The sequence below is a fragment of the Aeromonas sp. PS2Canimalfood6 genome (assembly GCF_048276795.1).
GTDB lineage: Bacteria > Pseudomonadota > Gammaproteobacteria > Enterobacterales > Aeromonadaceae > Aeromonas > Aeromonas caviae.
This window is the reverse complement of sequence record NZ_JBLUXC010000036.1, coordinates 1-44069: the sequence shown is the minus strand read 5'-3', so window position 1 is coordinate 44069 and position 44069 is coordinate 1. Positions and strand designations below refer to the sequence as shown.

At 61.4% G+C, this 44069-nt stretch carries 38 protein-coding genes, 2 tRNA genes and 1 other annotated feature; of the genes, 18 read left to right on the top strand and 22 right to left on the bottom strand.

All coding sequences use genetic code 11. The features are described from left to right. Nucleotides 1-463 precede the first annotated feature (463 nt). Both ACNPAA_RS14480 and ACNPAA_RS14475 read left to right on the top strand, forming a co-directional pair. Nucleotides 464-682, top strand: a complete 219-nt coding sequence (locus ACNPAA_RS14480) for a TylF/MycF/NovP-related O-methyltransferase (protein ID WP_201873217.1) — start codon at nucleotides 464-466, stop codon at nucleotides 680-682. Beyond that, the gene (locus tag ACNPAA_RS14475; RefSeq protein WP_069785450.1) at nucleotides 670-1890 is read left to right on the top strand and encodes an MFS transporter; all 1221 of its coding nucleotides are present in this window, start codon (nucleotides 670-672) and stop codon (nucleotides 1888-1890) included. The genes ACNPAA_RS14480 and ACNPAA_RS14475 overlap by 13 nt, the downstream gene beginning before the upstream one ends. A 144-nt stretch (nucleotides 1891-2034) precedes the next feature. Here ACNPAA_RS14475 and ACNPAA_RS14470 read toward each other — a convergent pair whose 3' ends face one another. From ACNPAA_RS14470 to ACNPAA_RS14435, 8 genes are all read right to left on the bottom strand, one after another. Next, nucleotides 2035-2529 (bottom strand): hypothetical protein, encoded by a 495-nt coding sequence (locus ACNPAA_RS14470; protein ID WP_270835465.1) that lies wholly within the window; start codon nucleotides 2527-2529, stop codon nucleotides 2035-2037. A gap of 126 nt (nucleotides 2530-2655) precedes the next feature. Continuing rightward, entirely contained in the window at nucleotides 2656-3606 is a 951-nt protein-coding gene (locus tag ACNPAA_RS14465; RefSeq protein WP_109422508.1) for a transposase, read from the bottom strand. Between the two features lie 146 nt (nucleotides 3607-3752). Continuing rightward, nucleotides 3753-4019 (bottom strand): hypothetical protein, encoded by a 267-nt coding sequence (locus ACNPAA_RS14460; protein ID WP_109422507.1) that lies wholly within the window; start codon nucleotides 4017-4019, stop codon nucleotides 3753-3755. A 496-nt stretch (nucleotides 4020-4515) separates the two neighbouring features. Next, entirely contained in the window at nucleotides 4516-4938 is a 423-nt protein-coding gene (locus ACNPAA_RS14455) for a YybH family protein (RefSeq protein ID WP_201871352.1), read from the bottom strand. 124 nt (nucleotides 4939-5062) lie between these two features. Then, nucleotides 5063-6337, bottom strand: a complete 1275-nt coding sequence (gene thrC, locus ACNPAA_RS14450; RefSeq protein ID WP_039039359.1) for a threonine synthase — start codon at nucleotides 6335-6337, stop codon at nucleotides 5063-5065. Next, nucleotides 6334-7314: a homoserine kinase gene (gene thrB, locus ACNPAA_RS14445; protein ID WP_010673589.1), complete on the bottom strand. Its 981-nt coding sequence runs from the start codon at nucleotides 7312-7314 to the stop codon at nucleotides 6334-6336. Before thrB ends, thrC begins: the two co-directional genes overlap by 4 nt. A gap of 13 nt (nucleotides 7315-7327) precedes the next feature. Further along, nucleotides 7328-9787, bottom strand: coding sequence for a bifunctional aspartate kinase/homoserine dehydrogenase I (gene thrA, locus ACNPAA_RS14440; protein ID WP_041213288.1), 2460 nt, complete (start codon nucleotides 9785-9787; stop codon nucleotides 7328-7330). Between the two features lie 57 nt (nucleotides 9788-9844). Then, nucleotides 9845-9975 (bottom strand) — a sequence feature (Thr leader region). Between the two features lie 72 nt (nucleotides 9976-10047). Next, nucleotides 10048-10755: a tRNA/rRNA methyltransferase gene (locus ACNPAA_RS14435; protein WP_417891837.1), complete on the bottom strand. Its 708-nt coding sequence runs from the start codon at nucleotides 10753-10755 to the stop codon at nucleotides 10048-10050. A 195-nt stretch (nucleotides 10756-10950) separates the two neighbouring features. Here ACNPAA_RS14435 and aceK point away from each other — a divergent pair, with 195 nt between their 5' ends. Further along, nucleotides 10951-12678: a bifunctional isocitrate dehydrogenase kinase/phosphatase gene (gene aceK, locus ACNPAA_RS14430; RefSeq protein ID WP_201871341.1), complete on the top strand. Its 1728-nt coding sequence runs from the start codon at nucleotides 10951-10953 to the stop codon at nucleotides 12676-12678. A gap of 102 nt (nucleotides 12679-12780) precedes the next feature. On the opposite strand, the gene ACNPAA_RS14425 is transcribed toward aceK, so the two are convergent. Further along, nucleotides 12781-13170, bottom strand: a complete 390-nt coding sequence (locus ACNPAA_RS14425; RefSeq protein ID WP_039039356.1) for an META domain-containing protein — start codon at nucleotides 13168-13170, stop codon at nucleotides 12781-12783. Between the two features lie 166 nt (nucleotides 13171-13336). Here ACNPAA_RS14425 and ACNPAA_RS14420 point away from each other — a divergent pair, with 166 nt between their 5' ends. After that, nucleotides 13337-13813, top strand: a complete 477-nt coding sequence (locus tag ACNPAA_RS14420) for a hypothetical protein (RefSeq protein WP_052814842.1) — start codon at nucleotides 13337-13339, stop codon at nucleotides 13811-13813. Between the two features lie 3 nt (nucleotides 13814-13816). On the opposite strand, the gene ACNPAA_RS14415 is transcribed toward ACNPAA_RS14420, so the two are convergent. After that, the gene (locus ACNPAA_RS14415) at nucleotides 13817-14296 is read right to left on the bottom strand and encodes a putative 4-hydroxy-4-methyl-2-oxoglutarate aldolase (protein WP_198497378.1); all 480 of its coding nucleotides are present in this window, start codon (nucleotides 14294-14296) and stop codon (nucleotides 13817-13819) included. A gap of 107 nt (nucleotides 14297-14403) precedes the next feature. Continuing rightward, a complete protein-coding gene (locus tag ACNPAA_RS14410; RefSeq protein ID WP_198497379.1) occupies nucleotides 14404-14802 on the bottom strand; it encodes a DUF3293 domain-containing protein in 399 nt (132 codons plus the stop codon). Between the two features lie 385 nt (nucleotides 14803-15187). On the opposite strand from ACNPAA_RS14410, the gene arcA reads away from it, so the two are divergent. Continuing rightward, entirely contained in the window at nucleotides 15188-15907 is a 720-nt protein-coding gene (arcA, locus tag ACNPAA_RS14405) for a two-component system response regulator ArcA (RefSeq protein ID WP_010673581.1), read from the top strand. A 147-nt stretch (nucleotides 15908-16054) separates the two neighbouring features. Here arcA and ACNPAA_RS14400 read toward each other — a convergent pair. Both ACNPAA_RS14400 and ACNPAA_RS14395 read right to left on the bottom strand, forming a co-directional pair. Further along, nucleotides 16055-16129, bottom strand: a tRNA-Gly gene (locus ACNPAA_RS14400). Between the two features lie 94 nt (nucleotides 16130-16223). Beyond that, nucleotides 16224-16297: transfer RNA gene (locus ACNPAA_RS14395), tRNA-Gly, on the bottom strand. A 201-nt stretch (nucleotides 16298-16498) separates the two neighbouring features. On the opposite strand from ACNPAA_RS14395, the gene cydD reads away from it, so the two are divergent. The 4 genes from cydD to ACNPAA_RS14375 all read left to right on the top strand — a co-directional run bounded on the left by cydD (nucleotide 16499) and on the right by ACNPAA_RS14375 (nucleotide 20886). Then, complete coding sequence (cydD, locus tag ACNPAA_RS14390) at nucleotides 16499-18274, top strand: heme ABC transporter permease/ATP-binding protein CydD (RefSeq protein WP_042864200.1); 1776 nt, start codon at nucleotides 16499-16501, stop codon at nucleotides 18272-18274. Further along, the gene (cydC, locus tag ACNPAA_RS14385) at nucleotides 18267-20012 is read left to right on the top strand and encodes a heme ABC transporter ATP-binding protein/permease CydC (RefSeq protein WP_417891836.1); all 1746 of its coding nucleotides are present in this window, start codon (nucleotides 18267-18269) and stop codon (nucleotides 20010-20012) included. The genes cydD and cydC overlap by 8 nt, the downstream gene beginning before the upstream one ends. 107 nt (nucleotides 20013-20119) lie before the next feature. Further along, a complete protein-coding gene (gene rcsF, locus ACNPAA_RS14380) occupies nucleotides 20120-20491 on the top strand; it encodes an Rcs stress response system protein RcsF (protein WP_010673578.1) in 372 nt (123 codons plus the stop codon). Nucleotides 20492-20499: 8 nt separating this feature from the next. Beyond that, on the top strand, nucleotides 20500-20886 hold the full coding sequence (locus ACNPAA_RS14375) for a DUF488 domain-containing protein (RefSeq protein ID WP_039039351.1): 387 nt from the start codon (nucleotides 20500-20502) through the stop codon (nucleotides 20884-20886). A 70-nt stretch (nucleotides 20887-20956) separates the two neighbouring features. On the opposite strand, the gene ACNPAA_RS14370 is transcribed toward ACNPAA_RS14375, so the two are convergent. Further along, entirely contained in the window at nucleotides 20957-21952 is a 996-nt protein-coding gene (locus ACNPAA_RS14370) for an NAD-dependent epimerase/dehydratase family protein (RefSeq protein WP_223918419.1), read from the bottom strand. Nucleotides 21953-22257: 305 nt separating this feature from the next. Here ACNPAA_RS14370 and tsaA point away from each other — a divergent pair, with 305 nt between their 5' ends. Further along, a complete protein-coding gene (gene tsaA / locus ACNPAA_RS14365; RefSeq protein WP_102948742.1) occupies nucleotides 22258-22962 on the top strand; it encodes a tRNA (N6-threonylcarbamoyladenosine(37)-N6)-methyltransferase TrmO in 705 nt (234 codons plus the stop codon). Nucleotides 22963-23032: 70 nt separating this feature from the next. Here tsaA and ACNPAA_RS14360 read toward each other — a convergent pair whose 3' ends face one another. Genes ACNPAA_RS14360 through ACNPAA_RS14350 form a run of 3 tightly spaced genes read right to left on the bottom strand, consistent with a single transcriptional unit; the run spans nucleotide 23033 to nucleotide 26219 of the window. Then, nucleotides 23033-24154, bottom strand: a complete 1122-nt coding sequence (locus tag ACNPAA_RS14360; RefSeq protein WP_279955971.1) for a beta-ketoacyl-ACP synthase III — start codon at nucleotides 24152-24154, stop codon at nucleotides 23033-23035. A 55-nt stretch (nucleotides 24155-24209) separates the two neighbouring features. Next, nucleotides 24210-25373: a vWA domain-containing protein gene (locus ACNPAA_RS14355; protein ID WP_043155833.1), complete on the bottom strand. Its 1164-nt coding sequence runs from the start codon at nucleotides 25371-25373 to the stop codon at nucleotides 24210-24212. Between the two features lie 3 nt (nucleotides 25374-25376). After that, complete coding sequence (locus ACNPAA_RS14350; protein ID WP_279955972.1) at nucleotides 25377-26219, bottom strand: AAA family ATPase; 843 nt, start codon at nucleotides 26217-26219, stop codon at nucleotides 25377-25379. A gap of 163 nt (nucleotides 26220-26382) precedes the next feature. Here ACNPAA_RS14350 and cysK point away from each other — a divergent pair, with 163 nt between their 5' ends. The 5 genes from cysK to ACNPAA_RS14325 all read left to right on the top strand — a co-directional run bounded on the left by cysK (nucleotide 26383) and on the right by ACNPAA_RS14325 (nucleotide 31177). Further along, the gene (gene cysK / locus ACNPAA_RS14345; RefSeq protein ID WP_010673571.1) at nucleotides 26383-27351 is read left to right on the top strand and encodes a cysteine synthase A; all 969 of its coding nucleotides are present in this window, start codon (nucleotides 26383-26385) and stop codon (nucleotides 27349-27351) included. A gap of 443 nt (nucleotides 27352-27794) precedes the next feature. Next, nucleotides 27795-28052 (top strand): HPr family phosphocarrier protein, encoded by a 258-nt coding sequence (locus ACNPAA_RS14340; RefSeq protein ID WP_005303128.1) that lies wholly within the window; start codon nucleotides 27795-27797, stop codon nucleotides 28050-28052. A 44-nt stretch (nucleotides 28053-28096) separates the two neighbouring features. After that, the gene (gene ptsI / locus ACNPAA_RS14335) at nucleotides 28097-29824 is read left to right on the top strand and encodes a phosphoenolpyruvate-protein phosphotransferase PtsI (protein WP_041213301.1); all 1728 of its coding nucleotides are present in this window, start codon (nucleotides 28097-28099) and stop codon (nucleotides 29822-29824) included. Between the two features lie 43 nt (nucleotides 29825-29867). Beyond that, complete coding sequence (crr, locus tag ACNPAA_RS14330; protein WP_010673569.1) at nucleotides 29868-30377, top strand: PTS glucose transporter subunit IIA; 510 nt, start codon at nucleotides 29868-29870, stop codon at nucleotides 30375-30377. 254 nt (nucleotides 30378-30631) lie between these two features. After that, complete coding sequence (locus ACNPAA_RS14325) at nucleotides 30632-31177, top strand: cytochrome b (protein ID WP_010673568.1); 546 nt, start codon at nucleotides 30632-30634, stop codon at nucleotides 31175-31177. 81 nt (nucleotides 31178-31258) lie between these two features. On the opposite strand, the gene ACNPAA_RS14320 is transcribed toward ACNPAA_RS14325, so the two are convergent. The 3 genes from ACNPAA_RS14320 to ACNPAA_RS14310 form a co-directional block, all read right to left on the bottom strand. Further along, nucleotides 31259-35014, bottom strand: coding sequence for an AAA family ATPase (locus ACNPAA_RS14320; RefSeq protein ID WP_417891835.1), 3756 nt, complete (start codon nucleotides 35012-35014; stop codon nucleotides 31259-31261). Continuing rightward, nucleotides 35011-36237: an exonuclease SbcCD subunit D gene (locus ACNPAA_RS14315; RefSeq protein WP_201871321.1), complete on the bottom strand. Its 1227-nt coding sequence runs from the start codon at nucleotides 36235-36237 to the stop codon at nucleotides 35011-35013. The genes ACNPAA_RS14320 and ACNPAA_RS14315 overlap by 4 nt, the downstream gene beginning before the upstream one ends. Before the next feature lie 110 nt (nucleotides 36238-36347). Then, the gene (locus tag ACNPAA_RS14310; protein WP_171865653.1) at nucleotides 36348-36776 is read right to left on the bottom strand and encodes a GNAT family N-acetyltransferase; all 429 of its coding nucleotides are present in this window, start codon (nucleotides 36774-36776) and stop codon (nucleotides 36348-36350) included. A 179-nt stretch (nucleotides 36777-36955) separates the two neighbouring features. On the opposite strand from ACNPAA_RS14310, the gene rdgC reads away from it, so the two are divergent. Beyond that, nucleotides 36956-37867, top strand: coding sequence for a recombination-associated protein RdgC (gene rdgC / locus ACNPAA_RS14305; protein WP_010673564.1), 912 nt, complete (start codon nucleotides 36956-36958; stop codon nucleotides 37865-37867). 168 nt (nucleotides 37868-38035) lie between these two features. Here rdgC and ACNPAA_RS14300 read toward each other — a convergent pair whose 3' ends face one another. Then, the gene (locus ACNPAA_RS14300) at nucleotides 38036-38653 is read right to left on the bottom strand and encodes an arylesterase (protein WP_069651678.1); all 618 of its coding nucleotides are present in this window, start codon (nucleotides 38651-38653) and stop codon (nucleotides 38036-38038) included. Between the two features lie 112 nt (nucleotides 38654-38765). Here ACNPAA_RS14300 and ggt point away from each other — a divergent pair, with 112 nt between their 5' ends. Beyond that, entirely contained in the window at nucleotides 38766-40547 is a 1782-nt protein-coding gene (gene ggt, locus ACNPAA_RS14295; protein ID WP_052814879.1) for a gamma-glutamyltransferase, read from the top strand. 374 nt (nucleotides 40548-40921) lie between these two features. Beyond that, nucleotides 40922-42553 carry a YbaL family putative K(+) efflux transporter gene (ybaL, locus tag ACNPAA_RS14290; protein WP_043155825.1) on the top strand — a complete coding sequence of 544 codons (1632 nt, stop codon included), beginning with the start codon at nucleotides 40922-40924 and terminating at the stop codon, nucleotides 42551-42553. Nucleotides 42554-42651: 98 nt separating this feature from the next. Here ybaL and ACNPAA_RS14285 read toward each other — a convergent pair whose 3' ends face one another. Next, entirely contained in the window at nucleotides 42652-43956 is a 1305-nt protein-coding gene (locus ACNPAA_RS14285; RefSeq protein WP_290437241.1) for a sigma-54 dependent transcriptional regulator, read from the bottom strand. Between the last annotated feature and the right edge of the window lie 113 nt (nucleotides 43957-44069).

The following is a 44069-nucleotide window of genomic DNA, read 5'->3' as shown; positions in this document are numbered from 1 at the left end:
TGGAGTGGGCAATGGTGTATTTATCCAAAAACGGCAAAAAGAGTAGGCAGAGAAAATCCAAGCAAAACAACACGTTAGACGGTATTATTAATTCGCTTGCCGCTTAAGGTTCTGTACATGATACTAACATAGCTTGTATGTTTGATTTATTTCAAAACAACTATAACCAAGCTCATTTACCAGATTTAAAACCACTGAGTAATCGCAAGACGTGTAAAAGAAGTCTATTAATCTAATTTATAGTGAAACCCACATTTCACATATAGATGTCAATTGATTTTTGTTACCCAGATAAGTAATCACTTAGGGTCAAAAAAATATTTTTGCCTTAATGTTGGTAAAGAATTTGAATTTTCTATATCAAATATGCATTTTCCTCAGTCAATATCACTACTCGACTCAACATCCTACGGATTATCGCTTGTTACAAATAATCAACACTCGTGCATCTTCCTGCTAGAAGGTGTTTACATCTAACTTCTCGGCCATTAAATTGAAATCGCCGTTTGGAGCCTTCGCTCCTGGTATTCATCAACCATCCGATGGTGGATTCATCATCATTGATGATTATAATCTACCAGGATGTAAGCTAGCGGTTGATGAATTTAGAGAAAAAAATGGAATTTCAAAACCACTTCAAATTGCAGATGAAGTTGCAGGAGTATTCTTTTGGATAAAATAACTCATTCATTTTCAAACCGTCTCAAGCTACTTTTACTGGGTGATGGGTTGGTCGTGTTCGGGGGATGGATTGACTATATAGCCATACTGACAATATGTGTGTATCGATTTCAAGTTGATAGCATGGAGATAGCAATTATCGGCGCAAGTATGCTATTGCCAGGTATCATATTTACCGGATTTATTAGTAATTTGGTTAATGGCTGTAAAGTTCTTTATTGGTTGCGTACGAGTCTCGTGCTAAGGGCGTTGCTGACTGTTGCACTATTAACTGCAAGCAACCTATATATCTTTGTGGCAATAGCTGTAATTAGATCTCTATTTAATAGCATAGCCACACCAGCTATATCAGTTATCAGTGCTCGTTGTGTACCAGCGGAAAACAGAACTCGCTACTATTCCTTGCTAAATATGATGAATAGTGCAGCAAAGATAACTGGCCCTGCACTTGGTGGAGCAATCGCGTCATTCGGGAGTGACGAATATGCATTGTTGATTTCAGGTGGATTAACGCTTGCTGGCTGCATTGTGTTCTGGACAATAAAGACTACAACAGTTAAAGATGGACTGGACAATTCACCAAGCTCAAAGCCATCAACATTGAGTAATGAAAGTTGGAATTCATATGCCATAGTAATGGCAATATTTTTTATCGCCGTTTTCATGGTCAACAATCAACTCCCAATTTTACTTAGAGATAACGGGTTAGATAAAAGTGCCCTTGGTGTATTAGTATCTTCATCTGCTATAGGAAACTTTCTGTATGGGTTGTGGAGTGCTCGTAATGCTACGTCTTCTTCTCTTAAAGGACTAATTGAGGAGATCTTATTCCCTGCCTTTATTACTATGTGTATGTTTATTTTGATCGCCCCCATATTATATGAACCTTTTACATTGCAATTGGCATCATTGGCTATAGTATTTTTTGTTGTAGGGCTTTTCAGTTCTAGATTTGCGATCTCATCAAATGTATACCTGGCTGAAAATTTTCAAGCAAGCCTTGGGATTGCAGCTGGACGGCTGCAAGCAATCCAGAACAGCGCGATGCTTATAGCGCCATTCATAGGAGCATTTGTACTTAGCCATTCATCTGGAGCTTTTTTGTTTGTACTGGCAGGTGTTACTGGTATCACAGGGTTATTTGCTGTGTATATGATGACTGCAAGAAAAGGCGTTAAACAGACGTTGGATGCAAAGAGCCAAGAGTAGGCGCTAAGAGGTGATATGAGCTGCTAGGAAGCGATCTTCTGTGGGCTTATAAAAACATCATTACTAACCTAGTAGCATAAAAGACACCGGTTTGAAGCCGGTGTCAAGTGATAACTATATCTGTACACTCTATTACATGAAGCCTTATTTCCTCAAGTCAGAGAGCGGCTTGTTAACTACATCCTCAAACTGCTTCAGTGTCTTTTGATACTCCCTTATTTCACGCGGAATAAGTACATCAACAGTTTTAAGAATTTGCTCAACATGATCAGGCAACTTAGGCATTGCAGCATCTTTAATCAGCCGCTCAACATTCGCGGGCAACTTAGTCATTGCAGCATCTTTAATCAGCTGCTCAACATTAGCAGGCAGCTTAGGCATTGCAGCGTCTTTAATCAGCCGCTCAACATTAGCAGGCAGCTTAGGCATTGCAGCGTCTTTAATCAGCCGCTCAACATTAGCAGGCAGCTTAGGCATTGCCGCGTCTTTAATCAGCCGCTCAACATTAGCAGGCAGCTTAGGCATTGCAGCGTCTTTAATCAGCCGATCAACATTAGCAGGCAGCTTAGGTAGAAAATCTAGGACACCCACCTTTTTGAGCCAGCCATTATCTGGCTGGCTATATCTCTCATCACACACTGATCTTCCTGGAACCCGATAAATATCTTGTACACCAGCGACATTTACCCGGTGGGGTCGCGTGTTCAGACATGGCAATGCCTGACACCAAACAAATGCCAAGGGAGTAAAACGGGATCTATCGGATTAACAAGGTGGCTGATGGCATCGTCGCTGACCACAGTGCCGGGCAAACTGCTGACAGTGTTCTTTGTCACCCACTACTCTGATGCCCTGGCGCCGAAACAGCGTCACCTGCTTCAGCCAGCGAATCTCATCCAGCCCCAACCGCGCCAGGATGGGGGCAAGGTGGGACGGAATATGGCCACGCTTGTCCACTCTGATGGCACGACCTGTCCAGTCCACCAGCATCAGATAATCGGTAAAGGCATAAGGCAGACCATTCGATGTACGCTGGTTGGCAAACGGCAGCAACAAGGGTGGCAATGGAGCTGCGGGCTGCTCGCCATCGAGACGCTGCTTGAGGCTGGTGTAATCGCTCTGCTCAGGCCGATCGGCCAATCCCGCTCGTATCGGGTTGAGGTCAACGTACGTCATGCAGGCCAGCAGGGCTGACTCGGTGAGCAGGGCCTGGCTCTTGAAGCGCCCTTCCCAGAAATGGCCCTTGCAGCCGTCTTCCCGATTCGCCTGCCGAGCCAGGGTTTCGTTGAGCAACCGCACAAACCAGCTGATGGAATGCAGGCGCTCCCGCCACTGTCCTATCAGTTGTTGCACCACAGCGAATTCAGGCTCAATCAGGGATTCCCCCTGATACCAGCGTCGTACCAGCAGCGGCCACTGGAACAGCGCCGCCCAACGCTCGGCCACCTCTCGCTCGCTCCAATTGGCAGCGGTATCCGGCTCGACCTTGAGCACCAGGTGATAGTGATTGCTCATCACCGCATAGGCACACACACCGATGGCAAACAGTCGCGACAATTGGCCCAACTTGTCCACTACCCACTGGCGCCGATGCTCGTAACTCTGGCCGGAGTGGGCATCTTCCCCGCACAGAAACGCCCGCCGCACACAGCGACTGACCACATGGTAGTAAGGCGTATCCTGCAGACTGATTTGACGTGAACGGGCAATGGTCATGGCGCATCCCTCGACGGCGACCTTTCAAGTCAAGAATAGCGCTACGCCGCTGTCAAAAAGGTGGGTGTCCCGATTAAAAATCCCGATTAAAAAACCATCCCGCTTGGGATGGTTTTCATTGGATGGCTTGAAAGGCAGGGACCTTCTTACCACCGCCCCAGGGGTGGCGGCTGGTTGCGCGACTCCACCATGGCAATGAGGATGGCCATCAGGCTCGATATCAGCATCAGCCCAATGGCGATGGGAAACGTCACCAGGATGTAAGAGAAACGCCCGATCTCTGTCGCCGGAGAGTCCGATAGCATCATCATTGGCAGGGGGAAGACCAATAACAGGGCCAGGTAAAACATGATCCTGGCGATCATCAGGGGGGTTTTGAGGGACTGGGTCACTATTTTTCGGTACGGCCACATGATGGTTTGCTCCCTGCACTGTGGTGTTGTTGTTGTCGATAAGCCGCGCCGTCGAGGCATCTGCGGCTCTGCTCGTCCATGAAGGGTGTCAAGCAGTCCCCTGATTAGCAGCCACGGCAGACCGGGTCAACGGGCCACGGAGGGCCGGAAATGACCCACAGACAGGGTTGTGCTGCCAGGGGCGAGCATAACAACGAGAGTACAAATCAAATGTGCAAAAACGTCGCAGCAATCACTGTCGGCGCACTTTCTGCCAGCAGGTTGTGAGGCACAACCAAAACGGGGAGTTGCGCCGTGGGCTGCGCTGTGATGCCCCCTCCCAGGCAGAGCGGTGCCCTGCGTGCGGCTCGGGCTCCCCGGCCTGGATGGCTTGGCTCTTGCTACTCAATCTGGCTACTCAATCTGACTAACCGATCTGACAGCACGGCCTTGATGGTGAGCCTTGATTACGCACGCTATACACGCACTCTGGCTACGTCGAGCCAGTGTGACTGCGCTAGTCGGTTGCAGGCCGATCGCCGGGCTGCTGCGCCCCCAGCAGCGTGGTGCCGTAGGAGTTGTCCACCGTGCAGCGCCACTGCCCATCGGCCTCCTTGCGAAACACATAGGTAGCGCGCCGGGTTTCATCGATCCACCCCTCCCCGACCGGGTAGCGCAGCCGGGTCTCCATGATCACCAGGGCATTGTCGGCCCCCTCGATCACCTCCATGGCGCCCTGAGTCACCTCAAGCTGACCGTCAAAGTAATCGGAGATGGCCGTGAAGGCGCGGCGGATGGCGGGAATGCCACGCACCACCATGCCGGGTTTGACCACCAGGGCGGCGTCTTCGGCGTAGAAGGTCATCAGGGCGTCGAAGTCACGCCGGGAGATGGCGGCGTCACAGGTCTCGATCAGGGTGCGAAGGGGATGCGGGCTCATGCCGTGCTCCTTGTTTCAGGGGTATAGGGCGGGTTCCCCGCCCTATACCGGACATCAATACCGGACATAAAAAAATCCCCCGCTTTCGTGAAAAAGCGGGGGATCGTCAGCGTCTCATGACGGCTTAACCGAGCAGGAAGGCCTTGAGGCGGCCAAAGTCAGCGGGCAGATCGTGGGACAGGAGCGGCAGCGCGGCATGCTTGGCGAGCGGGCCCGGCAGCGGCACATCCAGATTCAGGATCTCGTCTACCGACTCCTTGAACTTGGCCGGATGGGCGGTGCACAGGAACACCCCAACCTCGTCTTGCCCAAGCTGTTCGTTCAGCAGATCCCAGGCAATCGCCCCGTGGGGCTCGCACAGGTAATCCAGCTGATGCAGGCGCTGCAACGCATCCCGGGTCTGGGCATCATCACGCATCCCTGAGCCCAAGGTTTCCAGCGCCCAGCCCTTGCGACGGCACAGCTCTTCCACCCGCGGCCAGTTGTTGGGGCGGCTCACGTCCATGGCGTTCGACAGGGTCGCGACTGTCTGGTGCGGTTCCCACTGGCCGGTTTTCAGGTAGCGTGGCACGGTGTCGTTGGCGTTGGTGGCGGCGATAAAGCGCTTCACCGGCAGCCCCAGCGCCTTGGCGATGAGACCCGCGGTGAGGTTGCCGAAGTTGCCGGACGGCACGCTGATGACCGCCTTGGCCCGTTGGGCTTTCGGCAACTGGGCCACGGCTTCGAAGTAGTAGCAGACCTGGGCCAGCAGGCGGCTGATGTTGATGGAGTTGGCGGAGTTGAGGCCGATGGCGGTCTTGAGCCCTTCATCGTCGAAGGCATCCTTGACCAGCGCCTGGCAGGCATCGAAGTCACCGTCGATGGCGAGGGTGCGGATGTTGCCGCCTAAGGTGCAGAAAAGCGCCTCCTGCAAGGGGCTTATCTTGCCCTTGGGGTAGAGGATCACCACTTCAATCCCCTCCAGGCCGTAGAAGGCGTGGGCCACGGCGGCACCGGTGTCGCCGGAGGTGGCGGTGAGGATGGTGATCTTGTCATTGGTTCTGAACGCAGCCAGACACTGGGCCATGAAGCGGCCGCCGAAATCCTTGAACGCCAGGGTCGGGCCGTGGAACAACTCGAGGGCATAGGTGCCATCTTTGAGCTTCACCAGGGGCGCCGGGAAGGTGAAAGCGGCGTCGATAAGCTCGCTCACCTTGGCAGCCGGTACTTCGTCACCCAGCAGGTGGCTCAGGATGCGGGCCGAGCGCTCGGCCAGCGGCAGATCCAGCAGGGCATCCACGTCGGCCAGCGGCTCCAGGGTCTCTGGGAAGAACAGCCCCTGCTCGCGGCCCAGACCCTGACGCACCGCCTGGGCGAAGCTCACCTGTTCACTCTTGTCCTTGATGTTGTAAAGATTCATAGCTCGCTTCCTGTTACCCGTGCCCCGGCCATGTCCAGTTTGCAGACCCGGGCAAATCCATCTTCATTGCGCACAAAGTGCGCTTCCATCCACTCTTTCATGCGTTCGGCCTGGGCCAGATCCTTCATCACCACGAACACGGTGGGACCGGACCCCGAGATGCCGGTGGCCAGCGCCCCGTTCTGGGCCCCCTGGGCCCGCACCTCGTTGAAGCCTTCAATCAGGGCCGCGCGATAAGGCTCGGCGATGACGTCTTTCAGGACGCTGGCGGCCAGCCCTTCCTGGCGGCTGTAGCTGGCATGCACGAAGGCGGCCAGCCGGCGGCCATAGGTGAGGCAGTCCTGGCGGCGATACTGGGCCGGCAGGATGGCGCGGGCAGCGGCGGTGGAGACCACGGTGCCCGGGTAGCAGACCACCCAGTACCACTCGTCAAACACCGGGATGCCCTGGCTGATGACGCCCCCCTCCTCCAGCACCAGCTGCATGCCGCCCAGATAACAGGGCGCCACGTTGTCGTAATGGACGGAGCCGGAGATCTTCCCTTCCATCTCCCCCATCAGCAGCAGCAGGTCGTGTTCATTCAGGGGCGCACCGTGGAAGGCGTTGAGCCCTTCCAGCGCCGCCACGACGCTGCAGGCACTCGATCCCAGGCCCGAGCCCACCGGCAGGTTCTTCTCCAGCACCATTTCCAGCGGCTTGAGACCCAGGCCGCGCTTCTCAAGCGCCTCGCCATAGGCGACCCAGCAGTCGTGGAGGATGTTCTTTTTCGGGTCGTCCGGCAACTTGTGGGCGTAACGGCCCACGGAAGAGAGAGCGAAAGGCACCTCTGCCGATTTGACCTGGACGCGGTCCCCCAGCAGGGAGCCATCCACGGGGGCGAGCGCCGCCCCCAGGACGTCAAAGCCCACGCTCAGGTTGGCGCTCGAGGCCGGGGCATAGGCCACCACGCTGCCGCCGATTTCTACATTCGGGTTCATCTCTGAACTCATGTTACAGCTCCTGCTTCCAGTTCTGGGTGCGCAGCACATCGGCGAAGACACCGGCGGCGGTCACTTCGGTCCCTGCGCCATAGCCGCGCAGTACCAGGGGGATGGGCTGGTAATAGGTGGAGAAGAAGGCAAGCGCGTTCTCCCCGTCTTTTACCTTGAACAGGGGCTCATCGCCACCCACCGCCTTGATGGCCACCTTGCACTTGCCACCCTCGATGGAGCCGACGTAACGCAGCACCTTGCCTTCACGCTGGGCCGCCGCGAACTGGTCGCGGAACCAGCCGTCGGCCTCGGGCAGGCGGGCCATGAAGGCTTCCACGTCGCCGCTCACGTCAAAGCCCGGCGGCAGTGCCTGCTCCACCTCCACATCGGAGAGCTCCAGCGCCATGCCGGCCTCGCGGGCCAGGATCAGGAGCTTGCGAGCCACGTCCATGCCGTTGAGATCGTCGCGGGGATCCGGCTCGGTGAAGCCGTTGCCGCGGGCAATCTTGGTGGCGTCGGAGAAGGCCATCCCCTCGTCCAGCTTGCCGAAGATGAAGGAGAGCGACCCGGACAGGATGCCGTCGAAGGCGCGCAGCTTGTCGCCGGCCTTGATGAGGTTTTGCAGGTTCTCGATGACCGGCAGGCCCGCGCCCACGTTGGTCTCGTACAGGAACTTGCGACGGGTCTGCCGGGCGGTGCGACGCAGCGCCTTGTAGTAATCCAGCGACCCGGTGTTGGCCTTCTTGTTCGGGGTGACCACGTGGAAGCCTGCCCCCAGGAAATCGGCGTACTGGACGGCCACGGCTTCGCTCGAGGTGCAGTCGACGATCACCGGGTTGATGAGGTGGCTCTCTTCCACCAGCTTCTTCACCGCCTCCAGGCTGAAACTCCCTTGTGCTTCCACCAGCTGTTCACGCCAGTTGGCGAGGGCCAGACCATCCTTGTTGACCGCCATCTGGCGGCTGTTGGCGATGCCCACTACTCGCAGGCCGGTGCCCTGCTCGGCCAGTACCGGCTGCTGGCGGGCAATCTGATCCACCAGGGCCGCACCGACGCCGCCCACCCCGACCACGAAGAGATCGATGAACTGCTGGCTGCCAAAGAAGTTCTGATGGCATGCCTTGATGGCTTCCGCCACCTTGCCGGAGCGCACGACCGCGGAGATGGAGCGCTCGCTCGACCCTTGCGCGATGGCGACGATGTTGATGGAGGCCTGGGCCAGGGAGGTGAAGAAGCGCGCCGCCATTCCCTTGGAGGTGCGCATGCCGTCACCGATGAGGGAAATGATGGCCAGATCGGTCATGATCTCGAGCGGGTCCAGCAACTGGTTCTTGAACTCCAGCTCGAACTCGCGCTCCAGCACCTTGCGGGTCTTGTCGCTGTCGTAGCTGTGGATACAGAAGCTGACGCTGTACTCGGAGGACGACTGGGTGATCAGCACAATGCTGACCCCGGCGCGGGAGACGGCGGAGAAGATGCGACCGGCCATGCCCACCATGCCCTTCATGCCGGGACCGGAGACGTTGAACATGCACATGCCGGAGAGATCCGAGATGGCCTTCACCTTCAGATCGTCATCCCCCTGATCGACCCCGATGAGGGTACCCGGACCCTGAGGGTTGAAGCTGTTCTTGATGAGGCAGGGTATGTGGAACTGGGCCACGGGGGCGATGGTCTTCGGGTGCAGCACCTTGGCACCGAAGTAGGAGAGTTCCATCGCCTCTTTATAGGAGAGGGTTTTGAGCAGATAGGCATCCGGTACCAGGCGCGGGTCGCAGTTGTAGCAGCCCTCCACGTCGGTCCAGATCTCGCAGCACTCGGCATCGACGCAGGCGGCCAAGACGGCGGCGGAATAGTCGGAGCCGTTGCGGCCCAGCAGCACGGTCTCGCCCTTGTCGCTGCCACCGGTGAAGCCCGGCATCAGGTAGAGACAATCAGAGCGCAGGCCCTTGGCGGCGAAGCGCACCCGGGAGGCTTCGATGTCCACGTGGGCTTCGAGGTAGCCGCCATCGGTGACCAGCAACTGCTCGGGCACGATGAGATCCAGCTCGAGGCCGCGCACCCGCAAGAGCTCGTGCATGAAGGCGATGGAGAGGTTCTCGCCACGGCTCAGGATGCGGGCCTGGACGTTGTCCGGGCACAGCCCCAGCAGACGGATACCCTGCATCAGCCGCTCGACCTGATCCAGCTCGGCGGTGAGACGAGCCTGCAGCGCCTTGTCATCCAGCGCGGGATAGGCGGCCTTCAAGCCGGCCAGCAGGCGGGAGAAGATACCGTTGATCTCGAACAGGGTACTGCTTGCATCCATGCCGCGACTGGTCTGTTCCACCAGGGCGACCAAGTGATTGGTCACCTTGGCCGGTGCCGACAGCACCAGGGCCACCTGGGATTGGCCGTGGGTATTCACCGCGATATCGGCAACCCGCAAGAAACGCTCTGCGTCGGCCAGTGACGACCCGCCAAATTTCAACACTCTCATCGCTATCTCCCTGTATTCCCTGCAAATTGATCTGCTAATAGGTCTAAAAACAATCCAACAAAAAAGGCCCGTACTGGGTGGGTACGGGCCTTTTTCTGATTTCTGTGCTTGTTCGTCAGCGCATCAACCGGCCCCAGTGCCACCTGTGGTGGTACCGGTAATAATGGTGGTGGTGATGATGTTGGTGAATAGCTGCATGACGAACACTCTTGAACGAATCTGGTTGTTAGCAATACCGCGCCCGGCGAGGGGCTGTCAACCTAAACCTCCTTGCCAAACTTGCGGGCAAGGTCTTTGCAGAGCAGATGGAGCATATTGAGATCCCGCTGCGGCAGCATGGGCACTCGGTCCATCACCCATTGATGTAGTTTTTCATCCTGCGAAACTCCGAGTTCACCAAGCAATTCTGCTGTTTTTGATTTCAGCACGCGAACCTGCCCGGCACTCTCGAAATTTTCTGCTACGTCCTGCTCGTCGCTCACTTTCTGGTCATCGAGCAGCGGACTCAGCTCATAGGCATACAGCATGATCGCCTGACCCAGGTTCAGGGACGGGTATGAGACCTTGAGAGGCAGGTAGCTGATGAGATCCACCTGGGCGAGCTGTTCGTTGGAGAGTCCCGACTCCTCGCAGCCAAACACGATGGCCACCTTCTCGAGGGAGGGCTTGGCCCGGACCTGGTCGCGAATGTCCGCCGGGGTGAGGTAGTGCTGGTAGCGGCCGCGCTGCCGGGCGGTGGTGGCGACCACCAAATCCATGTCCGCCAGGGCCTCTTCCAGGGTGTCGAAGGCTTGCGCATCCGTCAGGATCTCCTGCGCCCCGTGGGCAACCCAGTTCGCCTCCTCCTCTTCGTGCACCCGGCTCCCCACCAGTCGCATGGCGTCGAAGCCCATGGTTTTCATGGCGCGAGCAGCAGCCCCCACGTTGGCGGCACGGGCTGGCGACACCAGCACAAAATAGAGTTTCATCGGGTTCTCTCCAGGATGAGGCCGACGCCGCGAACTGCGGCGAACCGTCGGCAAAACAGGGGCGCAATCTACCGTTTATCCCGAAATATTGCCACTTGAACAGATGTTTGGATGTTGCCATAGTGGCCTTGGACGCGAGTCCGCCGCCTCAGGGCACTGACGCCATGGGCCCGACAGATCACAAGGAAGAGAGAGATGCAGCAGCCATTGGAGCAGGCGGTCGCCGAGACGATCCTGCAACGTTTTGAGTCGTTTTACAGCCGCTTTCTCGAGATAACCCAGGGCAGCAAGAGTCGTTTCGAGAACAGCGACTGGCTGGGGGTGCAGCTCGCCGGTCGAGAGCGCATCCGCCTCTATGATCACCATGTCGGCGCCACCACGGCGCAGATCAAACAGATGATGGGGGAGCAGCTGCCGACCCAGGCCTTGCTCAAGCAGGTGAAAGGCGCCTTCAGCGATCTCCTGCCCCGCTGCGAGAACTTCGAGGTGGCGGAGTCCTTCTTCAATTCCGTCTATCGCCGCATCTTCCGCCATCGCAACATCCGCGACGAGAACCTTTATATCCACCCCTTCGTGAGCCGGGGCGACAAGCCTGACCTGGGATCCTTGCTGCGTATCTATCGCACCGATCTCTCCCACCTGCCCCAGACCCTGAGCCAGCTGCTCGGGGATTACAGCTTCACCCTCCCTTTCGAAGACAAGCAGCGGGACATCATGGACATCCACCGCCATCTGGCAGAGAGCGGCCCGGCCATCCTGCACGAGGAGCCCTTCGCCATCGAACTGCTCAGGGAGGTGTTCTATCGCAACAAGGGAGCCTATCTGGTAGGGCTCATCCGGGTGAAGGGAGAAGTCTATCCCTTCATCCTGCCCCTGCTCAGCACCGGTCAGAGCATCTATGTGGACACCGTCATCTTCGAGCCGGAGCTGGCCTCCATCGTGTTCGGCTTCGCCCGCGCCTACTTCATGGTCTATGCCCCGGTACCGGCGCTCTTTGTGGCCTTCCTTCGCCAGATCATGCCCCGCAAACCGGACTATGAAATCTACAACGCCATCGGCTGCCAGAAACACGGCAAGACCGAGCTCTATCGTCACTACCAGCAGCACCTGGCCCAGAGCCGGGAGCAGTTCGTCATTGCGCCCGGCATCAAGGGGATGGTGATGAGCGTGTTCACCCTCCCCTCCTACGATGTGGTGTTCAAGGTGATAAAAGACGAGTTCACCCCGCCCAAGGAGGTGAGCCACGAGCAGGTGAAGGAGAAATACCGGCTGGTAAAACAGCACGATAGAGTGGGCCGCATGGCAGATACCCAGGAGTTCACCAACTTCGAGTTTCCCCTCGATCGCATCTCGCCGGAGCTGTTGGCCGAGCTCAAGGCGGTGGCGCCCTCTGCGCTTACCCTCACCGCCGACAAGCTGGTGATCAAACACCTCTACACCGAGCGCAAGATGATCCCCCTGAACCTCTATCTGGATCAGGCGGACGAACAGCAGACCCGCCTCGCCCTGGAGGAGTACGGCAACGCCATCCGCCAGCTCGCGGCGGCCAACATCTTCCCCGGCGACATGCTGTTCAAGAACTTCGGGGTGACTCGCCACGGTCGGGTGGTCTTCTACGACTACGACGAGATCTGCTACATGACGGAATGCAACTTCCGCCAGATCCCGCCGCCCCGCTACCCGGAGGACGAGTGGAGCGCCGAACCCTGGTACTCGGTGGCCCCCAACGACATCTTCCCCGAGGAGTTCGCCACCTTCCTGCTGCAAAAGCCCCAGGTGCGGGAGATCATGATGCAGGTGCACAAGGACTTGTTCGATGCCAACTACTGGAAGATGCTGCAGAGCAACATCAAGGAGGGGATGTTCGAGGATGTCTATCCCTACCGGCGCAAGAAGCGGTTTCGCTTCCAGCGAGGGGGATGACCCGGCATCAGGCACAAAAAGGGACGCCATGGTGTCCCTTATCACATTCTTATGCACGCTGGCGCAGGGGTCGCCTGCGACAGCCTTTGACGAGATCCCGGCTTATTTCACGGCGTCAAAGGTCAGCAAGGTGGCCTTGTCGGCATCCTTGAGTACCAGCTGTTTGCCGCTGATCTGGAAGCTCGCCACCTTCTCCAGGGTCTGCAGGTAGTTCATCTCCTTACCGGCCAGATCCCCCGCACACATCATGCGCGTCGAACCCATGGCGCCCAGCGTCAACACGCCGTCACCCTGCTCTGTGATGCCGCCAAAGTAGCGGTTGCAGCCGCCCTTGCCCGCCACCTTGTCACCGGCGACCTGCAGGGTGAAGGTATCACCGCTCGCCCCTTGCAGTTGCCAGGTCGATGCCTGCAATTGTGCCAGCGTAGAGCCCGTAGTCATGGCGCAGCCTCCCAGGGCCAGAGCGGCCAGCAGGATCAGTTTGTTGTTCATCAGTTCACCTCGTGATGGAACGTGTCGTAACGACACGGAGTGAGGGGCCTGTGTACCATGACTGCGGCGTCAATCAAAACTCTTTTATTGTGATCGGGGTTCCCTTTACTCCCCGCTGGCATGTGCCATGCTTGTAGTCCTGTTCGGACCCAGGGAGGGGAAACGAATGGTCAAGTCTCTCGTCATCGCAATGGCATCCAGCCTCGTCTTTTCGGCTCAGGCCGCCGACTGGAGTTTTCTCCAGATCGAATCGGACAACCCGCTCTACATCAAAAGCTATTCCGGCGTATTGCTCGGCAACCAGAGCCACCTGGGCGACAACTTCGACCTCTGGCTCATCAATACCGGCTATCAATACCCGCTTCAGGATGACATCAGCCTCTACATGGAGGCGGGCCCCGCCATCGGCCCCCAAAGTGGGCAGGCCGGGTTCAATATCAGCTCTGGGGTGCGCTATCGCCTCTCCCCGTCACTCAACATCGGCAGCCAGCTCAAGCAACTGGAGGTGAGCAAGGCCAGCACCCTGGTTGAGCTCAACAGCAGCCTGCTGGTGACCCCTTCCCTGGCCATCACCGCCAATTACGGACTCAGTGCCTTCAACACGGAACACTTTCTCACTCTGGGAGTGGGCTTCAACTTCTGAGGTTCAGAGGAGCCTGGCGCCGCTCACCAGCACACCGTTGAGGTCGGCGTAGACATAGTCGCCGGGCGCTATGGTCACACCGGCAAAAGAGACCACGGCATCCAGCGTGCCCAGACCCCGTTTCTCTGTCTTGACCGGGCAGGGGGCCAGGGCCTTGACCCCCAGCGCCAGGGTCGCCAGCGTCCCCACATCCCGCACGGCCCCGTTGATGAGGATCCCCTCCCACCCCTGCTCCACCGCCTTGATGGCCAGCTGATCCCCGAGCAGCGCCCGACGCAGGGAGCCGCCCCCGTCGATCACCATCACCTTGCCATGGCCGGGACGGTTGACCAGCTCACGCACCAGGCTGTTGTCTTCAAAGCAGGAGAGGGTCACGGCCTCGCCGTAAAACAGCGCCTTGCCGCCATAGTCCTGAAACAGGGGATCAGCGATCCTAAGGGCATCGCCATGTTCATCGCAAAGGTCGGGCAGCAGGTCCAGCATGATCATCATCCTTCCATGGAGTGAAATGTGTCCGCTCATTCTTTCATCATGTCGGGGCGCTGACAATCCACCGGCCGGGTGCCCTGTCCGGATGGCGGGGGGTCATGTCAGCCCAAAGGCCTGAACCGCCAGCGGGACGCAAGCGCCCCCAGATGACAGGGCGGCCCTTCCAGCAACACGGGCACCAGCCAGAGCTCTCCTTCACGCACCCAATAGAGGGCATTCTGGCCAAATCGGGCGGCCAGCCGGATCGCTTCTGGCAGCGAAAGCGGCAACAACAACGACGCCTCCTGCCAGCGCCCATCCTCATCGCTCCCCCAGACCTCTCCCATGACGGGACAGTCGCCCACTTGCCGGACAAGGGCTCGCTGGCGACGGGCATTGCGGCGCAGCCCCACCCACCGGCTGGCCGGGTTCCAGGCCGTGACAATGGCATAGGCTGGGCAGCTGGGAGGCGCAAAGGGGGCGATGAAGCACACTTTTCTGTAGTTTTCCCACAAAGTCATGTCAACCACATGTTACATCCCATTACATTTATTAAGGGCGAAAAAGCGGGTCAGCCCAAGTATGATGCAGCGAACTCGGGGATTGACTTATATCAAAGCTGAGTTAAAAAGTTGCTATCTGACGGCAAAGAGTGTTGTTATGCGCCTGTTAACTGATAAAATGCAGCAACTTTTGTAATGGACTACCTCTCCGGGCTTCTCTTGTTCAGACTTGTTGAGAGCCCATGTACGGCACAGGGATGCTTGCCGACATAGTTACCAAATTCGCGATGATTCGACCTGATATTCATACCCAGGATGACGTAATAAATTTTCAGGACCGGTCGGATAACGCCAAAGAGTGTTAAAATTTCGATAATTAACTGATAAGAATCTGGGAATACTCATGCAAACACCACATATTCTGATCGTCGAAGACGAGCTGGTCACCCGCAACACCCTCAAGAGCATCTTCGAAGCCGAAGGCTACATCGTGCTGGAAGCCAACAACGGTGACGAGATGCACCAGGCCCTGACCAGCCACACCATCAACCTGGTGATCATGGACATCAACCTGCCAGGCAAGAACGGCCTGCTGCTGGCGCGCGAGTTGCGTGAAGATGACAACATCGCCCTGATGTTCCTGACCGGTCGCGACAACGAAGTGGACAAGATCCTGGGGCTGGAGATCGGTGCAGATGACTACATCACCAAGCCGTTCAATCCCCGTGAACTGACCATCCGTGCCCGCAACCTGCTGAGCCGCACCATGAACGTGGCCGCCGGTGGCGAAGAGAAGAAGCTGGTGGAACGTTATCTGTTCAATGGCTGGGCCCTGGACATCAACAGCCGCGCCCTGGTCAGCCCGGCTGGCGACATGTTCAAGCTGCCCCGCTCCGAGTTCCGCGCCATGCTGCATTTCTGCGAGAACCCGGGCCAGATCCAGACCCGTGCCGAGCTGCTCAAGAAGATGACGGGCCGCGAACTCAAGCCCCACGACCGCACCGTGGACGTGACCATCCGCCGTATTCGCAAGCACTTCGAGAGCGTGGGCGACACCCCGGAGATCATCGCCACCATCCATGGCGAAGGCTATCGCTTCTGCGGCGAGTTGGAGCAGGAGTAATCCTCCCCACTCCCGAGTTGAAGAGGCGCCCTGTGGCGCCTTTTCCATGTCTGCGCCTTTCAGCTTGGCCGCTCTGGCACTCTCGCCGGCATCAAAAAACAGACAACAAAAAGCCCACTCGCAGGAGTGGGCTTTTTGTGTGAAGACTGGAGCGGGCAGCGGGAATCGAACCCGCATCATCAGCTTGGAAGGCTGAGGTAATAGCCATTATACGATGCCCGCTAGGCATCAAAACGTGCTTGGTGTGATGGGGAATCCCCACGACAGACAGCCATCTGGCTGATATGGACAACGGCGCGTGCCGCTATCTGGAATGTGGAGCGGGTGATGGGAATCGAACCCACGTATGCAGCTTGGGAAGCTACCGTTCTACCATTGAACTACACCCGCGTCAGTGGCCTCTACTATATGCATTTTGCCGCCGAGCGCAATCACCGACCTCGCATTTTTTGCCATAAATCAAGCTGTTCGGCCAACTAATGAGCATGAAGCCGATTTTTCACACAATGATGTTCCTCCGCCCGGTTCTGCAAGGTTGCCAAGCCGTGGGGGCGACGATAGTCTTGCGCCACTCGTTTGAGGAGGGTGGTAATGGACAAGAACAGACAGAAACATCTCTATGGCTGGTTGCGCAAACAATCGGGCCATGGTCGGCGCTGGATCGGCATCTCCATCGCCTTCGGGCTGGGTCAGGGCGTCCTGATGGTGATGCAGGCCTGGTTGCTGGCGACCCTGCTGCACGGTTTCATCATCGAAGGCTCCACGCCGGAGCACTCCGCCCCCCTCTTCATCAGTCTGTTGCTGGTGACCCTGACCAAGGCGGCCCTGGCCTATGGCCGCGAGGTGGCGAGTTTCAAGGCGGGCAGTGCGGTTCGCCAGGCCATCCGCGAGCTGGTGCTCACCCGCCTCGCCAGGCTCGGCCCTGCTTATATCCAGCGTCGTCCCGCCGGTAGCTGGGCCAGCCTGCTGCTCGAGCAGATCGAAGAGATGCAGGACTTCTTCTCCCGCTATCTGCCCCAGATGGCCATCGCCGTCTTTATTCCCCTGGTGATCCTGGTCTCCGTGTTCCCGGTCAACTGGGCGGCGGGCCTCATTCTGCTCGGCACGGCCCCCCTCATTCCTCTCTTCATGATCCTGGTGGGGGTGGGTGCCGCCGATGCCAACCGCCGCAACTTCCAGTCGCTGGCGCGCCTCTCAGGCCACTTCCTCGATCGCCTGAAGGGACTGCGCACCCTGCAGCTTTTCATGCGTACCCGGGCGGAAGGGGAGGCCATCCGCGATGCATCGGAAGATTTTCGCGAGCGCACCATGGAGGTGCTGCGCCTCGCCTTCCTGAGCACGGCCGTGCTGGAGTTCTTCGCCGCCATCGCGGTGGCCCTGGTGGCCGTCTACTTCGGTTTCTCCTACATCGATCACCTCAACTTTGGCAGCTATGGCGTCAAGGTCACCCTCTTTACCGGCCTGTTCGTGCTCTTCCTCGCCCCCGAGTTCTACGCGCCGCTGCGGGAACTCGGTGCCCACTATCACGCCAAGGCACAGGCCATTGGCGCAGCCGAACAACTGCTGGAATTTCTCGAGGCCGATGTGAGCGAACCCGCCTCCGGGACGCTCCCTTTCCATGCGGATGGCCCCGTCAAGGTAGAAGCCCGCAGCCTGGAAGTGCTGAGCGCCGAGGGCAAGGTGCTGGTCGGTCCCCTCGATTTCACGCTGGAAGCCGGCACGCGCACCGCCCTGGTCGGCATCAGCGGCGCGGGCAAGAGCTCCCTGGTCAATGCCCTGCTCGGTTTTGCCCCCTATCGCGGTTCCCTGTGCGTCAACGGAGTGGAGCTTCGTACCCTGGACATCAGCCAGTGGCGCCAGCAGCTAGGCTGGCTCTCCCAGAATCCCCAACTCTTCCACAGCTCCCTGCGGGACAACCTGCTGCTGGCCAGACCATCCGCCAGCGACGCCGAGCTGGAAGCCGCGCTCAAGCGCGCCCAGGCCTGGGAGTTCGTCAATGAGAAAGGGCTGGACTATCGGGTCGGGGATCAGGCGGGCGGCCTCTCCGTCGGCCAGGCCCAGCGCATCGCCCTTGCCCGCACCCTGCTCAAGACGACCCAGATGATGGTGCTGGATGAACCCACTGCCAGCCTGGATCGCCATTCTGAGCGGGCCGTCATGAGCGCCCTCGAACAGGCCGCACAAGGTCAGACCCTGCTGATGATCACCCACCGCCTCGATCAGCTCAGCCAGATGGACAACATCCTGGTGCTGGCGCACGGCAAGCTGGTGGAGCAGGGACGTTTTGCCGCACTCGGCGAGGCCCAGGGCCCCTTCGCCCGCCTCCTGTCGCAATCCCAAGGTTTCGGAGACTCTCTCGATGACTGATCTATTGCCGTTCCTGCGCCTTTATCGCCAGCACTGGCTCAGCCTCTCCATCGGCCTGCTGCTGGCCCTGGTCACCCTGGTGGCCGGCATGGGCCTGCTCTCCCTCTCCGGCTGGTTCCTCTCCGCCGCCGCCGTCGCCGGGCTGGCGGTCGCCACCCGAGACACCTTCAACTACATGACCCCTGCGGGGGGCGTGCGTTTCTTCTCCATCGTGCGCACCGCCAGTCGCTGGGGCGAGCGGGTCGTGAGCCACGACGCCACCTTCCGGGTGCTGACCCGGCTGCGGGTCTGGTTCTGGCAAAAGCTCTCCCCTCTCTCCCCCGGCTCCCTTGCCGGTTTTCGCCAGGCTGACCTGCTCAACCGTCTGGTGACCGACATCGATGCCATGGATCACGTCTATCTGCGCCTCATTACCCCCATTGGGGCGGCGCTGCTGAGCTGCGCCGGGCTGGTCTTCTTCCTCTCCTTCTTCGATGGTCGCCTGGCGCTGACGCTGGGAGCCATTCTGCTCTTTGGCATGCTGGCCTTGCCCCTGGTCTTCTATTTTGCCGGGCGCGCGCCGGGCCGCCAGCTCATCGCCGAGAAGTCCAACCTGCGTACCCGCATGGTGGACTATCTGGACGGCCAAGCCGAACTGCAGATGTTCGCCGCCGCTCCCGAGGCGCTCACCGGATTGCAGCAGGCGGAGCAGGCCCTGATCCGGGCCCAGGCCCGCATGGCCCGCGTCAGCGGCCTGGCCGCCTTCTCGGTGCAGTTGCTGAGCGGCTGGACTCTGACCCTGATGCTCTGGCTGGCCGGTCACGGCGTCGGTGGCAGTGCCCCTGACCCCATCACGGCACTCATGGTGTTCGCTACCCTGGCGAGCTTCGAGGCGCTGCTGCCGCTGGCCGGTGCCTTCCAGCACCTCTCCACCAGCCTCACCTCCGCCCGCCGTCTCAACGAGATCCTGCAAGAGGCCAAGGCGCCGGAGTGGGGAGCACAGCAAGCCCCCGCTGCCCGGGGTGCCGTGCAGATAAGCGACCTGCATTTCACCTATCCAGGCCAGGATGCTCCCGTGCTGCAAGGGTGCACCCTGCAACTGCATGCCGGGGAGAAGCTGGCGCTGCTGGGGCAGACCGGCTGTGGCAAGTCCACCCTGATGGGGTTGCTGACCCGGGAATGGACGGCCCTATCGGGGGAGATCCTGCTCGATGGCAAGCCCCTCACCGATTACAGCGAAGAGGCGCTGCGCGCCTCCTGCTCCGTGGTGAGCCAGCGGGTCCACCTGTTTGCCGATACCCTGCGTGGCAACCTCACCCTGGCCGCCCCCGGAGCCAGCGACGAACGGCTCATCGAGGTGCTCACGCAGGTGGGGCTCGGGACTCTGCTGCGCGATGAGGGTAAGCAGGCCGAACAGGGACTGGATGCCTGGCTCGGGGACGGCGGGCGTCCGCTCTCCGGCGGGGAGCGCCGCCGCATCGGCATCGCCCGCGCCCTGCTCCACGATGCACCGCTCTGGCTGCTGGACGAGCCCACCGAAGGGCTCGACACCCAGACCGAACGGGAGATCATGGATCTGCTGCTGACCCTGGGGGCGGATCGCACCCTGCTGCTCATCTCCCACCGCCTGCTGGGGCTGGAACGGATGGACAGGGTAGCCCTGATGGAAGAGGGTCGCATCCGTCTGTGTGCCCCCCACCAGGAGCTGCTGGAAGATGATCACTACCGCAGCCTGCACCGGCGGCTGGCCCCCGCCTGATCCGGGATCGTCTCGCTACAATCCATTGATATGGCTAAAAATGGGGCTGGTCGCCATCGGCGACTGCCCCCTATAATGGCCCACTCGCCACCCAACAAGATGCCGATATGAAACGCCTGATCCTGATGATGCCCCTGATTGCCTCCGGTTGCGCCGACTTCGCCTTCAACAGCAATCTGGACAAGGAAAACTTCGACGAGTACTTCAAGCCGGGGAGCGTGCGGATCTACGAGCAGAGCGAGCTCGCCGACCTCAACTACCTCTATCTCGGCACTGTCGAGGGGGAATCCTGCCAGAGCGATGCCAATCAGGCGGTGCCCAATGCCGGTGAAGCCCGCACCCTGGCCCGCCGCCGCGTGGCGGACATGGGGGGCAACGGCGTCAGCTTCGACAAGTGTGCCGAGTTCAGCGACGTGCCCGGCTGCCTGAAACAGGTGATCTGCTACGGTCAGGCGCTGAAAGTGGCCGAAGAGAAGTAAGTCCTGCCATGGCGATCGCCATCGTGCGACTCGGCAGCCCCCGCCTCGAGGATGAGGGGCTTCGCATCGGTACCGTGCGTCGCCCCCCTCGCGGCGTGCCCAAAGCGGCGTTCGCCAGCCAGGATTGGTACGACGTCTGGTTCCCCAATCTGGCCCCCAGCGCCGAGACCATGAAACTCGGTCAGACTGCCGACACCCCGGCCCGGTGGACCGCCTTCTGCAAGCAGTACAAGGCCGAGATGGCCGCCCCGGCCGCGAAGCACGATCTGGCCCTGCTGGCCGCCCTCTCCCACACTACCCATTTCTCGGTGGGGTGCTACTGCGAACAGGAGTCCCGCTGCCATCGCAGTGTGCTGAGGACCCTGCTGGCCGACGCGGGGGCATTGCTGCGCTGAGCCCCGTCATGGATGAACACCCCACATGAGAAGAGGGCACCCTGGGGTGCCCTCTTCTTTATGATGTCGGCTAATGCGCATTCGATGACAAGGAAACCTCCACTCGTCGTCGCAAGGCCTGTTCCTCGTCATGGGTCATGCCCGGCAGCGGCCCCCGGGGGTTGCTGGCAAGCCATCCCACCAGATCGTCAACCGTCTCCTCCAGGGGGCGAAAGTTCAGCCCATGAACGATGGCGGCCTCGGCGCTGATGGTGCCATACCCAGCATACTCGGGCAGCTCGTTTGGCAGCAGCGTGGGATAGCTTTGCCAGGGCGCCACCCCTGCCGCCATCAGGTCACGCCAGGGAGCCCACTCGAGCTGCAAGGGGGTCGCTGGCGTCAGCCGGGCAGCGAGGCGCTCCACCCAGTCGTTCAGTGCGATGCCGGGCTTGATCAGGTTGAAGCACCCAGCGAGTCGCTGCTCGGCAGCCCGCAGCACGAACTCGGCGCAGTCGCGCACATCCAGGTATTGCAGCCTGTCCTCCCCCAGCCCCGGCAAGAGCCAGTGCCCGCCCCGCTGCACCCGCCTCACCCACCAGGCAAGACGAGCGGTCGGATCAAAGGGGCCGCAGAGCACGCCGGGGCGCAGGGTGCACAGGCGATCTCCCCAGCGGGCGCGATACACCGACTCGCACAGCACCTTGAGGGGGCCGTAGTCGGTGGGCGCTCCTGCCATCTCGTGCAAGGGGGCCGACTCATCCATGCCGGGTTGGGAAAAATCGCGATAGACACTGATGGTGGAGATGAAAATGAGCCGATCACAGCGCCCCAGCAGGGCGTCAGAGAGCCCTTCGGCCTGTTCGGGGCGATAGCAGCAGGTGTCGATGACCAGATCCCAGTGCCGCCCTTCGCCCCGCAAGGGGGCCAGGTCCCCGTCTCTGTCCCCGTGAAGCTGGGTCAGCTCCCGCCAATCCGGGTGCTGGCGGTGGCCGCGATTGAACAGCGTCACCTCGTGCCCCCAATCCAGGGCCAGCGTGGTCAGGTGGCGACCCAGAAAGCCGGTGCCGCCGATAATCAACAATTTCATCCCTGTCTCTCCTCTATGGCGCCCTCTCCTTGCAGCCCCTCCACGGGCAGCCGAAACGGCCATGGCCTGGCATGGTGAGCACACGCCCTGATGCCGCCAGGCATATCGTCATGGTGCGGGCAGCAGATTCCTTGTCCGCTCCCCCGCCACCCCTTTTGCCGCCCCACCCTACGCAAGTTGGCACCAGGACACAGCCCCCTGGCACCGGGTCTGAGATCGGGATCACAGGGGCCGCGTCCTGGTGCTCCCCCTGCGTTTTCGGCGTGCCTGTGCTACATTGCCCGGGTTTTCAGCCAGGATCCGCCATGAAGTTCGATATCGATACCCTAGGGATCATCCGCTCTCCCTACAAGGAGAAGTTCGCCATACCCCGCCAGCCCGGCCTGGTCAGCGCGGCTCGCGCCCTCCTCGAACTGCTTCCTCCCTATGATCAGCCCGATGTGCTGCGTGGCATCGAGCAATTCTCCCATCTCTGGATCAGCTTCGTGTTTCACCAGACCATGGATCAGGGCTGGCACCCGACGGTGCGCCCGCCGCGCCTCGGCGGCAATGAGCGGGTCGGGGTCTTTGCCACCCGCTCCACCTTCCGTCCCAACCCCCTTGGCCTCTCCGTGGTCGAGCTGCACGGGGTGGGACGTGAGCGCGGCAAGCTCTGGCTCGAGCTGGGCGCCGTGGACTTGCTCGACGGCACCCCCGTTGTCGACATCAAGCCCTATGTCCCCTATGCCGACAGCCTGCCCCACGCCCGTGGCGGTTTCGCCCCCGATGCCCCCACCCCGCTGCTGGCGGTGAGCTTCAGCGCCCAGGCCGAGCAGCAGCTCGCCCCCTGGCTCAAGGCCCACCCGGAGCTGCGTGAACTGGTGAGGGAGGTGCTGGCCCAGGATCCCCGCCCTGCTTACAAGAAGGGCAAGCCGGATGACAAGGTGTACGGTGTCAGATTGTTCGATGTGAACGTGCGATTTCAGATAAAAGAACCGCAATGTCAGGTGCTGACCATCGAACCCGCTTGAAAAAAGCCTCTCTGGCAGCATGAAAAAAGCCACCCTCCCGGGTGGCTTTTTTATGGGCAAAACAGGGTGCTCAGCGCCGCTGCAGCAGCAGGCTGCCGATGGAGTAACCGGCGCCAAAGGAACAGAGCACCCCGCGAGCCCCGCTCGGCAGATCCTGGTTGAAGAGGTGGAAGGCGATGATGGAACCCGCCGAGCTGGTGTTGCCGTAGCGGTCGAGGATGACAGGCGCCTCCTGCTGGCTGGCGTCGTGGCCCAGCAACTTGCGACCGATGAACTGGTTCATGGTGAGGTTGGCCTGATGGAGCCAGAGCCGGCTCAAGCCATCGGCCGCCCATCCCTGCTCCGCCAGCTGGGAGGCTATCTGATCGCACACCAGGGGCAGCACCTCCTTGAACACCTTGCGCCCCTGCTGGCGGAACAGCTTGTCGTCGCCGTAGCGGGTGCGCGGGCTGAGCCGGTTCAGGAAGCCGAAGTTGTTGCGGATGTTGTTGGAGTACTGGGTCACCAGCTTGCTGGCCACCAGTTGCCAGGGGTTGGCCACCTGGCAATCGGCCTCCCGCTCCAGCAGCACGGCGGTACAGGCGTCGCCGAAGATGAAGTGACTGTCCCGATCGCGGAAGTTGAGGTGACCCGAGCAGATCTCCGGATTGACCACCAGCGCCAGCCGGGCGGTGCCTGCCGCCAGCATGTCTGCGGCGGTCTTGATCCCGAAGGTGGCGGAAGAGCAGGCCACGTTCATGTCGAACGCCAGGCCGCTGGCGCCGAGATAGTGCTGCAATTCGATGGCCAGCGCCGGGTAGGGGCGCGGCATGTTGGAGGCGGCGACGATGACAAGATCGATCTCCCCCGGTTCACGACCGGCGGCGATCAGCGCCTGCTCGGCGGCCGCCACCGCCATCTCCACCATGATGGAGGGCTGATCGTCCGGGCGCTCCGCCATGAGCGGTTGCATGATGTCGGGATCCAGCACCCCCCCGCTGCTCACCAGATAGCGGCTCTTGATGCCGGAGGCCTTCTCGATGAACTCGCAGCTCGAGTGCTGCTTGGCAGGCAGCTGCCCTGCATCGATGGCGGAGGCGTTCTCCTCGTTGTAGAGATCCACGTACTGGTTGAAGGCCGCCACCAGCGCTTCATTGCTGACGGCAAAGGGAGGGGTATAGAGGCCTGAGCCACTGATTACGATAGAGGTCATCTTTGCTCCTGGCCGGGTGCAATCCCGGCTTGTCTGTTTTTTAGGGTTCAGAGGGTCACAGCTGGTCGATGGCCGCAGCCAGACCCGCCAGGGTCAGCGGGTGCATCCGCCCGCCGATCAATTCGTTCATCAACTTGATGGAGGGGTGCCACAGCCACTCCTGCCTTGGCAGCGGATTGACCCACACCATCTTGGGGAAATGTTGTTGCAGGCGCCCGAGCCACACCTGGCCGGGCTCCTCGTTCCAGTACTCTACGCTGCCACCTGGCCAGGTGATTTCATAGGGGCCCATCTTCGCATCCCCCACCACCATCACCCTGTAGTCGCTGCCGTAGGTGCGCAGCAGCCGCAGGGTATCGAACCGATCATCAAGGCGCCTGGCATTGTCCTGCCAGACGAAGTCGTAGAGGCAGTTGTGAAAATAGAAGAACACCAGGTGCTTGAACTCGTGGCGCAGGGCCGAAAAGAGGCGCTGCACCTCGGCCACATGGGCATCCATGGAGCCCCCTACGTCGAAGAAGACCAGCAGTTTGACCCCGTTGTGGCGCTCGGGCCGCAGCTTCACATCGAGCCAGCCTTGCCTGGCCGAGCTTTGGATGGTGTCGTCGAGATCCAGCTCGTCGGGATTGCCCCGGCGCACCCAGCGTCTGAGCTTGCGCAGGGCGAGCTGGATGGCGCGCTGCCCCAGGGGCGAGTCGTCACTGAAGTTGCGAAAGTGGCGCGCTTCCCACACCTTGGTCGCCCGCCCGTGCTGACCCTCTCCCCCCATGCGGATCCCTTCCGGGTGATAGCCGCCGTGACCGAACGGGCTGCTGCCCCCGGTGCCGACCCACTTGTTGCCGCCGGCGTGACGCTCCTTCTGCTCGTTCAAGCGCTGGTTGAGGGTCGCCAGCAGCTTGTCCAGCCCGCCAAGGGATTGGAGCAACGCCTTCTCCTCCGGGCTTAACAGTCGCTCGAACTCCTTGCGCAGCCAGTCGTCAGGCAGGCTCTCCGGCAACAGGGGGATGACGGCCAACTCTTCGTAATACTCGGCGAAGGCGCGATCGAAGCGATCCAGGTGCGCCTCGTCTTTCACCAGCAGGCAGCGAGCCAGAAGATAAAACTCATCCATATCGAGGCTGGCAAGCCCGGCCGCCAAGGCCCCATGGAGATCCAGCAATTCGCGCAGGCTGCAGGGGAGCTTGTGACGGCGCAGATGGGTAAAAAAGTCGATCAGCATGGGTCAGCTGCCGCGTCTGGCCAGAAAAGCGAGCTTCTCAAACAGATGCAGGTCCTGCTCGGTCTTGAGCAGGGCGCCGTAGAGGGCAGGCACCAGTTTGCCCGGCTCACGGGTGCGCAGGGCTTCGGGGGCGATGTCGTCGGCCAACAACAGCCGGATCCAGTCCAGCAGCTCGGAGGTGGACGGCTTCTTGCGCAGCCCCTCTACCGCATGCAGCTCAAAGAAGAGCGTCATCGCCTCGTCGAGCAGCCGATCCTTGAGGTTTGGGTAGTGGAGCTTGACGATGGCCTGCATCTCGGCCTTGTCGGGGAAGCGGATGTAGTGGAAGAAACAGCGGCGCAGGAAGGCGTCCGGCAGCTCTTTTTCGTTGTTGGAGGTGATGATGACCACGGGTCGCTGGCGCGCCTTCACGCGCTCGCCGGTCTCGTAAACATCGAACTCCATCCGATCCAGCTCCAGCAGCAGATCGTTGGGAAACTCGATGTCCGCCTTGTCGATTTCATCGATGAGCAGCACTGGCCGCCGCTCTGCGCTGAAGGCCTGCCACAGCTTGCCCCGGCGGATGTAGTGGCCAATCTCCCCTACCCTGGGGTCACCGAGCTGGGAGTCTCGCAGCCGGGCGACGGCATCGTATTCGTAGAGCCCCTGCTGGGCCTTGGTGGTGGACTTGATGTGCCAGCTGATGAGCTCGGCGCCCAGGGATTCGGCTACCGCCTCCGCCAGCACTGTCTTGCCCGTACCGGGTTCACCCTTGATGAGCAGCGGCTTCTCCAGCACGATGGCGGCATCGACGGCCATCTTCAGTGCCTGTGATGCGAGATAGCGATCGCTTCCTGCAAATCCCATGAGATCCCTTCCATTGGATGCCCAGGCAGCGGGAGCCCCCTCGGCAAGAGAGAATAAGTTCTATATGTTGTAATAACATATTGTTATAACGATTCGTCACTTCTCATTCAGAAACCACAGGGTAATCTTGTTTCATCGCCTTAACAAACACAGGGATAGCACCATGAGCAAAATTTTTGAGGACAACAGCCAGACCATAGGCAACACCCCGCTTGTTCGTCTCAACCGTGTTACCAAGGGCCGCGTGCTGGCCAAGATCGAGAGCCGCAACCCAAGCTTCAGCGTCAAGTGCCGGATCGGTGCCAACCTCATCTGGGATGCCGAGAAACGCGGCGTGCTGACCAAGGGCAAGGAGATCATCGAGCCCACCAGCGGCAACACGGGCATTGCCCTGGCATTCGTGGCTGCGGCCCGCGGCTATCCCATCACCCTGACCATGCCGGCCACCATGAGCCTCGAGCGCCGCAAACTGCTCAAGGCCCTGGGTGCCAACCTGGTACTGACCGAAGGTCCCCTCGGCATGAAGGGCGCCATCGCCAAGGCCAACGAGATCCTCGAATCCGAGCCGGGCAAGTACGTGCTGCTGCAACAGTTTGAAAACCCGGCCAACCCGGAAATCCACGAGCAGACCACTGGCCCCGAGATCTGGGACGCCACCGATGGCGAGGTGGATGTGTTCGTGGCGGGCGTCGGTACCGGCGGCACCATCACCGGGGTCTCCCGCTACATCAAGAAGACCAAAGGCAAGGCCATCGTCTCCGTGGCGGTCGAGCCCAGCGAATCTCCCGTCATCAGCCAGAAACTGGCGGGTGAAGAGATCAAACCGGGTCCGCACAAGATCCAGGGCATCGGCGCCGGCTTCATCCCGGGCAACCTGGATTTGAGCCTGCTGGACCGCGTCGAGCAGGTGAGCAGTGACGAAGCCATCGAGATGGCCCGCCGCCTGATGGAAGAGGAAGGGATCCTGGCCGGTATCAGCTCCGGCGCTGCCGTGGTCGCTGCCAACCGTCTGGCCGAGCAGCCGGAGTTCGAAGGGAAAACGATTGTCGTCATCCTGCCGAGCGCCGCCGAGCGTTACCTCTCCAGCGCCCTCTTCGCCGGTGTGTTCAGCGAGCAGGAATTGCAGCAGTAGTTGATCAGCCAACACCAAAACGACGGCGCTCCTCGGAGCGCCGTTTTCATTATGCGCTAAACTCTCTAGCCACCAGTGCCACTCGGCCCCTTATTTTTTGGGGTAAAATAACAAAATTGGATATGACAAAAAAAGCAGACATTCTGTGATAAATCTCATATCCTGTGCGGCGTCACGAGGTGTTTGCTGGCAAGGTATCACAAGGTAACAAAGTGTTATTTTTCGTTATAAAATAATTTCAGGCCAGTCCTGACGCGGCTTGCAGCCTGATAGCGAAAAAATACCTGGCCACAACGCCGAATACTGCACAGAAAATTGACCTGGATTAAACCATTGCAGGTCTGATTTCGTTACTTTACAACATATCCATACTGACACGGTGAGACAGGAAGCCTCATTGGCGACCATCTCTCCAAACAATATCAATAATATGGGGTGAAACCATGTACGAGAAGTCTGTTGTTATTACTGCTGAAAACGGCCTGCACACCCGTCCTGCAGCTCAGTTCGTGAAAGAAGCCAAAGAATTCCAAAGTGAGATCACTGTGGTCTCCGGTGGCAAATCCGCCAGCGCCAAGAGCCTGTTCAAGCTCCAGACCCTGGGTCTGACCAAAGGCACCAACGTGACCATCCAGGCTGACGGCCCGGACGCTCAGAAAGCCGTTGAGAAGCTGGTTGCCCTGATGGACGAGCTGGAGTAATCCAGCTTTATTCCTCCCCCACAGTCGTTTTAATAGGAAGGATTATGATATCTGGCATTCTTGCGTCCCCCGGTATCGCATTCGGCAAGGCGCTTCTTCTGAAAGAAGATGAAATCGTTATCAATCAGGGCAAGATTCCCGCCGAACAGATTGATGCCGAGATCAACCGCTTCCTCGAAGCCCGCACCAAGTCAGCCGCACAGCTGGAAGCCATCAAAGAGATGGCCGGTCGCACCTTCGGTGAAGAAAAAGAGGCCATCTTCGAAGGCCACATCATGCTGCTCGAAGATGAAGAGCTGGAAGGGGATATCAGATCCTTCATCAAAGAACACAAGGCCTCTGCCGACAGAGCCGTTCACGAGGTGATCGAACAGTACGCCAAGATGATGGCCGATCTGGATGACCCCTATCTGCGTGAGCGCGCCACCGACTTCCGTGACATCGGCACCCGTCTGGTCAAGAACGTACTGGGCATCGCCGTTGTCAACCTGAGCACCATCGACGAAGAGGTCATCCTGGTCGCCAAAGACCTGACCCCGTCTGAAACCGCTCAGATCAACCTGAAATACGTGCTGGGCTTCGTCACCGACATCGGTGGCCGTACCTCCCACACCTCCATCATGGCCCGCTCCCTGGAGCTGCCGGCCGTCGTGGGCACCAACGACATCACCGAGCGCGTCAAGAACGGTGACATGCTGGTGCTGGATGCGATCAACAACCAGGTCATCATCAACCCGACCGCCGACCAGTTGAACGAAGCCAAGAAGTTCCAGGCCCAGTTCCAGGCCGAGAAGGACGAGCTGGCCAAGCTCAAAGACCTGCCTGCCATCACCCTGGATGGCCACCAGGTCGAAGTGTGCGCCAACATCGGGACCGTCAAGGACACCGAAGGTGCCATCCGCAACGGCGCCGAAGGCGTGGGTCTGTACCGTACCGAGTTCCTGTTCATGGACCGTGACGCGCTGCCGACCGAAGACGAGCAGTTCAAGGCTTACAAAGAAGTGGCCGAAGCCATGCCGGATCAACCGATCATCGTCCGTACCATGGACATCGGCGGCGACAAAGAACTGCCCTACATGAATTTCCCGAAAGAGATGAATCCCTTCCTGGGCTGGCGTGCCGTGCGTATCTTCTTCGATCGCACCGACATCATGCACGCCCAGCTGCGGGCCATCCTGCGTGCGTCTGCCTTCGGCAAACTGCGCATCATGTTCCCGATGATCATCTCCGTCGAAGAGTTCCGCAGCCTGAAGGCTACCGTGGAGACGCTGAAAGCCGAACTGCGTGCCGAAGGCAAAGCCTTTGATGAATCCATCGAAGTGGGTATCATGATTGAGACCCCGGCCGCGGCCGTGATGGCTCATCATCTGGCCAAGGAAGTGGATTTCTTCAGTATCGGTACTAACGACCTGACCCAGTACACCCTGGCTGTCGACCGTGGTAACGAGATGATTTCCGCCATGTACAACCCGCTGTCACCCTCCGTCCTGACCCTGATCAAGATGGTGATCGACGCTTCCCATGACAATGGCAAGTGGACCGGTATGTGCGGTGAACTGGCTGGTGACGAACGCGCCACCCTGCTGCTGCTGGGTATGGGTCTGGATGAGTTCTCCATGAGCGCCATCTCTGTACCGCGTATCAAGAAGCTTATCCGCAACACCAACTTCGAAGATGTGAAGGCCATGGCCGACCAGGCGCTGAGCTTTGCCACCGCCGCCGAAATCGAAGCGTGCGTAGATAACTTTATTAAGCAGAAGGCAGTCTGCTAAGATCGGCTGCAAACAGCGACAATCATCTCTAGGAGCTTTTACTATGGGTCTGTTCGACAAACTGAAGAAACTGGTTTCCGACGACAGTTCTGACACTGGCGGCATCGAAATCTTTGCTCCGCTGTCCGGCGAAATCGTCCCCATCGAAGATGTGCCTGACGTCGTCTTCGCCGAGAAGATCGTCGGCGACGGCATCGCCATCAAACCGGCCGGCAACAAGATGGTTGCTCCGTGCGACGGCACCATCGGCAAAATCTTCGAGACCAACCACGCGTTCTCTCTGGAGTCCGACTCTGGTATCGAGCTGTTCGTTCACTTCGGTATCGACACCGTCGAGCTGAAGGGTGAAGGTTTCACCCGTATCGCTCAGGAAGGTCAACAGGTCAAGCGCGGTGACACCATCATCGAGTTCGATCTGGCCGTTCTGGAAGCCAAAGCCAAGTCTACCCTGACACCTGTGGTCATCTCCAACATGGACGAGATCAAAGAGCTGGTGAAGATGACTGGCGCCGTGACCGTGGGCGAAACCCCGGTGATCCGCATCAAGAAATAATGCGCCCTGGCCTGACGCCAGCGACCGCCAAAAACCGAAGCCTGGTGCTTCGGTTTTTTTTTGCCCCTTCCATCTCCCGATACTCCATGGGCTCCCGCACAGGTCAGCATGACGGCAAACAGGCAGAAATGTTATCGAGATCAACACGGGCATAAGCAAGCCAAGTACCCTCAAGAGGGATACCTGCGGGTCCTTTGGCTCGATATGAGACGGGATGAAAAGAGATAAACCGCTTAAGTGGCGAGGAGACAACGATGCTGAGAAATACCGAACAACGTTATGGCAGCCTGAGCATAGGGCTGCACTGGTTGACCCTGCTGCTGATGATCGCCGTCTATGCGCTGATGGAGTTCAGGGACATCTTCCCCAAAGGGTCGGCCGGCCGCGACCTGATGAAGGAGTTTCACTTCATGGTGGGTCTGCTGATCCTGGCGCTGGTGGTCGTGCGCCTGCTGGTGCGCGTGGGTAGCCCTTCACCGCGTATCGTGCCCGAGCTCTCCCCCCTGATGCTCACGCTGGCCAAGCTCGCCCACCTGGCGCTCTATGGCTTCTTGCTCCTCACTCCGCTGCTGGGCTGGCTGCTGCTGAGTGCGGGCGGCAAGCCCATCCCCTTCTTCGGCCTGGCGCTCCCCGCCCTCATCGCGCCCGACGACGGCCTGAAGGGCACCATCAAGGAGTTGCACGAGACGCTGGCCAACATTGGCTATGCCCTGATTGCCCTGCACGCGGCGGCAGCCATCTACCACCACCATGTGCTCAAGGACAACACCCTGACCAATATGCTGCCCGAGCGCAAATAACCAGCAACGAGTTGCACACCAACAAAAAGGCCCCTGTGACAGAGGCCTTTTTGTTCATGGAGGGCCATGGGCGACACGTCGTCAGCCGGGCAATACCACCCGGCTTTCGCCGCCACCGAGGGCCTCCACCCGCACCTGCACGCCGATCCGCTCCACCAGGGTCTGCACGTGGGAGATGACCCCGATCTGGCGACCGGCCGCCTGCAGGGAATCGAGGCTGGCAAGCGCCAGATCCAGGCTGTCGGGGTCGAGGGTGCCGAAGCCTTCGTCGATGAACAGCGATTCGACCTGGGTCTGGCGCGACGACAGGCTGGATAGGGCCAGCGCCAGCGCCAGCGACACCAGGAAGCTTTCACCGCCGGAGAGGGAATCCACCGAACGCACCTCATCCCCCATGTCGAGATCCACCACCTGCAGCGCCAGATCGGTGCCGGGCACTCGCTCCAGCCGATAGCGGGGGGAGAGCTCGGCGAGCTGGGCGTTGGCCTCCAGCAGCAGCCGCTCCAGGGTGAGGCTCTGGGCGAAGGTGCGCAGCTTGGCGCCGCTGGCCGAGCCGATAAGGTCACAGAGGCGCTGCCAGTGATCCGACACCGCCTGCTGGGCAGCCAGCGCCTCCTGCAAGGTGCCCGCCTTGAGGGCCGCCGCCTCGGCCTGGGCCAGCGTGCTCTTGCACTGGAACAACTGCTCGTCGAGAGCGCGGCAGTGCGCCTCCAGCGCCGTCAGCCGGCTGTCGAGCTCCGGCGGCGCCAACGCGGCCAGCTCGGGGTGATGCTCGCGGTAACGATCCCGCTTGCTCTCCTCCAGTGCCAGCGCCCGCTGCCGCTCGGTCAAACGGGTACGCGCCTCGGCGCGGGCATCCTCCAGCGCCTGCAAGGCGGCGCGGCGCCCCTTGAGCTCATCCGGGCTCATGGCCAGCAGGCGGCGCAGGTCATATTCGGCGATGCCGAGGCTGCTGGCGTGGGCAGCCCAGCGCCCCAGCACCTCCCGTCGCCGACGGCTGCTCACCTGCTTCTCCTGCTCCAGATGGCTGAGACGGGTCTTGAGCTCGGTCTGGCGCTCGCGCAGGGCGCGGGCCGCCCCCTGCATCGTCTCCAGCTCGCTCGCCAGCTGCTGCAGCCGCTGCTGCCAGCGGCTCTCGACCAAGGCAATCTCCTCGCCCCCCAGACAGGTGGCACGGCTGGTGACCAGCCCCTGCCGTTGCTGTTCGTGCTCCTTGTAGTCGCGCTCGAGCTTGTGCAGCAGCTCGCGCTGGGTCTGCAGGCGTGCCTCCTGGGCGCTCAGGGCCGGGGTGAGGCTGGCAATCTCGCCGGTCAGCCGCTCCCACTCGCTCTGGCCGTGCAGCCAGGCCTCGCAGGCCCGCTGCCACTCATGCCACTGCTGGCTGCCCAGCCACTGACGCCAGGGCTGGCCTCCCATCTGCTCGTCGAGCCGGCTGCCCCCCTGCTCAAGGCGCTGGCGCAGGGTCGTTTCCTGCTCGCCCATCCCCTTCACCTCCCCTTCCAGGGCGATGCGCTGGCGGTCGGCCTCCTGCCACTGCTGCTCGAACTGCTGGTGCTGGCTGGCCAGCTGACTCAGCTGCTGGCGCACGGCCTGCAACTGCTGCTGCCCCTGCTGGGCCTCGCGCAGTTGCTGCTGGCTGCGGACCAGCCCCTGCTCCAGACTCTGGCCGCGACCGAGCAGGGTACTCATCAATTCGTTCCACTCGATCGGGCTCTGACGTAGCGGCAACGGATGGCCCAGCAGCTCGGCACCGCCGAGCTGCTGCCAGCGCTGGGTCAGCTGCTCGGCGCGCGTCTCCAGCTCAGGCAGATGCTGTTGGCGCACCGCCAGCTGGCGGGCCAGCTCCTGGCGCTCGCTCTCGCACTGAATGTATTGGTGATTGAGCCGCTCCCACTCGAGCTCCAGGCTGCGGACGCGCTCCGCCAACTGCCCCAGAATGCCGGCCACCTGTGGCTGGCTCTGGTGATAGGGGTGCTCCTCGGCGCCGCAGAGCGGGCAAGGTTCACCGTCGCGCAGGATGTGGCGATGCTGCTCGAAACTGGCGATGGCGCGGGACTGCTCCAGCGCATGGCGCGCCTCGTCCCGTTGCAGGGCGAGCCGCTCGCGGGCCGGCGTCAGCTCGTCGCCGAGGATGGCCAGCTTGCCGAGCGCCTGCTCCAGCTGGGCGATCTCCTGCTGCAGGCGACCATGCTGCTCACCGTGATTGCGGCCATAGTCCGCCAGCTCCAACAGCTGGCGCAGCTGGCCCAGCTGCTCAGTCTGCCCTTGCCACTGCTCCTGCGCCTTGGCCAGACGCCCCTCCCACTGCTGCTCCTGCAGCTCGTGCTGTTGCTGCTGCAGTCGCTCCTGCTCGCGCTGCCAATAGTCGCGCTCCTGCTGCCCCTGCTCCAGCTGATGTTGCAACTGCCTGAGGGCGCGCAGCTTGTGTTCGCGCAGGGTGAGCAGTTGCTGCAGCCTGTCGGCATCCTCGGCCCAATCCTGCATGGCGGTGAGCAGGGGCTGCCACTGGCGGGCCACCGGCGCCAGCTCCTTGTGCTCCTCAAGCCAGGCACCCCACTGCTGGTGCTGGCCCTTGAGCTGCTCCACCTGCTGGCACTGCTGGCGCCAGCCCTGCTCCAGGGTGAGCTGCACCTCCCGCTCCTGCGCCCCCTCCTGCTGGATCTTCTGCAGTTGCTGCTGCTTTTCCCGAATGCGGGTGTCGAGCTCCTGCGCCCGTTTGAGTTCAGGCTGCAGGGCGCCCCACTCGCGCTCGGCGGCGATCTTCTCCGCCAGCAGTTGCTGTTCGGTGAGGGCGCTCTGCTGGGTCTTCTCCTCCAGCTTGCCAAGTTCAGGGCCAAGCTCGGCCTGCGCCTTCTCCTGCTGCTGCACCTCCAGGGTGAGGCGAGCCAGTTCGTCGTGATCCGCGCGGGCCACCTGGGCTTGCTCAGCGCGGGCGAACTCCTCGCGCTCGGGGGCGGCCGCACCGTGGGCCGCCTCGGCTGCGGCAAGAGCCACTTCCCCCTCCTCACAGGCCTGCTGCTGGGCGGCGATGCGGCCGTTGAGATCGCGCAAATACTGCATCAGCTGCTGTTGCTGCTGCTCGTGTTTGAGGCTGGTGGCGAGGTTGACCTGCTGGCTCACCCACTGCTCGCGGGTCACCTCGTCCATCAGTGCCACGTCGCCGAGCCGCTGGCTGATGGCAGCCAGTTTCTGCTGCTCCTCCCGCGCCCGCTCATGGGTCTGGACCGAAATAGCGGAGTAGAGCTCGGTGCCGGTCATCCGTTCGAGCAGGGCCGAACGCTCGTCGGCGCTCGACTTGAGGAAGGCGGCAAACTCCCCCTGCGGCAGGATGACGGCGCGGCGAAACTGCTCCCAGGAGAGCCCCACCAGCTCGTCGATGCGATCCTGCAGCTCCCGCTTGCTGCCACTGAACACCTGGCCCGACGCCACGTCGGTCAGGCTGCGCTCCTGGGCCTGAAAGCGCCCCTCGGCGCGGTTGCGGGCCCGGCGCACCGCCCAGCGGGCCAGCCAGATGCGGCCGTCACAGCCGCGAAACTGCACCTCGGCAAAACCGCTGGCGTGGCCGCGGCTGAGGATGCCGCGCACGTCATTGGCCTTGAGCTTCTCCTCGTCATCCATGCGGCCCACTTCGGCCACGTTCTTGCGATTGGCGATAAAGCGCGGCATCTCGTCGTAGAGCGCCAGACAGATGGCATCGAGCAGGGTGCTCTTGCCCGCGCCGGTATTGCCGGTGATGGCAAACAGGCCGGCGGCCCCCAGGGCGCCACCGGCAAAATCGATGGTGAATTGACCGGTCAGGCTGGCCAGATTCTCCCCTGACAGCGACAAGATTTTCATTGGCTGGACTCCTTCACCTGCTCCAGGATCTCTTCAAACGACGCCACCAGCTCGGCCTCCGGCTCCCCGTCGAACTGACGCTGATAGCAGAGGCGAAACACCTCGGTGGGGGAGAGCTCATCGAGCCTGCGCTGGCCGGCACCATCCGCCAGCCCCAGGCCCGAGCCCTGATAACTGGTCGTGATGCGGGCCAGGCGCACCGGCTTGTCGCCGATGGCGGCCAGTACGCGCTCGCGGATGCGGGCCTCGGGTTTGGGCAGCAGCAGCCGCACCTCGAGGAAGGGCTGCGCCTGCTGCGGGCAAGCGGGCAGCGCCAGCACCTCGATGGCCTGGAGCGCCTCGTCGAGGCCGCTCTGGGGCAGGCGGATCATCTCCACCGCGCGGGGCACCGGGATCCGCTCAAGGCGGGCCAGCTTGCCCCCCTCAAACGTCACCTCCAGCACCTGATGGTTGTAGTTCGCCTCGGCCAGCGAGAGCGGCAGCGGCGAGCCGCTGTAGTGCACTCCCTCGGCCGGGCTCTGCGCCAGGTGCAGATGGCCCAGCGCCGTGTAGTCGGCGGCGGCAAACAGCTCGGCAGGCAGGGCATGCTGGTTGCCGCCAAGCACCCGCCGCTCGGAGAGCTCGGAGAGCTGGCCCGCCGCCAGATAGGCGTGGCCCATGGCGATGAGGGCCTGATCCGGATGGCAGCGCACCCGCCCCTCGCTCAGCACCGCCTCATAGACCTGGCGTACCCCTTCGATGAGTCTGTCCTGCCCCTCCCTGAGCCCGTCGGGGCGCAGATCGCTGCTGCGCAGAAACGGCACGGCGGCGCACCAGGCGGCCACCTCGCCGTTTTTGCCTCGCAGCGGCACCAGCAGGCGCTCGGTCTCGAGGCGCCCCTCGTCGTCCCGACTGATGCTACCCACCAGATGCAGGTCGAAGGCGCGCAGCAGCTCGTGGGGGGCATCCAGCTTGGAGGGGGAGTCGTGGTTGCCGCCGATGAGCACCATCTCCAGTGCCGGGTGCTCGGCCCGCAGCCGTGCCAGGAAGCGGTAGAGCTGCTGCCAGGCGCTGGCGGGAGGGTTGGCGGTGTCGAACAGATCGCCCGCCACCAGCAGGGCATCGATGTCGCGGGTCTTGATGGTGTCGGCCAACCAGTCGAGGAAGGCGTCGTGTTCGAAGCGGCGGTCGTGGCCGTGAAGCTGATGACCGAGGTGCCAGTCGGCGGTGTGCAGGATCTTCATGGAAAACGGCTCGATAAGGAGAAGAGAGCGGGGGCGAGGGCGCCCCGGGATGGAAACAAGATGAGGATGGAGCCCCCCGTTTTCAACCGGGGCAGCCCCAGACGTCAGATTCAGACGGCTTGGTAATGCATCTGGTACTGAAGATGACCGGTGAGGGGATCGGGCACCTCCCCCCCGATTTCAAAGCCGTGGCGGCGGTAGAAACGCACCGCAGGCTCGTTCTCCACGAAGACCCGGGTATGCAGCTCGGCACATCTGGATCTGGCTTCCTGCAACAGGGCGTGCCCCACCCCCCGCCCCTGCCTATCGGGGCGCACGAAGAGTGCAGCCAGGTAATCATCCACCAGCGCCATGAAGCCGAGCAGGTCCCCTCGCTCCTCGAACACCCAGATGCGGGCGTCATCAAGGTAGCGGGTACGCAGCTCCTCCTGAGTCTGCCACCAGCAGGAGGCATCGACGAAATCGTGGGCCTGCAGGGAGGCCAGGAGCCAGATTTCGACGATCTCTTCCATGTCTTCCGGCCGACTCTGTCTCAACATGGTCGCCTCCTTGTCAGCAATGTGAACACTCGCAGTCTAGGGGAGTTGGGCCCGCTCCCGGGGGATCAAGGTGGGGCCCTGTGAGGTCGATCGCCCTTTATTTAGCGAGAATGATTGGCTGATCACAAAGCGCCTCTCTAGTACAATGCCCGCCGGACAATCTAGAGACCGAGGACGCCATGTGGTTTAAAAACCTGCAGATTTACCGCTTTACCCGCCCCTTCGACCTGACCGTTGAGCAGCTGGAAACCCAGCTGGAAGCCTGCGCCTTCACCCCGTGCGGCAGCCAGGACATCTCCCGGTTCGGGTGGGTCAAGCCCCTTGGCAAATTCGGCTCCACCCTGACCCACGCCGCCTCTGGCCACATCCTGCTGTGCGCTCGCAAGGAAGAGAAGATGCTGCCCGGTACCGTGGTCAAGGAGATGCTGGCGGAGAAGGTAGAGGCCATTGAATTCGAGCAGGGCCGCGCCCTCAAGAAGAAAGAGAAGGAGGCGCTGAAAGAGGAGATCATGCACACCCTGCTGCCCCGCGCCTTCAGCCGCACCAGCCAGACCTTCGCCTGGATAAACCCTGCCGACAACCTGATGGTGGTGGATGCAGGCTCCGCCAAGAAGGCGGACGATCTGCTGGCGCTCTTGCGCAAATCCATCGGCTCCCTGCCGGTAGTGCCGGTGGCCCTCAAGAACCCGCCCGAGATCACCATGACCGAGTGGCTCAATGAGGGCAACCTGCCCGCCGCCTTCACCCTGGAGGACGAAGCCGAGCTGCGCAGCGCCATGGAGCACGGCGGCATCATCCGCTGCAAGCAGCAGGATCTGATGAGCGAGGAGATCAAGAATCACCTGGCCAACGACAAGCTGGTGACCAAGCTGGCCCTCAACTGGGGCGAAACCCTGAGCTTCGTGCTGGGGGATGATCTCTCCATCAAGCGCCTCAAGTTCAGCGAAGAGCTGCGCGAGCAAAACGACGACGTCACCAGTGAAGATCCCGCCGCCCGCCTGGACGCCGACTTCGCCCTGGTCACCGCCGAGCTCTCCCAGTTCATCCCGGCCCTGTTTGCCGCCCTGGGCGGTGAAGAGCAGTCCATCTAAGCAAATTGGCTCAGCCTGATTGCAAAAAACCGCCTTCACGGCGGTTTTTTCATCTCCATCGGCATCGTCGCCACGGGCTGGCCCCCTCCGGGGTAGCGCCGCCGCGCAATACCCTGACCCCATTGATTGCGGCAGCATGGCGCACTGCCCCGGCAGCATGAAACCTCGCTAGAGCGCCCCCCTTTCCTGCAACAGTCGATGAAGTCGCTGCGCCAGGGTGCGGTAACCCTCGGCATTGAAATGCACCGCATCGGATTTCAGGGCCGGGTCTCGCAGCAACTCGCCGATGCTGTCGTTGTCCAGCACCAGCCCGTACTGCTCTGCCAGCTCCTCGTAGAGGGGAGCGCCATCGGCAAACAGGGATTTTCGGGGCACCCCGACAAGCAGGATCTGGGCCCCGCTCCCCTGCACCGCCTCTATCATGGCGGCGAGATTGGCCTTGAGGGCCGCCTCCCCGCTGCCACGCAGGATGTCGTTGCCCCCCTCCAGCAGGATGACCAGAGCGGGTCTGTGCCGGGCCAGCAACCCGGGCAGGCGGGCCCTACCGGCCTGGCTCAGCTCTCCGGACACCCCGCCATTGACCACGGGATGGCCGCTCAGGTTCGCCAGCACGCTGGGGTAGCTTTGGGACGGGCTCACCCCGCGCCCCTCGGTCAGACTGTCCCCGAAGGCGAGCAGGGTCTCCCCCTGGGCCAGCGGTCTGAAGGTCGGCTCCCCGCAGGCCGTCAGCAACAGGCAGAGCAGCCCCGCCATGCAAGGTTTCGCCAGCGTCCCCCGGTGTGTCATGAGCGCCTCCTTGATAGTTTTGTAACCATATGAGTATTAAGACAAACTTTTAATCAAGCTCCAAGTGTGACACATTTCGGCAGGTGAACAAGAAACCGACAAGGAGCCTGTCATGTCCCTCAAACCCCTCGGCCTGCTGGTCGCCCTCGGCCTGCTTGGCGGCTGCGCCTCCCAGGATGGCTTTCACTATGTCCCTCCTCCCCAGACCCTGATCGCCCCGGAGGCGGCCAGCGGCTGGATTGACAAACCGGGCTGGCAGGGCCGTGACTTCATGGTGGCGGCGGCCAACCCGCTGGCGGTGGACGCGGGCTACCAGATCATCAAGGCGGGGGGCAGCGCCGTCGATGCAGCCATCGCCGTCCAGCTAGTGCTGACCCTGGTGGAGCCCCAATCCTCGGGCATCGGCGGCGGCTCCCTCATGCTGGTGTGGGACGGCAAGCAGGTGGCGGCGGTGGATGGCCGGGAGACAGCCCCCGCCGCTGCCACCGATCAGCTCTTCATGAAGGAGGGCAAACCCATGGCCTTCTATGAGGGGGTGGTGGGCGGGCGCTCCGTCGGCGCCCCCGGCACGGTGCGTGCCCTGGCCCTGGCGCACGAGCGCTATGGCAAGCTGCCCTGGGCCACGCTGTTCGAACCCGCCATCACCCTCGCGGAGCAAGGGTTCGTGATAAGCCCCCGCCTCGCCACCCTGCTGGCAAAAGATCCCTATCTGGCCGGGGATCCGGACGCCCGTGCCTACTTCTATCAGGCGGACGGCACTCCCAAGACGGCCGGTACCCGGCTCACCAACCCGGCCCTGGCCAGGGTGCTGCGTACCCTGGCAAGCGACGGCCCCGACGCCTTCTATCGCGGCCCGCTGGCCGAGGCCATGGTGGCCAAGGTGCACGCCCACCCGACCAACCCCGGGGTGCTGAGCGCCGCCGATCTCGCCAGCTACCGGGCCAAGTTGCGGGACGGGCTCTGCTTTGACTATCGCCAGAGCGAGATTTGCGGCTTCCCGACCCCCTCCTCCGGCACCATCGCCCTTGGCCAGATTTTCGGCATGCTGGAGAGCCGGGACATGGCCGCCCTCAAACCGGTACAGGGGGAGCAGGGCCAACTGGCCGCCTCCAGCGAGGCCATTCACCTCTACAGCGAGGCGGCACGCCTCGCCTTCGCCGATCGCAACCAGTACGTGGCCGACGGCGACGTCGTCGACGTGCCGGTGACAGGCCTGCTGGACAAGGGCTATCTGGCGCAGCGGGGGCACCTTATCGGCAACCGCTCCATGGGCGTCGCCCAGCCCGGCAACCCGCCCCGGGCGCTGGCCAGGGGCCGGGACGCCACCCCGGAGCTGCCCTCCACCAGCCACATCTCCATCGTGGACAAGAGCGGCATGGCGGTGGCCATGACCAGCTCCATCGAGGATGGCTTCGGCTCGCGGCTGATGGTCAACGGCTACCTGCTGAACAACCAGCTCACCGACTTCTCCTTCACCTCGGTGGACGCCGCCGGCCTGCCGGTGGCCAACCGGGTGGAGCCCGGCAAGCGCCCCCGCTCCTCCATGTCTCCCCTGCTGGTGTTTGACAAGGCAAGCGGCGAGCTGGAGATGAGCCTGGGATCCCCGGGAGGCTCGGCCATCATCAACTACGTGGGCAAGGCGCTGCTCGGCACCCAGGATTGGGGGCTCGACCTGCAGCAGGCCATCAACCTGCCCAATTTCGGCAGTCGCAACGGCCCCACCGAGCTGGAGCAGGGGCGCACGCCCGATACCGTGGTCCAGGGGCTCAAGGCCAGAGGGCACGAGGTCCTGCTTAACGAGCAGACCTCCGGGCTGCAGGGCGTCCAGCGCCATGCCGGCGGCTGGCTGGGGGCCGCAGACCCCAGACGTGAGGGGGTCGCCAGGGGGGAGTGATGCCCCTTCAGCACCCTCGTTCACCATGGAGGAGGCCAGCCTCCTCCATGCCGTGTGCTCATAGGTGTTCTCCCTTGCCTCCCGATATCATCATCGATTGATTATTCCTGCCAATTTTTCTTTAACTGCACACTCTTTTCACCCAATCGCAATGCATTAAAGATGCTTTTCATCAAAACCAACGCAAAAACTGGAACAGTGTTGCTCATGGCATATAAATGCATTACTTTTCAATAGAAACGGCATCTGTTGCCCTCAAGATTTCCCCTTGATACGGCCAACTTCTGTCTCTTTCGCCCCCTGCTCATTGACAGCTGCCCTCTTCACCTTCGGGTGATCTGGTAGCCCCTGACTGCCATTAGCGAGGTGACGACATGGACCACTCACTCCCCCTTATCACCACCCTGGTAGGCGGCCTCGTGCTGGCCTACCTCTTCGGCATGCTGGCAAGCCGCCTGCGCATCTCCCCCATGGTGGGCTACCTCGCGGCCGGCGTGGTATGCGGCCCCTTTACGCCGGGCTATGTCGCCGACCTGCGGCTCGCCCCCGAGCTGGCCGAAATCGGCGTCATCCTGCTGATGTTTGGTGTCGGCCTGCATTTTTCCGTGAAAGACCTGCTGTCGGTGAAACACATCGCCATCCCGGGAGCCATCGTCCAGATAACGCTTGCGACCCTGCTCGGCCTTGGCCTCTCCCAACTGCTCGACTGGACCGTGACCGCCGGCCTGGTGTTTGGCCTGGCCCTCTCCACCGCCAGTACCGTGGTGCTGCTGCGCGCCCTGGAGAGCCGCGGCCAGCTCGACACCAACGAGGGACGCATCGCCATCGGCTGGCTCATCGTGGAGGATCTGGTGATGGTGCTGGCCCTGGTACTGCTCCCCATCCTCGCCAACCTGCAGCAGGGGGGCGAGGCACTGACCCCGGCCCAGGTGATGGCGGATATCGGCCTGACCCTGGCCAAGGTGGCTGCCTTCATCGCCCTGATGGTCATCGGAGGGCGACGCCTCATCCCCTGGCTGCTGGCCCGCACCGCCGCCACCGGCTCCCGCGAGCTGTTCACCCTGGCCGTCCTCTCCTGTTCCCTGGGCATCGCTTTTGGCGCCGTCAAGCTGTTTGGCGTCTCCTTTGCCCTCGGCGCCTTCTTCGCCGGCGTCGTGATGAACAGCTCACATCTGAGCCACAAGGCGGCCAACGACACCCTGCCCCTGCAGGACGCCTTCGCCGTGCTCTTCTTCGTCTCCGTGGGCATGCTGTTCGACCCCGTCATACTGCTGCGCGAGCCCCTGGCCGTGCTGGCCACCCTGTTCGTCATCGTGATCGGCAAATCCGTGGCCGCCTTCGCCATCGTGCGGCTCTTTGGCCACAGCCAGCGCACGGCGCTGACCATCTCCGCCAGCCTGGCCCAGGTGGGGGAGTTCTCCTTCATCCTGATGGGTCTCGGGGTCATGCTCGAGCTGGTCCCCGGGGTCGCCCGGGATCTGGTGCTGGTCGGCGCCTGTTTCTCCATCGTGCTCAATCCGCTGGTCTTCAACCAGGTGGAGCGCTGGCTGAGGCGCCATCCCGAACCACGCACCGATGGGTCACCTCACCTCTGCCCCTTGCAGGGCCATGTGGTGGTAGTGGGCGCCGACGAGATAGGCCAGCACCTCATTCGGCAGTTGCATGAACAAGGCAGGGAGATGGTGGTGATCGACACCGACGAGCGACTGCTGGCCCCCTGGCGCGCCATGGGGATCACCTGTCTGGCGGGCCATCCCATCCAGCAGGATCTGCTGACGGCGGCGCTGCCCAACGCCAGCTGGCTGCTGATCACCCTGGATGACAGCCTGCTGGCCGGTGAGATAGCCATCAGGGCGCAGGAATACGGCGCCCTGATGCGCATCGCCGCCTGTGCCCACCAGCACGAGGAGGTGCATCATCTGCGCGTGCGCGGCGTGCATCAGGTGGTCAAGAGCGAGGAGGAGGCTGCGCGGCGACTCTGTCACCTCGCCATGGAGATGGCCTGAAGCTCATCGGAAGTAACGAGTCCCCACGACGGGGCCAGACAAGAAGCCCGGGCCTGCTGCCCGGGCTTTTTGCATGACGGGGCGATACTGCCGTCCCCTCACAGCAGATCGTGCTTGTCCAGCAGGCGATAGAGGGTGGCCCGGGAGATGTCGAGCGTGCGGGCCACCTCCTCGAGCTGATCGGGGAAGCGGGCCAGCGTCCGTTGCAAGGCCTGACGCTCCGCCGCTTCGCGCACCGCCTTGAGCGAGCCGTCGAGCAGCAGGCTGTCCATGTTGGTCAGCTCCATGTCATCGGCTTCGATGAAGGGGCCGCTGCACATGACCACCGCCCGCTGAACCCGGTTGCGCAGCTCCCTCACATTCCCCGGCCAGCCATAGGACTGCATGGCCTGGCGCGCCTTGCGGGTGAAGCTGAGCACCCGCCCGCCCCGCACTTCCGCCAGAATGTCATCGGCAAGGAGCTGGATGTCTTCCGCCCGCTCGCACAAGGCCGGGGTGCGCAGGCGCACCACGTTGAGCCGGTAGTAGAGATCCATGCGAAATCCGCCGCTGGCCACCGCCTGCTCCACATCGATATTGGTGGCCGCGATGATCCGCACATCCACACGACGCGTCAGGTGGCTGCCCACCGCCTCTATGCACTGCTCCTGCAAGAAGCGCAGCAGGGTTGCCTGATCCTCCAGTGGCAACTCCCCTATCTCGTCGAGAAACAGGGTGCCGCCATCGGCGGCCTCTATCTTGCCTATCTTGTGGTGCTGTGCCCCGGTGAAGGCCCCCTTGACGTGGCCGAACAGCTCGGACTGGATGAGCTGATGGGGCATGGCCCCGCAATTGACCGCGACGAAGGGGCTCTCCTCCCCGAACGTGCTGTAGTGCAGCTCCCGGGCCACCAGCTCCTTGCCCGTGCCGCTCGGTCCCGTCACCAGTACGGGCAGGCGGCAATGCTGCAACCGCACGATCTGGTCGCGCAACTGGCGGATGGGGGCGCTCTCCCCCTGGATGAAACGCAGCTGGGGTTGCAGTCGGGGGCGGTGTCGCCGGATGAGGCGCGCCATCCCCAGGGCATGTCCCAGGCTGTGGGAGAGCCTGTCTCTGTCCAGGGGAAAGGTGTGAAAATCATGAAAACAGGCTGCCAGCAAATTGCGAAGGGCTTCGCTGGCGAGACAGTCCCGCTGGATGAGGCCGATCCACAAGGCGCCGGAGTGCTGCGCTATCAGGTTGTAGAGGGCTTCGTGCTGCTGATGCTCGATCACCACCAGCACCAGGGGATAGTCCTTTTCCTGCAGTTTTTTCTCTGCCACCACCAGGGAGCTTGCCTGCTCCACCTGCCACTCGCCTTGTTCCAGCAGGCTTTCCAGTACGGCACATGAATTGATGAGCAACAATGCCGTTTCTGTCATCATGTACAGGATCTTTAGCTACAACCAATTGAAATAGATAGAAAAAAGGCTTCGTTTGTGATCTGATTTAATCGCAAAAAAAAACCGACACGCCCGAAGCCATGACTATTATCAAT

What these genes read in the sequence shown, in the direction of transcription:
- cysK (WP_010673571.1), top strand. Translation starts at nt 26,383, where the DNA reads ATGAGCAAAATTTTTGAGGACAACAGCCAGACCATAGGCAACACCCCG.
- ACNPAA_RS14415 (WP_198497378.1), bottom strand. Translation starts at nt 14,296, where the DNA reads ATGCTGGACCTGCTGCCCGACCTTTGCGATGAACATGGCGATGCCCTT.
- ACNPAA_RS14420 (WP_052814842.1), top strand. Translation starts at nt 13,337, where the DNA reads ATGGTCAAGTCTCTCGTCATCGCAATGGCATCCAGCCTCGTCTTTTCG.
- ACNPAA_RS14350 (WP_279955972.1), bottom strand. Translation starts at nt 26,219, where the DNA reads ATGGGATTTGCAGGAAGCGATCGCTATCTCGCATCACAGGCACTGAAG.
- ACNPAA_RS14425 (WP_039039356.1), bottom strand. Translation starts at nt 13,170, where the DNA reads ATGAACAACAAACTGATCCTGCTGGCCGCTCTGGCCCTGGGAGGCTGC.
- thrC (WP_039039359.1), bottom strand. Translation starts at nt 6,337, where the DNA reads ATGAATCTTTACAACATCAAGGACAAGAGTGAACAGGTGAGCTTCGCC.
- ACNPAA_RS14285 (WP_290437241.1), bottom strand. Translation starts at nt 43,956, where the DNA reads ATGATGACAGAAACGGCATTGTTGCTCATCAATTCATGTGCCGTACTG.
- thrA (WP_041213288.1), bottom strand. Translation starts at nt 9,787, where the DNA reads ATGAGAGTGTTGAAATTTGGCGGGTCGTCACTGGCCGACGCAGAGCGT.
- tsaA (WP_102948742.1), top strand. Translation starts at nt 22,258, where the DNA reads ATGAAGTTCGATATCGATACCCTAGGGATCATCCGCTCTCCCTACAAG.
- ACNPAA_RS14465 (WP_109422508.1), bottom strand. Translation starts at nt 3,606, where the DNA reads ATGACCATTGCCCGTTCACGTCAAATCAGTCTGCAGGATACGCCTTAC.
- aceK (WP_201871341.1), top strand. Translation starts at nt 10,951, where the DNA reads ATGCAGCAGCCATTGGAGCAGGCGGTCGCCGAGACGATCCTGCAACGT.
- ACNPAA_RS14320 (WP_417891835.1), bottom strand. Translation starts at nt 35,014, where the DNA reads ATGAAAATCTTGTCGCTGTCAGGGGAGAATCTGGCCAGCCTGACCGGT.
- rdgC (WP_010673564.1), top strand. Translation starts at nt 36,956, where the DNA reads ATGTGGTTTAAAAACCTGCAGATTTACCGCTTTACCCGCCCCTTCGAC.
- ACNPAA_RS14410 (WP_198497379.1), bottom strand. Translation starts at nt 14,802, where the DNA reads ATGACTTTGTGGGAAAACTACAGAAAAGTGTGCTTCATCGCCCCCTTT.
- arcA (WP_010673581.1), top strand. Translation starts at nt 15,188, where the DNA reads ATGCAAACACCACATATTCTGATCGTCGAAGACGAGCTGGTCACCCGC.
- ACNPAA_RS14460 (WP_109422507.1), bottom strand. Translation starts at nt 4,019, where the DNA reads ATGTGGCCGTACCGAAAAATAGTGACCCAGTCCCTCAAAACCCCCCTG.
- ybaL (WP_043155825.1), top strand. Translation starts at nt 40,922, where the DNA reads ATGGACCACTCACTCCCCCTTATCACCACCCTGGTAGGCGGCCTCGTG.
- rcsF (WP_010673578.1), top strand. Translation starts at nt 20,120, where the DNA reads ATGAAACGCCTGATCCTGATGATGCCCCTGATTGCCTCCGGTTGCGCC.
- ACNPAA_RS14340 (WP_005303128.1), top strand. Translation starts at nt 27,795, where the DNA reads ATGTACGAGAAGTCTGTTGTTATTACTGCTGAAAACGGCCTGCACACC.
- cydD (WP_042864200.1), top strand. Translation starts at nt 16,499, where the DNA reads ATGGACAAGAACAGACAGAAACATCTCTATGGCTGGTTGCGCAAACAA.
- cydC (WP_417891836.1), top strand. Translation starts at nt 18,267, where the DNA reads ATGACTGATCTATTGCCGTTCCTGCGCCTTTATCGCCAGCACTGGCTC.
- ACNPAA_RS14315 (WP_201871321.1), bottom strand. Translation starts at nt 36,237, where the DNA reads ATGAAGATCCTGCACACCGCCGACTGGCACCTCGGTCATCAGCTTCAC.
- ACNPAA_RS14355 (WP_043155833.1), bottom strand. Translation starts at nt 25,373, where the DNA reads ATGCTGATCGACTTTTTTACCCATCTGCGCCGTCACAAGCTCCCCTGC.
- ACNPAA_RS14370 (WP_223918419.1), bottom strand. Translation starts at nt 21,952, where the DNA reads ATGAAATTGTTGATTATCGGCGGCACCGGCTTTCTGGGTCGCCACCTG.
- ACNPAA_RS14325 (WP_010673568.1), top strand. Translation starts at nt 30,632, where the DNA reads ATGCTGAGAAATACCGAACAACGTTATGGCAGCCTGAGCATAGGGCTG.
- thrB (WP_010673589.1), bottom strand. Translation starts at nt 7,314, where the DNA reads ATGAACCCGAATGTAGAAATCGGCGGCAGCGTGGTGGCCTATGCCCCG.
- ACNPAA_RS14310 (WP_171865653.1), bottom strand. Translation starts at nt 36,776, where the DNA reads ATGTTGAGACAGAGTCGGCCGGAAGACATGGAAGAGATCGTCGAAATC.
- ptsI (WP_041213301.1), top strand. Translation starts at nt 28,097, where the DNA reads ATGATATCTGGCATTCTTGCGTCCCCCGGTATCGCATTCGGCAAGGCG.
- ACNPAA_RS14375 (WP_039039351.1), top strand. Translation starts at nt 20,500, where the DNA reads ATGGCGATCGCCATCGTGCGACTCGGCAGCCCCCGCCTCGAGGATGAG.
- ACNPAA_RS14300 (WP_069651678.1), bottom strand. Translation starts at nt 38,653, where the DNA reads ATGACACACCGGGGGACGCTGGCGAAACCTTGCATGGCGGGGCTGCTC.
- ACNPAA_RS14360 (WP_279955971.1), bottom strand. Translation starts at nt 24,154, where the DNA reads ATGACCTCTATCGTAATCAGTGGCTCAGGCCTCTATACCCCTCCCTTT.
- ACNPAA_RS14455 (WP_201871352.1), bottom strand. Translation starts at nt 4,938, where the DNA reads ATGAGCCCGCATCCCCTTCGCACCCTGATCGAGACCTGTGACGCCGCC.
- ggt (WP_052814879.1), top strand. Translation starts at nt 38,766, where the DNA reads ATGTCCCTCAAACCCCTCGGCCTGCTGGTCGCCCTCGGCCTGCTTGGC.
- ACNPAA_RS14435 (WP_417891837.1), bottom strand. Translation starts at nt 10,755, where the DNA reads ATGAAACTCTATTTTGTGCTGGTGTCGCCAGCCCGTGCCGCCAACGTG.
- crr (WP_010673569.1), top strand. Translation starts at nt 29,868, where the DNA reads ATGGGTCTGTTCGACAAACTGAAGAAACTGGTTTCCGACGACAGTTCT.